Genomic DNA, 54,912 nt, shown 5'->3' with positions numbered 1-54,912 from the left:
AGTTGATCCACGGCCGCGCCGAGCTGGCCGGTGAGCTCGCCGGCCGGCTGGCCCGGGTCACCCCCGAGCAGGTGCGCACCGCGGCCGCCGGGCTCTCGCCCGACACCGCCGCCGTCCTGGAACTGCGCGCGACCGGAGGATCCAAGTGAGTGCCCCCGTCCTGGACATGTCGCTGGTGCCGCCGCTGGGCGAGCCCCGCCCGGCCCTGGTCCCGGAGGTCCACGAGACCACCCTGCCCAACGGGCTGCGGCTGGTCGTCGTCCCGCGTCCGGGCGTGCCGCTGGTCGAGCTGCGGCTGCGCATCCCCTTCGCGGCCACCGCACGGACGGCGGCGGCGCACACCGCCCGCGCCTCGGTGCTGACCGGTGCGGTGCTGATGGGCACTGCGGCGCACGACCAGCTCGAGATCGCCCAGCTGCTGCAGGCCCAGGGCGGCGAGATGTCGGTGTCCGACGACGCCGACCGGCTGCTGTTCTCCACCACCATGCTGCCCACCGGCCTGGGCCCGGTGCTCGGCGTGCTGGCCGAGCTGCTCACCTCTGCGACCTACCCCGGCGGGCAGGTCCAGGCCGAGCGCGACCGGGTGGTCGAGCGGATCGAGATCGCCCGCTCCCAGCCCCGCACCATCGCCGGCACCGCACTGGCCACCCGGCGGTACGGCGCCCACCCCTACGGCCAGCAGCTGCCCTCGGCCGCCCTGGTCGCCGGCGTCACCCCGGCCGCGCTGCGCAAGCTGCACCGGGAGCGCGTCCGCCCGGCCGGCAGCACGCTGGTGCTGGTCGGCGACGTCGACCCCGCGGCCGCGGCCGACCTGGTCGGCTCCGCGCTGGCCGGCTGGACCACCGAGGGCACCGCCGTCACCGCTCCGCCCGTGCCGCTCACGCCGGCGCAGCCGCTGCAGCTGGTCCACCGTCCCGGTGCGGTCCAGTCCAACCTGCGCCTGGGTGGCCGTGCACCGGGCCGCACCGACCCCCAGCTCCCCGCCCTCCGGCTGGCGAGCATGGTCTTCGGCGGCTACTTCTCCTCCCGCCTGGTGGAGAACATCCGCGAGCGCCGCGGCTACACCTACAGCCCGCGCAGCGGTGTGGAGCACCTGCTCGCCGGCTCGACGTTCACCGTCGAGGCCGACGTCGCCACCGGCGTCACCGGCCCGGCGCTGATGGAGACCGTCTACGAGCTCAGCCGCATGGCGCTCACCCCGGTCACCGAGGCCGAGCTGGACTCCGCCCGCCGCTACCTGCTGGGCACCATGGCCCTCGGGACGGCGACCCATGGCGGGCTGGCCAGCACCCTGTCGGCGCTGTTCGGGGCGGGCCTGTCGGCCGAGTGGCTGGCCGAGCACCAGCGGGCGCTGCTCACCGTCGGCATCGACGAGGTCACCGAGGCCTCGCGGCAGTGGCTGGCACCCTCCGCGCTCACCGCGGTCGTCGTCGGCGACGCCGACCAGGTCACCGACCAGCTCCGCGTCCTGGGTCCGGTCGAGGTCGGCGTGCCGGCCGCTGAAGCCCAGCCGTGACCGTCCCCGCCGGCGGTAGTTCGACGGCCGACAACCCGCCGCCGTCCCGCGGCGAGTGGCCCGACGACAGCCGGGCCGGTGCGGTCACCGACGTCCCCCTGCTGTCGCGCACCGCGCACGACCGTGGGCACCTCGAGCGGCTGCTGCCCGACCCGGCGCGGGGCCGGCCGGTGCGGGTGCTGCTGGTCGACGACCAGCGCAACGTCCCGGTGCACGAGGGGCCGGAGGGTCCCGCGCTGGTCTTCGACGAGCGCGCGACCTACCCCGAGGGCGCGATCTACCTGGGCGAGGCCGACGGCGTCCCGTACGCGGCGCTGCGCGCGCCGCGCCCGGACACCGTGGGCGGACAGCCGGTCGGCAGCTGGACCGGGCTGCGCCAGGTGGGCGCCCAGCTCGACGACCTCGACGCCGGGCTGCTGTCCCAGACGATCGGGATCATCGAGTGGCACGAGCGGAACCGGTTCTCCCCGATCACCGGCGCCCGCACGACGGTCGAGCGGTCCGGCTGGGCCCAGCGCGACCCGGAGAGCGGCCGGGAGGTCTTCCCCCGCACCGACCCCGCCGTGATCATGCTGGTGCACGACGGCGGCGACCGGTGCGTGCTCGGCCGGCAGGCCGCGTGGCCCGCGGGCCGGTTCTCGATCCTGGCCGGCTTCGTCGAGCCGGGGGAGTCCGCCGAGGCGGCGGTCGCCCGCGAGGTCGCCGAGGAGGTCGGCATCGGGGTCACCGACATCCGCTATGTCTCCAGCCAGCCCTGGCCGTTCCCGCAGTCGCTGATGCTCGGTTACGTCGCCCGGGCCACCGACCTCGAACTTGCCGTCGACGACGACGAGATCGAGGAGGCCCGCTGGTTCACCCGGGACGAGCTGCGTTCCGGCACCGGCCCGCAGGCCCTGCCGCCGAACGTCTCGATCGCCCGGCACATCATCGACCGCTGGGTGGCCGGCGAGTTCTCCTGAGGGAGGGCCCTCGTGCGGCTGCACGGGGGCCGGAGCACACCTAGGCGAACCGGCCCTGGAGGACGAGGGCCGGGCGGTCGGCGTGGTCGGCGAGCACCACGGCGTCGGCCAGGGACACCGGGTCGACCTCGTCGTCGTAGCGGTCGAAGGCCGGCAGCTCCCAGGCGCGGTCGGCCGGCACCCGACGCCGGCGGGCCGCAGGGGAGACGCGCAGGTGCACGACGACGTCGAAGGCCAGTCCGAGTCCCTGCAGCAGTGACCCCGGCACGAGCAGCACGCCGCCCTCGGGTGCCGGGTGGTGCGGCAGCCGGGCGGCACGGTCCCGCGCCAGGTCCCACAGCGCCGGCAGGTACTCACCCGACCCGTGCGGTCCGCACCGGTCCAGCACCTCGCGGGCCAGCGCCCCGCTGTCCAGCCAGTCGCTGTAGCGCGCATCCGGGTCGGTGCGCCCGTGCTCCAGCCGCAGCGACGCCGGCCGGTAGAACCCCTCGGCCGGGACGACGACCGACGGCCGGCTCAGGCTCGGCAGCCGCTCGGCGAGCGCGTCCGCCAGCACCTGCGGCCCGGTCACCCCGGCCCTCCCGGGCAGGTCGGGCCCGTCCACGGCGACCCGCAGCGCGGTCGCACCCGGCTCGGGCGGCACGGCGGCGAGCAGGGCGGCCAGCCGGTCGGCGAGCGCGTCCGGCGAGAGCGGGAGCGGGGAGGTCAGCTCATCGTCCCGGGCTCGGCGGAGCGCTCCGGAGCGGTCGGGTCCGGGTCGCCCGGCCGCGGGGACGCCGGGCGCAGCGGCAGCCCGTCCAGCACCTCGGCGGCCAGGTCGGTGGCCGGGCGGCCCTGTGAGCGGGCCCGCCCGCGCAGGTCCTCGAACGCCGCGCGTGGGGTGGTGCCGTGCCGCTCGGCCAGCACCCCGATGGCGCGCTCGATGGAGACCCGCGCGGCGAGGGCGTGCTCGAGCTGGCCCACCGTGCGGCGGAGGGCCGCGAGCTCGGCGTCGCGCGGGTCAGGGGCGTCGGCCGGGTCCAGGCCGGCACCGCCGGCGGTGGCCCGGGCCGCCCGCCGGCTGGCCCGGTCCGGCTCCGGTCCCGCGCCGAGCTCGCTGGTCAGCAGATCGGCCAGGGTCATGGCCTCCACGAGGGTCAGCCCGTCGCGGACGACGTCGGCCGGCTCCGGCTCCGGGGTGGCGTGCCGGTCGCCGCTGAGCACCGCCCACCCCCGGGTCGTGCGGACGACGACCGCGGCCGGGCCACCGGAGGGGCCGTGCAGCACCCCGGGCGGGAACGCGACCGGGATCGGCCGGCGCACCGTCGGCTCCTCGCCGGACGGTGCGTCACCGCAGCCACCCGGAGGGCGGTCGTCGCCCCCCGAGGGCCGCGGTCCCGGGATCACGCGCGGGGTGACGCCGCGAGCTGGGCCTTGACCTGGTCGATGCTCGGGTTGGTGAGCGCGGTGCCGTCGGTGAACACCAGCGTGGGCACCGTCTGGTTGCCCCCGTTGGCGGCCATCACGACGTCGGCCGCGCCGTCGACCTCCTCGATGTTCACCTCGGCGAACTCGATGCCCTCGCGCTGCATCAGCTTCTTCAACCGCATGCAGTAGCCGCACCAGTTGGTCGTGTACATCGTCACCGCGGCTGCCGGAGCGCTCATCTGGTCGATCCTCCCTCGTCGTTCCCCGGGCGGGACACCCGGGTGGGGGTGTGCCGGCGTCGGGGTGTGCCGCACGCGCAACGTCGCCGTCCTGGGGATGCTTCCCCCCGCTCGCCCGCCCGGCTGGGAGGATCCTCACGTGGGGACGACAGAGGTGGCAGGCGCGCGGACGGGCACGGGGGGAGCGGCGGGAGCGGACGCCGTCCTGGCCGGGCTGGACGAACAGCAGCGGGCCGCCGCGGAGGCCGTGCGGGGCCCGGTGTGCATCCTCGCCGGCGCCGGGACGGGCAAGACCCGCACCATCACCCACCGGATCGCCTACGGCGTCCACCTGGGGGAGTACGTGCCCGAGCAGGTGCTCGCGGTGACCTTCACCGCCCGCGCCGCCGGGGAGCTGCGCGGCCGGCTGTCGGCGCTGGGCGTCGGCGGGGTGCAGGCCCGCACCTTCCACGCCGCGGCGATGCGCCAGCTCCGCTACTTCGCGCCCCGGGTGCTGGGCGGCCCGATGCCCGAGCTGATCGAGAACAAGCTCCGGGTCGTCGCCGGCGCGGCCACCCGCAACCGGCTCACCACCGACCGCACCAGCCTGCGGGACCTGGCCAGCGAGATCGAGTGGGCCAAGACGACGCTGGCCACGCCGGAGGACTACCCGGCCCGCGCCGCCGCGGCCGGCCGCGACCTGCCCTTCGACGCCGCCGCCGTGGCCGCGGTCTACCAGAGCTACGAGGAGGCCAAGTCCCGCGACGGGGCCCTGGACTTCGAGGACCTGCTGCTGGTCACCGCCTACGCCATCGAGGAGCACCGGGACGTCGCCCGCGAGGTGCGCGCCCAGTACCGGCACTTCGTCGTCGACGAGTACCAGGACGTCAACCCGCTGCAGCAGCGGCTGCTCGACGCCTGGCTCGGCGGCCGGGCCGAGGTGTGCGTGGTCGGCGACCCGAACCAGACGATCTACTCCTTCACCGGGGCCGACCCGGAGTACCTGCTGGGCTTCGCCGACCGCTACGGCGACGCCGAGGTGGTCAAGCTCGAGCGCGACTACCGGTCCACGCCCCAGGTCGTCGGCCTGGCCAACAAGCTCATCGGCCAGGCCCCGCCCCGCAAGGGCCTGCCCGGGCTCCGGCTGCTGGGCCAGCGCGCCGAGGGCCCCGCGCCCCGGTTCGTCGAGCACGACGACGAGCCGGCCGAGGCCGCGGCGGTCGCGCGGGCCTGCCGCGAGCTGGTCGACAGCGGGCTGCCGGCGAGTGAGATCGCCGTCCTGTTCCGGATCAACGCCCAGTCGCAGGTCTACGAGTCGGCGCTGGCGGACCTCGGGGTGCCGTACGTGCTCAAGGGCGGCGAGCGGTTCTTCGAGCGGCCCGAGGTGCGCGAGGCGGTCGTGCTGCTGCGCGGCGCGGCCGCCGGCGGCAACGACCCCGGTGCCCTGGTGCCCGCCGTCCGCGACGTGCTGGCCTCGGTCGGCTGGGCCGAGCACCGGCCGCCGCCCGGTGGCGCGGCCCGCGACCGCTGGCAGTCCCTGGCCGCCCTGGTCGACCTGGCCGTCGACCTGGTCTCCGAGCAGCCCACCCTCGACCTCGCCGGGTTCGTCGCCCACCTGGCCGAGCGGGCCAACGCCCAGCACGCCCCGACCGTGCAGGGCGTCACCCTGGCCTCGATGCACGCCGCGAAGGGCCTGGAGTGGGACGCCGTCTTCGTCGTCGGCCTGGTCGACGGCGTCGTCCCGATCGCCCAGTCGCAGTCCCGGCCGGAGGCGGTGGAGGAGGAACGGCGGCTGCTGTACGTCGCGGTGACCCGCGCCCGGGAGCAGCTGACGCTGTCCTGGTCGCTGGCGCGCAACCCCGGCGGACGGCGCTCGCGACCCCGCAGCCGCTTCCTCGACGGCCTCGCCCCGGACGCCGCCGCCGCGGTCCGGCGTCCGGTGAAGCGGGCCAAGGTCGTGCTGGACGGCGAGGCCGGGGAGCTGTTCGAGCGCCTGCGGACCTGGCGCAGCGCCGCCGCCCAGGAGGCCTCGGTGCCGGCCTACGTCGTCTTCACCGACGCCACACTGCAGGCGATCGCCGAGGCCAGGCCCGGGACGCTCGCCGAGCTGTCGGGCCTGCCCGGCGTGGGCTCGCGCAAGCTGGACCTCTACGGCGCCGGGGTGCTGTCGGCCATCGAGGACGCGCAGGGCTCCTGACCTGCAGAGATGACCAGTCGCAGAAGAACTCGTTAATCGGTTGACCCCCTCGCGGCGGGTCCCCTAGCCTTCGCTGCAGCACCTGGGAGTGATCCAGGACGCACCACCGGCTCCACCGCACGACACCGCACGAGTCAGCACCGGGCCAGGCCGAGAGGCCAGGTCCCGTCCCCGGAAGGAGGGGCCCCGTGAACAGCACCGACACGACGACCGTCGGCACCACCGTGACCTCTCCGGCTGCCGGCACGTGCGCTGCCGTCCTCGGCTTGGGCTGGTCGGACACCCCGGGCGCCCCGTCGACCACCACCGGTCTGCCTTTTGCGGGCATGGCTGTCCGGCTCCGCGGCTGGAAGGCCGCCGAGGGCCGCACCCACGCCACCGGTGTCCTGTCCGGCACCGGCGTCCTGCCCACCGTCCAGATCGATGCACAGCGTCGTCCCGCCACCCCTGGCGGCTACGCCGAGCGCACCAACAGCACCCCGGGTGACCTGCCTCCGGTAGGCCCACTGAGCTAGCAGCTCAGCTGGACCTCCCCACGAGGCCGCGGATCCCGGACACCGGGAACCGCGGCCTCTGTCCTTTCTCAGGCCTTGTCCGCGGCCCCCACCGACCACCCGGTCGGCGGGTCTCCGCCGACCGGACGCACGCACTGAGGAAGAGGAGGAGCGACCGTGCACACCACGATCGACCCCGCGACGTCCCACCGTCGGCCCGGGCTCGACCGCACGCACGTGTCCACCCAGGCACCGGCGGGGCAGGTCGTCCGCCGGGCGCTGCCCTGCCGCGTCCAGGACCCCGACCTGTGGTTCGCCGAGAGCCCCGACCAGCTCGAGCAGGCCAAGCGCCTGTGCGTGGAGTGCCCGGTGCAGGCTGCCTGCCTCGCCGGCGCCCTCGACCGGGCCGAGCCCTGGGGCGTCTGGGGCGGCGAGATCTTCGACCGCGGGGTCGTCATCGCCCGCAAGCGGCCGCGGGGACGTCCCCGCAAGGTCCGGGCGGAGGTCGCCGCGTGAGGCGGCAGTCGCTCGCGGCCCGTCGTCCCGCCGTCCGGCGCCCCCGCACCGGACGTCCCGTCACCCGATGCCAGTCCGTCCCCGCGCCGCACGACGGCGCGACCCGTCCGGAGGAACCGACATGTACCTGATCGACCAGTCCCTGGTCCGCAGTCACCAGGCCGAGCGGATGGCCGAGGCCGACCGGGCCTCCCGTGCCCGCCGCGTGGTCAGCGCGAGGCGCTGGGCCCGGCGCGCCGAGCAGGCGTCCCAGCGCGCCGCCCGGGCCAGCTCCGCCGTCTGGTGACGGGGGAGCCGGCGTGCGTCCCGGTCGGGAGACCGCAGTCTCCCGACCGGGACGTCCTGAGCCGCCGGGGTCGTCCCGGCGCAGGTCAGGCGAAGCCGGGGAGCCACTCCTCGCAGATCCCGCGGTAGGGCGCCTCGGCGTCGAGCTGGCAGAGCACGCCGATCGACCCGATCGTCACCCGGTGGATGAGCAGGTACGCCGGCGGCAGGTTCAGCTGCCGGCCGAGCCGGCTGGCGTCGCTGCGCGGGTCGCCGATCCGGGTGGCCTGCTCCTGCATCCAGGCACGGGTGAACCGGAACGACGGCGTGGACAGCGGGGCGAGGAACGGGGAGATGAAGTCCAGCACCGCCTGGGCGTCGACGTCGACGTCCTGGCGGACGAAGCCCTCCGCGCGCAGGTCGGTGAGCACGTCCTCGGCCCGGCCGGCCAGTGCCCACTGCACCAGGCGGCCGATCGGCTCGGGCAGCCCGTCGGGCAGCCGGGCGGTGGCGCCGAAGTCGATGACCCCGAGCCGGCCGTCGGGCATCAGCCGGAAGTTGCCCGGGTGCGGGTCGGCGTGCAGCAGGCCGGCGCGCTGCGGGCCGGAGAAGTGCAGCACGGCCATCAGCCGACCGGCCCGGTCCCGCTGCTCACGGGTGCCCTCGGCGGTGATCCGGGACAGCGGGGTGCCCTCGAGCCACTCCGAGACGATGACCTTCGGGGCGCTGGCCACGATCCGCGGGACGACGATCTGCTCGTCGTCGGTGTAGGCCCTGGCGAACGCGCGCTGGGCGTCGGCCTCCAGGCCGTAGTCGAGCTCCTCCTCGGCCCGGGCCTTCAGCTCGGCGATGAGCGGCTTGACCTCCATGCCGGGGAACATCGCCGCGAACAGGCGGGCGAAGCGGGCCAGCTGGTTGAGGTCGGCCATCAGCGCCGGGCCCGCACCCGGGTACTGGATCTTCACCGCGACGTCGCGGCCGTCCCGCCAGGTGGCCTTGTGCACCTGGCCGATGCTGGCCGCGGCCGCGGGGGTGTCGTCGAAGTCGCGGAACCGCTCGCGCCAGCGGGCACCCAGCTGCTGGCCCAGCACCGCGTGGACGGTGCGCACCGGCATCGGCGGCGCGGCCTCCTGCAGCTTGACCAGTGCCTCGCGGTACGGGCCGGCCACCTCCTCGGGCACCGCGGCCTCGAAGATCGACAGCTGCTGGCCCAGCTTCATCGCCCCGCCCTTGAGCTGGCCGAGGACGGCGAACAGCTGCTCGGCGGCCTTCTCCTGGAGCTCGGCGTTCACCTCGTCGGCCGGCCGGCCGGACAGGCGCTTGCCGATGCCGAGCGTGGCCCGGCCGGCAGCCCCCAGCGGCAGTGCGGCAAGACGGGCCGTGCGGGACACGGACCCCCGTGGGATGTCGCGCCCGGTGTCACTCACCCCCACAGTGTCCCCTGTCGGGGCCGACCGTGCCCCGGCCGAGCCCGACGGCCCGGCCGGCCGCACTCAGCCACCGGAGGCGGCCGGCCGCCCGGCGGCCCCGCAGTCGCAGTCCGGGTGCGGTGGCCACCGGCGCACCCGGGGGAGCAGGTCCGGTGGGCGCAGCTCCAGCGTCGCCCCGACCGTGGCCGGTTCGTCGTCGCCGTCGAGGAGGGCGAGGACCTGCACCGCGGCGGTGAGCGCCGTGAGCAGGCAGGTGACCGTGGCGCCGCTGGGCCCGGGGTCGGCCCCGGCGAGCTGCGCGGCCAGCCGCGGCCACGCCGGGTCGTCGTCCCGCCGCCGGGCGTCGGCGCAGCGCAGGCAGCTGCTGGTCGTCCCGGGCAGCACCAGCGGGCCGACGACGCCGGTCTCCCCGCGCACGGTGGCCACCAGGTGGGGCGTGCCCGCGTGCTGCAGCGCCGCCGACAGCGGGTCGGCGGCGGCCCAGGGGCGGCACAGCACGACCAGGTCCGGCGTGTGCCCGGGCGGCAGTGGTCGCAGGTCGGTGAGCGGGCTGACCCGCCGGACGGCGTCGGCCGCGGCCAGGGCCCGGGGCCGTCCCTCGTCGGACGCGGTGGCCCCGCCGACGACGGCGTCCCCGGCCAGGGTGGGCCCGCGGTCGCGCACGTGCACGCGGCCGACGCCACTGGCCGCGAGCACCGCCGCCAGCGGTGTGCCCACCCGGGTCGCCCCGTCGACGACGACGGCGCTCTGCCGGCGGGACCGCCAGCGCCCGGCCGCGCCCGCCCGGGGGACGGCCGCCGGCAGCTCCAGCCCGGCCCGGGCGGTGGCCGCCGGCCCCGGGTCGGTCGCCAGCAGGTCGGCGGCGGCCAGGTCGTGCAGCAGCCCCGCGCCGCGCAGGCCGGCCAGCAGGTCCTCGACCACCTCGACCGGGAACCCGGCCGCCACCGACTCGCTGCGCACCGCCCGCTCGCTGCGCCGGCCGTCCAGACCCCGCAGCAGCGCGGCGACCTCGGTGCCGGCGGGGTGCAACCGCAGGCCCGCCCGGCCGTCGACGCCACCGACCTGCACGAGGTCGTCGTCCAGCCGGAGCACCGGGGTCGCGGCGGGCAGCAGGGGGTGCGGGCTCTCGGTCATCGCTGGCAGCGTGCCAGCGCGGCGACCGGTCCGCGGCCGTCGTCCACAGGGTGTCCCGGCGCGTCGGCGCGGGATCGGGCCGGGCGGGCCGTAGGTTCCCGCGGGGCGCAGTGGACGCACGTTGCCCACACCCTGTGGACACAGCTGTGGACACGGTGGGGACCCGTCGGGGTGTCGCTGTGCACCGACGGGGGAACCAGCGGGTGACGGAGAGCCCAACCGGGCGTGAACGCCGTCCTCACCTGCACGGACGTGGACGGCCCCCTGTGGACCGCGACGGCGGCGTTACGCCGTTCGGGGGACGCCGTCGGACCCGGTGTCCACTGTCCGTGTGCACCTGTCCACGTCCGGGTGTCCTCGGCAGGAGGCCGTCGCCGCCGACGGTTACGGTGCGTTCGTGCAACCACGACCTGACCGCCGCCCGCCGGGTGCGTCGACGGCCGCCCTCCCCGCCGTGCGGACGGCCCCCCGCCCGGACACCGAGGTGGAGGTCCGTCGCAGCGCCCGGCGCCGGCGCACCGTCACCGCCTTCCGCGAGAACGGCCGCACCGTGGTGCTCATCCCCGCGGCCTTCAGCGCCGCCGAGGAGCGGCGCTGGGTCGACCAGATGGTCGCCAAGCTGCAGACCCGCGAGGAGCGCAAGCGGCGCAACCTGGCCTCCGACGAGGACCTGATGGTGCGCGCCCTCGAGCTGTCCGACGCCCACCTCGGTGGCCGTGCGGTGCCCGCCAGCATCCGGTGGGTCGACAACCAGAACCGCCGCTGGGGCTCCTGCACCCCGGCCGACCGGTCCATCCGGCTGTCCAGCCGGCTGCGCGGCATGCCCGAGTTCGTCGTCGACTACGTGCTCGTGCACGAGCTCGCCCACCTCCTCGAGGCCAGCCACGACGAGCACTTCTGGGCGCTGGTGCGGGCCTACCCGCAGGCCGACCGGGCGCTGGGCTTCCTGGAGGGCGTCGAGCACGGCTCCGCCGGGAACGGCCGGCCCGGCGACGACGACCTGGAGCCCGGCGCCGTCGCCTGACGGCGGCCCCCTCGCCCCCCGACCCACGCTCCGCGCGGGCCGGGCCCCTGCGAGGGGGCCGGGCCGGTCAGCCTTGGGGGGTGGGGCCCTCGGTGCTGTCGCCGTCCTCGCGGTCGTCGCGGGGGTCCGGGCCCTCGGTCAGCTCGGCGAAGGGGTCGGCCGCGCCCTGGCGGGTCACGAAGTCCAGCGGCTCGTCCAGGTCGTCGGACGTGGGCAGCAGGTCCGGGTGCGACCACAGGCGGTCCCGCTCGGCCGGGCCGTACTTCTGGGCCATCGCGCCCCACACCGTGCTGGCGTCGCGGGCCCGGCGCGGCCGCAGGTGCAGCCCGACCAGGGTGGCGAACGTCTGCTCGGCCGGACCGCCGGAGGCCCGCCGCCGGCGCATCGTCTCGGCCAGCGCCGAGTGGCCGGGCAGCCGCTCGGCGGCCGCGGCGGCCACGATGGTGTCGACCCAGCCCTCGACCAGGGCCAGCAGGGTCTCCAGCCGGCGCAGCGCCATGGCCTGCTCGGGGGTCTCCTCCGGCTCGAGCACACCGCTGCCCAGCAGTCGCTGGATGCTCTCGGGGTCCTGCGGGTCCAGCCCGCCCTCCATGCCGCTCATCGCCTCGTCGAGACCGCGCTGGATGGCCTCGGGGTCGACGTGGATGCCACGGGCGTAGGCGTGCACCGCGTCGGTGAGCTGCTGGCGCAGCCACGGGACGTGGGCGAACAGGCGCTGGTGGGCGGCCTCGCGCAGGGCGAGGAAGAGGCGGACCTCGTCCTCGGGGCGGTCGAGCCCAGCGCCGAAGGCGGTCACGTTCTGCGGCACGAGCACGCCGGCGCCCTTGGGCCCCAGCGGCAGGCCGACCTCGGTGCTGGTGGTGACCTCGTCGGCCAGCTTGGCCAGCGCCTGGCCGACCTGGGCGCCGAACATCACGCCGCCCATCTGGCCCATGATCCCGGCGAGGGGGCCGGCGATCTGGGCGGCCTCGGCCGGCAGCGCGCTGGTCATCGCGGCGACGACGCGCTCGGCCAGCGGGTCGATGAGGGCGCTCCACGCCGGCAGGGTCTGCTCGACCCACTCCACCCGCGACCAGGCCAGCCCGCGGTCGATGCCCGAGGGCAGCTCGGTCACCTGGTCCAGCCACAGGTCGGCCAGCCGCAGGGACTCCGCGACCGCGGCGCGCTCGGCGGCCGAGGTGGGCTGGTGGCCGGGGGCGAGCTGGCTGATCGCGCCCTGGCGGGCGAGGTCCCAGTTCACCGGGCCGCCGGAGTAGTTCATCAGCTTCTGCAGCTCGGCGAACAGCGGCATCCCGCCCAGCAGCTGGGAGGGGTCGCCCCCACCGGGACCGCCGAATCCGGTGCCGCCCATGCCGCCGAACAGTGCGCCCAGGCCGAACGGGTCGTTGGCGCTGGGGCCGGTGCCGCCGGGTCCGACACCGCCGGGGCCGGTGCCGCCGGGACCGTCGGACTCGCCTCGGCGCTCGGGGTCGCGGTCAGGGAGTCCGAAGCCGAAGGGCACGTCGCTCATGCCCCCACCGTAACCGCGCGCACCCCGGCCCGACCCGGCCCGACCGGCTCACGGGGCACCGGCCGTTCCGCCCTCGGCGAACCCGCCCGGGCCGGACGGCGCCCGCGGTCACCTACGCTCGCCGTTCGACGGGTGCGCCCGCCGCGGTCCCCGGGCCGACGGTGCCGGGCGACCAGCCGACGTCGGCCGCTGGCCGCGAGGAGGAACCGTGAGTCGTCGGAGCACCGTGCTGGTGACCGGCACCGTCCTGCTGCTGCTCTTCGGGCTGCTGGGTGCCGTGCTGCCCGTGCCCTACGTCGCGCAGGTGCCCGGTCCCACCTACAACACCCTCGGCGACATCAACGGCACCCCGATCATCACCGTCACCGGCCGCGAGCCCAACGACACCTCGGGCAACCTCAACCTGACCACGGTCGGGATCCCGCAGGGCTCGCTGAACCTGGTGCGGGCGGTGCAGGGCTGGTTCGACGACGAGGTGACCGTCGTGCCGCGCGAGCAGGTCTACCCCTCGGGCAAGTCGGTGCAGGAGACCCAGGCGGAGAACCGGCAGGCCTTCCTCACCTCCGAGCAGTCCGCCCGGGGCGCCGCGCTGGCCGAGCTGGGCTACCCGGTGCAGGTCGTCGTCCAGGGGCTGCCGGAGGGCTCGCCGTCGGCCGGCCGGCTCGAGGACGGCGACGCGGTCGTGGCGGTGGACGGCACGCCGACGCCGGACCAGGACGCGCTGCTCGCCGTCCTGCAGGCCACCCCGCCGCAGACCGCGGTGCAGGTCGACTACACCCGCCTGGGCGTCCCCGGCACCGCCACGGTCACCACCGGCGCGGCCCAGGAGGGCATCGGCTCGGCGCTGGGCATCCAGGTGCTGGAGACCCCGTACGCCCCCTTCGACGTGGACATCCAGGTGGACGACGTGGGCGGTCCCTCGGCCGGGCTGATGCTCTCGCTGGGGATCATCGACATGGTCGGGGACACCGACCTGACCGAGGGCGCCGTCATCGCCGGCACCGGCACCATCGACGCCGCCGGTGCGGTCGGGCCGATCGGCGGCATCCCGCTCAAGCTCGTCTCCGCCCGCGACATCGGCGCGGTGCTGTTCCTGGTGCCGGCGGCCAACTGTGCCGAGGCCGTGGCCAACGCCCAGCCGGGTCTGCCGATGGCGAAGGTGGCGACGCTGGACGACGCCCTGACCGCGCTGGGTGACCTCCGCGCCGGGCGGACGCCCGCTCCCTGCTGACCGGGTGCGGGCCGGATCGTGGTGTGCTTGTGCCACGGCCGGGAACCCGACGCCGCCGGCAGCAGTTGAGGGAGCGGACCCCAGGGCCCGCACCTCCTGCCCACGGTGGGTGCGGGCTCTCCGTGTCCGAGTTCCCGCGGCCGGGCCCCGTGCCCGCGCCCACCCCTGAGACAGGAGTCCGACCGTGGCCATGCGGCCCCCCGTGCCGGTGCCGGCGTTGTCCCGGCGCGCCAAGCTGGTCATCGGCATCGTCGCCGTCCTGCTGGTGCTCTTCAGCGTGATCGGCACGCTCACCAACGTCTACGTCGACTACCTCTGGTTCGACGAGACTGACTTCACCGAGGTCTTCTGGACCGAGCTGCAGACCCGTGCGCTGCTGTTCGCCCTCGCCGGGGTCGCCACCGGCGGCCTGGTCGCCCTCGCGGTCCACCTGGCCTACCGGTTCCGGCCCACGTTCCGGCCGATGTCGCTGGAGCAGCAGAACCTCGAGCGCTACCGCCAGTCGCTGGAGCCGCGGCGCAAGGTCGCCCTGACCGCCCTGGGCGTCGTCCTGGGCCTGCTGGCCGGTGCGGCCGCGCAGGGCAGCTGGCAGACCTGGCTGGCCTGGCGCAACGGCACCGACTTCCCGGGCACCGACCCGGAGTTCGGCAAGAACATCGGCTTCTTCGTCTTCGACCTGCCCTTCTACCGGCTGGCGCTCGGCTTCGGCTTCACGATCGTGCTGCTGGCGCTGATCGGGTCGGTGCTGACGCACTACGTCTTCGGTGGCCTGCGGCTGCAGACCCCGGGGCAGAAGCTCACCGGTGCGGCGCGGGTGCAGCTGTCGGTGCTGCTGGGCCTGTTCGTGGCGCTCAAGGCGGTCGCGTACTGGCTCGACCGCTACAGCCTCGTGTACTCCAACCGCGGCGGGGTCTACACCGGCGCCTCCTACACCGACGTCAACGCGCTGCTGCCGGCCAAGAACATCCTGGTGGTGGTGGCCGCGATCTGCGCCATCGCCTTCTTCGTCAACATCGCGGTGCGCAACACCGTGCTCCCGGCCGCCGCGCTGGGGCTGCTGCTGGTGGCCAGCCTGCTGATCGGGTTCGCCTACCCGGCGATCGTGCAGCAGTTCGTGGTCCGGCCCTCGGCCGACCAGCGCGAGGCGGAGTTCACGTCGCGGGCGATCGCCTCGACGCTGGACGCCTACAAGCTGAACGAGACCGACGTCGAGTACGTCAACTACGCACAAGGTCAGACCACCGCGGCCGACCGGGACGCAGCCGTCGCCGCCCTGCGTGACGACACCCAGACGATCCCCAACGCCCGGCTGCTGGACCCCAACGTCCTGGCCGCGACGTTCACCGCCCGCCAGCAGATCCGCAACGTCTACGGCTTCCCGGCGAAGCTGGACATCGACCGGTACACCATCGACGGCGTCACCCAGGACTACGTGGTCGCCGTCCGCGAGCTCAACAGCTCCGGGCTGAGCGGCAACCAGGGCAGCTGGATCAACCGGCACACCGTCTACACGCACGGCAACGGCTTCGTCGCCGCCCCCGCCAACCAGGTCGCCGCCGGGCAGCAGGCGGGCGAGCCCAACTTCACCACCGGCGACCTGCCCACCCGTGGTGACTTCGTCCCCGACCGGACCCAGGTCTACTTCGGCGAGCTGCTCAACGACGACGGGGTCGACGTCTACTCCGTCGTCGGCGGCACCACCCCCCGTGAGTTCGACCAGCCCGAGGGCGGGTCCGACGAGGGGCAGATCAACTCCACCTACGAGGGCACCGGTGGCGTCTCGATCGGCAGCTTCTTCCGCCGGCTGACCTACGCGATCTACTACCGGGAGCGGAACTTCCTGCTCTCCGGCGCGGTCAACGACCAGTCCAAGGTGCTCTACGTGCGCGACCCGCGGGACCGCGTGGAGAAGGCCGCACCCTTCCTCACCGTGGACGGCGACCCCTACCCGGCGGTCGTCGACGGGAAGATCCTCTGGATCCTGGACGGCTACACGACCTCGGCCGCCTACCCCTACTCCGAGCAGATGTCGCTGCGGGACAGCGCCGCGGACGCGCTGACCGGCACCGGCACGACCGCCCTGCCCGACCAGCAGTTCAACTACATCCGCAACTCGGTCAAGGCCACGGTCGACGCCTACGACGGCTCCGTCACCCTCTACGCGTGGGACGAGCAGGACCCGGTCCTGCAGACCTACATGAAGGCCTTTCCGGGCCTCGTGCAGCCGCGCGACGCGGCGACCGCGGAGCTGGAGAGCCACGTCCGCTACCCCGAGGACCTGTTCAAGCTGCAGCGGGACATCCTGACCAGGTACCACGTCGAGGACCCGATCGCGTTCTACAACCAGAACGACCGCTGGCAGGTCTCGCCCGACCCCACGCAGCAGCAGGCCACCACCGCCGCCACCGTGGAGGAGGACCAGCCGCCGTACTACATCCTGGCCCAGCGGCCGGGTGACGAGCAGGCGAGCTTCCAGCTCACCAGTGCGCTGAACGCGTTCGAGCGGGACAACCTCTCGGCGTTCGTCTCCGCCTCCTCCGACCCGGGCACCTACGGCGAGATCCAGGTGCTGCGGCTGCCGGGCAACACCCCCTACCGGGGGCCGCGCCAGGTGCAGAACTCGTTCAACACCAACAACCTGATCCGGCCGGACATCACGCTGTTCAACAGCGAGAGCTCCCGGGCGGTGTTCGGCAACCTGCTGACCCTGCCGATCGGGGACGCCGGTCTGCTGTACGTGCAGCCGCTGTACGTGCAGGGCACGCAGGAGAACGCCTTCCCGCTGCTGCAGAAGGTCCTGGTGAACTACGCCGACCGGATCGGCTACGCCGACACCCTGGCCGAGGCGCTGGATCAGGTGTTCGGTCAGGGCGTGGGTGAGGTGGCCGTCGACGGCGGCACCCCGACCACCCCGACGCCGGCACCGTCAACCGGCGGGGCGTCGCCGGCCCCGGCTCCGGCACCGGTCGGGGGCCCGGTCGACGAGGCGGCCCGCGACCAGGCGGTCACCCGGCTCAACGACGCGATCACCGAGCTGGGCGACGCCACCCGGGCCGGGGACTTCGCCCGGATCGGTCAGGCGCAGGCCGACCTGCAGGCGGCGGTGCAGGCCTACCAGGCCGCGAACGGGCAGTCCGCGGCCACGCCGTCCGCGGCGCCGACCCCGACCGGCTGAGCCGGCGGTCGGTCCCCGGGGTCACCTGACCCCGGGGACCGACCCCGTGCGGCGGCTGCCCCGGCATGGGGTATGGTCGTACCAGCGACGCGGGGTGGAGCAGCTCGGTAGCTCGCTGGGCTCATAACCCAGAGGTCGCAGGTTCAAATCCTGCCCCCGCTACCACAAACGAAGGCCCGGTCACCCTCACGGTGACCGGGCCTTCGTCGTCCCTGGCTACGCTGCCCGCCGTGCGCAGCCCCGCCCTGGTCCGGTCCGCCGACACCGCGGACGCCGCGGGCATCGCCGAGGTCTACCGGCCCTGGGTCACCGGGTCGGTGGCCTCCTTCGAGACCGAGCCACCGGACGCCGCCGAGATCGCCCGCCGGATGACCACCGCACCCCGGCTGCCCTGGCTCGCCGCCGAGCGCGACGGGGCGGTGGTCGGGTACGCCTACGCCGCCCCGCACAACGCCCGGGCCGCCTACCGCTGGTCGGTCAGCTGCTCGGTCTACCTGTCCGCCGACGAGCGCGGCGCGGGCACCGGGCGGGCGCTGTACCGGCGCCTGCTCGCCGAGCTGTCCCCGCTCGGGTACGTCACGGCCTTCGCCGGCATCGCGCTGCCCAACGACGCCAGCGTGGGGCTGCACACCGGGCTCGGCTTCACCCCGGTGGGCGTCTACCGCGCCGCCGGCTTCAAGGCCGGCCGCTGGCACGACGTCGGCTGGTGGCAGCTGCCGCTCCGGGAGCTCCCGGCCGAGCCGGCCGAACCGACGGCCTGGACGCCGGACGGGGCGGTGCCGGCGGTCGGCGACGAGGCCCCGGGCACCCCGGTCGGGTGAACGGAGGGGGGCCGGGAGCACGCCGTCCGGAGGTGGGGTAGTGTCTGTCCTGCGACGCGGGGTGGAGCAGCTCGGTAGCTCGCTGGGCTCATAACCCAGAGGTCACAGGTTCAAATCCTGTCCCCGCTACCAACCGGAGGGCCCGGTCACCGAACAGGTGACCGGGCCCTCCGTCTGTCTGCCGTGCGCGCCCGTGCAGACTCAGTCCGCTCGGGGGAACGCAGCACGACAGGAGGACGACACGGATGGACGCCGGACCCACGGTGGGGGACACCGCCGACGGAGCGGATCAGTGGCCGGGCCAGGTCACCGAGCGGACGATGGCCGACGGTCGACCGATGTTCTACTTCGACGACGTGGCCACCGCCGGTCCCGTGCACGAGGCCGAGGACACCCGCCCGCTGCCGGAACCGCCGCACGCCGGTGAGGTCCGCTTCGACGTGCTCACCGGGGAGTGGGTGACGATCGCCGGGCACCGGATGAACCGCACCTTCCTGCCCAGCGCCGCCGACTGCCCCCTGGACCCGACCGTCGACCCCGCGCGGCCCACGGAGGTCCCGGACAGCCGGTACGACGTGGTGGCCTTCGCCAACCGGTTCCCCAGCTTCGCCCCGCTGACCGTCGGCCCGGCCGCGGACGCCGTTCCGCCGGCGTTCGGCTCCGCCGACCGGCCCGCGTACGGGCACTGCGACGTCGTGGTGTTCTCCAGCGACCACGAGGCCGCCGTGGTCGACCTGCCGGTCGCGCGCATGCGCACGGTCGTCGAGGCGTGGGCGCAGCGCACCGCCGCCCACTCGGCCGACCCGCAGGTGGCCGAGGTCTTCGTGTTCGAGAACAGCGGCCAGGAGATCGGGGTGACGCTGACCCACCCGCACGGGCAGGTCTACGCCTACCCGACCCTGGCGCCGCGGTCGGCGCAGCTGGTCGAGCAGGCCCGCCGGCACCACGCGGCCACCGGCGGCAACCTGCTGGCCGACGTGCTCGCCGCCGAGCAGGCCGAGGGCACCCGGGTGGTGCTGACCGGGGAGCACTTCACCGCCTACGTGCCCCGGGCGGCGCGCTGGCCGGTCGAGGTGCACCTGGCCCCGCACCGCGACGTGCCCGACCTGGCGGCGCTGCACGACGCGGAGAAGGCCGAGCTCGCGGTGGTCTACCAGGAGCTGCTGCGCCGGTTGTCCCGCTTCCACCCCGGCGTCGACCGGGTGCCCTACATCTCCGGCTGGCACCAGGCGCCGACCGGGGAGGACCGCGCGCTGGGGCGGCTGCACCTGCAGCTGTTCTCGCTGCTGCGGGCGCCGGGCAAGCTCAAGTACCTGGCCGGCTCCGAGTCGGGCATGGGCGCCTGGATCAACGACACGACGCCGGAGCGCATCGCCGACCGGCTGCGGGAGGTGGCGTCATGAGCCCGCTGGACGTCGGGACGCACGAGCAGGCCGACCTCGCCGTCGCCGAGCTGCGCACCACCTGGGGGGCCGAGCCGGACGGCGTCTGGACCGCCCCCGGCCGGGTGAACCTGATCGGTGAGCACGTCGACTACAACGGCGGGCGCTGCCTGCCGATGGCGCTGACCCGCATCACCGCGGCCGCGGTGCGCCGCCGCGACGACGACCTGGTGCGGCTGTCGAGCACGGACCCGGACGCCGCGCCGTTCGAGGGCCGGCTGGACGACCTGGGCCCGGGCTCGGCGACCGGCTGGGCCGGCTACGCCGCGGGTACCCTGTGGGCGCTGCAGCAGGCCGGCATCGACGTCCCGGGCATGGACCTGTCGGTGAGCAGTGACGTCCCGCTGGGCGCGGGGCTGTCCAGCTCGGCGTCGCTGGAGGCGGCGGTGGCCATCGCGGCCGCGGAGCTCGCCGGCCGTGCCGACTCCACCGAGCTGCGGCACGTGCTCGTCCAGGCCGCGATCCGGGCCGAGAACGAGGTCGTGGGCGCCGGCACCGGCGGCATGGACCAGACGGTCGCGCTGCTGGCGGAGGAGGGCTCGGCCCTGCTCATCCACACCCGCGACTTCCGCACCGAGCCGGTGCAGCTGGGCCTGGCCGAGGCCGGGCTGGAGCTGATGGTCATCGACACCCGGGTCAAGCACACCCTCGCCGACGGCCAGTACGCCAAGCGCCGGGCCGACTGCGACGAGGCCGCCCGCCAGCTGGGCCTGGAGTGGCTGTCCGACGCCACCGCCGCCGACGTCGCGACGTTGACCGACCCGCGGCTGCAGGCCCGCGCCCGGCACGTGGTCAGCGAGAACGAGCGCGTGGACACCGTCGTCGAGCTGGTGCGCGCCGGCCGGGTGGCCGAGATCGGCCCGATGCTGGACGCCTCGCACGCCTCGCTGCGCGACGACTACGAGGTCTCCGCGGTCGAGCTCGACGTGGTCGTCGAGGCGGCGCGCTCGGCCGGGGCGCTCGGCGCCCGGATGGTCGGCGGCGGGTTCGGCGGCTCGGCGATCGCGCTGATCCGCTCGACCGACGCGGACGCGGTCGGCGAGGCCGTCGTGGCCGCCTGCCGCGAGCGCGGGCTGACCGAGCCGGTCACCCTGACCGTCACCTCCGGCCCGTCGGCCCGGCGACTGAGCTGAGGAAGGACCCCCTCGCCCCCCACCGCTCGTACCTCGCGGCGGGTCCCTACGAGGGGGCCTGACCCTCGCCCCACCGGTCGCGGCGGGGGGCGGGGGAGCCCTCCCGGGCGGGAACACGCCGCCCGGGAGGGCCGTTCGGCACGGTCATGGAGCCGACCGTCTCGAACGCCCCGCAGGACAGCCGCTACGAGATCCGGGACGGCGACCGCCTCCTGGGTGTGGCCGCCTACCTCCGCAACGGGTCGCAGGTGGTGTTCACCCACACCGAGGTCGAGAGCGAGGGCTCCGGGCTGGGCAGCACCCTGGTCCGGGCCGCACTCGACGACGTCCGCAGCCAGGGCGGCACCGTCGTCCCGCAGTGCTCGTTCGTGCGGGGCTGGATCGAGCGGCACCCCGAGTACCGCGACCTGGTGGCGCAGGAGGCCTGATCTCCTCGCCGTCCGGGCACCTGGGAGGCTGGGGGCATGCGCGTCCTGGTCACCGGTTGGTTCAGCTTCGACGAGGTGATCGCCACCATCGGTGACGATCTGGGCGCGGAGGTGGTGGCGGGATGGCTGCGTGACCTCGACGTCGACCACACGGTGGCCTGGGCGCCCTTCCTCATGCGCGGCCCGGACTGGCGCGCGCTGGACCCGGCCGACTTCACGCACCTGGTCTTCGTCAGCGGTCCGATCTCGGACACCCCGCTGCTGCGCGAGCTGACCGAGGCCTTCGCCGGCGCGCAGCGCTGGGCCGTCAACGTCTCCGTGGTGTCGGAGGCGGGGCGGGCGCTGTTCCACGAGGTGTGGGAGCGCGACGCCCCGGGCGTCGCCCGCCCGGACCTGGCCATGGCCACCCGGACGCCGGACGTCCCGGTGCTGGCGGTCGCCTTCGCCCCGCCGCAGGAGGAGTACGGCGACCGCAGCCGGGCCGTCGAGGTGCGCGCCGCGATCGAGGGGTGGCTCGCCGCCCGCGCGATCCCGTGGTTCGAGCTGACCATGGACTCCTACGAGAAGCCCTACGAGCGCTTCCCGCTGCAGGTCGAGGCGCTCATCCGGCGGGCCGACGCGGTGGTGAGCATGCGGCTGCACGCGCTGGTGCTCGGGCTCGCGCACGGCAAGCCGGTCATCGCCTGCGACGCGATCGTCGGCGGGGCCAAGGTCACCGCCCAGGCGGGTGCGCTGGGCTGGCCGCTGGTGGTGCCGGGCGACCAGGTCGACGCCCACACCCTGGACGCCGCCCTGGAGCACGCGCTGTCCGGCACGCTCACCGACGCGATCGCCGGTGCCCAGCAGCGCGGCGCGGCGTCCAACGCCCAGGCCCGGGAGTGGCTCAGCCGCCAGCTGCAGGGCTGACCACCCGCTGCGCAGTCGCGGCTGGCAACTGGGCGGTGGCGAAGCGGCGCTCGACCTCGGCCGGCACCGGTCGCCGCTGACGCAGGGCGGCCGGCAGGTGGCGGACCACCCCGGCGAGCGCCGTCCGGGCCGCGGGCTCGGTGCGTGCGCGGCGGGCCAGCCGGCCGGTCGCGGCGAGCGCGACGGGGAGCGGGCGGCGCAGCCAGTCGACGAGGACGTCGTTGCGGGTCTGCAGCGACCAGCGGGCCGCGCTCGGCCGGTCCGGTCCGGCGGGGTCGTGCCAGGCGACGACGTCCTCGCTGAACACCAGGTCCCAGCCGGCGGCGGCCAGGTCCAGGGCCAGCAGGTGCTCCTCGCCGCCGAAGAACAGCAGCCGGGAGAACCCGCCGACACCCAAGTAGGCGTCCCGGCGGACCACCGCGGCGAACGCCGGGAAGCTCAGCACCCCGGGTCCGGCGGGGGAGCGGCCGAGCACGGCGAGCCGGTGCTTGCGGGTGACGGCGTCCTCGCTGCCGTCCCCGGCCATCCGCACCCGGCCGACGACGACGGCGACCCGCGGGTGGGCGTCCAGCAGGGCGGCGGCGGCGTCCAGCGAGCCCGGCTCCCACCACGAGTCGTCGTCGGCGAAGGCCACGTACTGGGTCCTCGCGTGCCGGGCGCCGTCGGTGCGCGCGACCGCCCCGGCGTTGGCCGGCAGCTCCAGGACGTCGACGTCGGGGTGCTGCGCCCGGACGGCGGCCGCGCTGCCGTCGGTGGAGGCGTTGTCGACCACGACGACCGGGTGGGCGCCGTCGTCGAGCCGGGCCAGGGAGCGCAGCAGGGACTCCCGCCGGTCCCGGGTGGCGACGACGACGCTGACCGCAGGCTCGCTGTGCACCACGACTGCCTACCCGGCGGCCTGCGCGGTGGGTGCACCGGGGTGCGTAGCGTGCGCGGCGTGGTCCTCGAACAGGCGCTCCTGACCGTCCGCGACGGTGAGCAGCCGGCGTTCGAGGCGGCCTTCGCGGAGGCCCGGGCGATCATCGCCGGGATGCCCGGTTTCCGCCGCCTGTCGCTGTCCCGGTGCCTGGAGCGCAGGACCGGCTACCTGCTGCTGGTCGAGTGGGACCGCCTGGAGGACCACACGGAGGGCTTCCGCGGGTCGGTGGAGTACGAGCGGTGGCGGCAGCTGCTGCACCACTTCTACGACCCGTTCCCGGTGGTCGAGCACTTCGAGACGGTGCTGACGGCCTGAGCGTCAGGCCGACAGCGCGGTGCCGGTCGGGTCGAGGGCCTCGGCCAGCTGGTCGAGGGGCAGGCCGACGGCGCGGGCGAGGGCGGCGACGGTGAAGAACGCCGGGGTCGGGACCCGGCCTGACTCGATCTTGCGCAACGCCTCCAGGCTCACCCCGGACGCCGCCGCGACCTCCATCGGGGTGCGTGACCCCCGGGCCTGCCGCAGCAGGGTGCCCAGCCGACGGCCGCGCTCGCGCTCCTCGGGGCTCAACGGCGGTCGCACCATGGCCGTGATAGTAATACCGGGATAGCAATACCGGAACCAGGAGGACGACGACGTGATCGAACTGCGCACCCCGGGCGAGATCGAGGCCATGCGGGCCGCCGGCGCGGTGGTCGCCCAGATGCACGCGGCGGTGCGGGCCCTGGCGGCCCCCGGCGTCCGGCTGACCCAGCTCGACCAGGCCGCCCGGCAGGTGCTGGCCGACGCCGGGGCCACGTCCCCGTTCCTGGGCTACGCGCCGCTGCGCACGACCCCGCCGTTCCCGGGCGTGGTCTGCCTGTCGGTCAACGACGTGGCGCTGCACGGCATCCCGACGTCCCAGGAGCTCGAGGACGGCGACCTGCTCAGCGTCGACGCCGGGGCCACGCTCGACGGCTGGGTGGGCGACGCCGCCATCACCTTCCCGGTCGGCACGCCGCGCGCCGAGGACCTGCGGCTGCTCGACACCACCACCCGCGCGCTGGAGGCCGGCATCGCGGCGGCCGTCGTCGGCGGCCGGCTCGGTGACGTCTCCGCGGCCATCGGCGAGGTGGGCCGGGCGGGTGGCTGCGGGATCAACACCGACCAGGGCGGCCACGGGATCGGCCGGTCGATGCACGAGGCGCCCAGCGTGCCCAACGAGGGGCGGGCCGGGCGTGGCCTGAAGCTGCGGGCCGGGCTGGTCATCGCCATCGAGCCGTGGTTCCTCGCCGGCGGCTCCGACGACTACTCGGTCGACGCCGACGGCTGGACCCTGCGCAGCGCCGACGGCAGCCGCGCCGCCCACGTCGAGCACACCGTCGCCGTCACCGACGACGGCCCCCGCATCCTCACGCTCCCCGCCTAAGGGGTCCACCGTCGTGCACTCATGGCTGCCCCCGAGGTCGGGAGGCAGCCCTTAGCGCACAACGGCAGGCGGCGGGACCTGCGACGGGGCCGAGAGTGCGCTGAACGGGGTGGCCCGGCTCCCCGGACCCCGCTCAGCGCACTCTCGGCGGGCCGCTCAGCCCAGGGCCTGGTCGAGGTCGGCGAGCAGGTCGTCGACGTCCTCGATGCCGACCGACAGGCGCACCAGGTCCGCGGGCACCTCCAGCGGGGAGCCGGCGGCGCTGGCGTGGGTCATCCGGTGCGGGTGCTCGATCAGCGACTCCACGCCGCCGAGGGACTCGGCCAGGGTGAACACCCGCGCCCGCTCGCAGACCCGCAGCGCGGCCTCCTCGCCGGCCTCCAGCCGGAACGACAGCATCCCGCCGAACTGCGACATCTGCCGCGCCGCGACCTCGTGGTTGCGGTGCTCCGGCAACCCCGGGTAGAGCACGGCGGAGACCGCGGAGTGCTCCAGCAGCCACTCGGCGATCCGGCCGGCGTTGGCGCTGTGCCGGTCCATGCGCACGCCGAGGGTCTTCAGGCTGCGCAGCACCAGCCACGCGTCGAAGGGCCCGTTGACCGCGCCCGCGGCGTTCTGCAGGTACGCCAGCCGCTCGCCGAGCTCGGCGTCGGAGACCACCAGCGCGCCACCCACGACGTCGGAGTGCCCGCCCAGGTACTTGGTCGTGGAGTGCACGACCACGTCGGCGCCCAGCGTCAGCGGCTGCTGCAGGTAGGGGCTGGCGAAGGTGTTGTCGACGACCAGCAGCGTGCCCGCGGCGTGCGCGATCTCCGCCAGCGTCGCGATGTCGGCGATGTTGAGCAGCGGGTTGCTGGGCGTCTCGCACCACAGCACGCGGGTGGTCTCCGGCGCGACCGCCTCGCGGACGGCGTCCAGGTCGTTGAGGTCGACCGGGACGTGCCCGACGCCCCAGGGCTCCTGCACCTTGGAGATCAGCCGGTAGGTGCCGCCGTAGGCGTCCCCGCCCAGCACGATCCGGTCACCGGGCCGGCAGACCGTGCGCAGCAGCACGTCCTCGGCGGCCAGGCCGGAGGCGAAGGTCATCGCGCGGGTGCCCTGCTCCAACGAGGCCAGCGCCGTCTGCAGGGTGTCGCGGGTGGGGTTCGCGCTGCGGCTGTACTCGTAGCCGCCGCGCAGCCCGCCCACGCCGTCCTGCTTGTAGGTGGTGGTCAGGTGCATCGGCGGGATCACCGCGCCGGTGGCCGGGTCCGGCTCCTGGCCGGCGTGGATGGCGCGCGTGTTGAAACCGGTCATGACACGACCGTAGGCGGCAGACCGACGAGGTGACCGAGGACGTCCTGCCGGGTGACGACGCCGGCGGGCTTGCCGTCGACGTGCACCAGCAGCGCGTCCGCGTCACCGAGCGCGGCGACGGCGGCGGTGACCGGCTCACCGGAGCCGATGATCGGCAGCGGGGCCGACATGTGCCGCTCCACCGGGTCCGAGAGCGTGGCCCGCCCGGAGAACAGTGCGTCCAGCAGCGTCTTCTCCGCCACCGACCCGACCACCTCGCCGGCGGTCACCGGCGGCTCGGCCTTGACCACCGGCAGCTGGCTGACGCCGTACTCACGCAGGATGTCGATCGCGTCGCGGACGGTCTCGGTCGGGTGGGTGTGCACCAGGGTCGGGGTGGCACCGGACTTGGTGTCCAGCAGCTCGCCGACGGTCTCCCCGCCCGAGGCGGTGAGGAAGCCGTAGTCGGCCATCCACTCGTCATTGAAGATCTTGTTCAGGTAGCCGCGGCCGCCGTCGGGCAGCAGCACCACCAGGACGTCGTCCTTGGTGAGCCGCTCGGCGACGCGGAGGGCCGCGACCACGGCCATGCCGCAGGAGCCGCCGACGAGCAGCCCCTCCTCGCGGGCCAGCCGCCGGGTCATGGCGAAGGAGTCGCCGTCGGAGACCGCGATGATCTCGTCGGCGATCGACTTGTCGTAGGCCTCGGGCCAGAAGTCCTCGCCCACGCCCTCGACGAGGTAGGGCCGCCCGGTGCCGCCGGAGTAGACCGAGCCCTCGGGGTCGGCGCCGGTGACGTGCACCCGGCCGCCGCTGGCCTCCTTGAGGTAGCGGCCGACGCCGGAGATGGTGCCGCCGGTGCCGGCACCGGTGACGAAGTGCGTGACCCGCCCGTCGGTCTGCGCCCAGATCTCCGGGCCGGTGGTCTCGTAGTGCGACCGGGGGTTGGCCGGGTTGGCGTACTGGTCGGCCTTCCAGCCGCCGGGGGTCTCCCGGGCCAGCCGGTCGGAGACGGAGTAGTAGGAGCGCGGGTCGGCCGGGTCGACGGCGGTGGGGCACACGTGCACCTCGGCGCCGTAGGCCCGCAGCACGTTGATCTTCTCCGCACCCACCTTGTCCGGGCACACGAAGACGCACTTGTAGCCGCGGGTCTGGGCGACGAGCGCCAGGCCGATGCCGGTGTTGCCGCTGGTCGGCTCGATGATCGTCCCGCCCGGACGCAGCGCGCCGGAGGCCTCGGCGGCCTCGACCATGCGCACGGCGATCCGGTCCTTCACCGAGCCGCCGGGGTTGAGGTACTCCACCTTGGCCAGCACCAGGGGTGCATCCGGGCCCAGGTGGGCGGTGACCGACCGCAGCCGCACCAGGGGTGTGTCACCGATGAGCTCGATGACGGACTCGGCGTACTGCACGCGGGCCTCCTCGACACCGGGCCCGGCCGGTTGCCGCTGCCCGTGTGCCCATCCCATCAGACCGCGGGCGGGGGAGGCGTGCCGCTCGGCCACGTGCCGGGGACCGGTTGCGGGCGATCGTGTCCGGCGGACACGGTGGTGCACGACCCTGTGCCGTTTATCCTTGCTGACGCCTGCACCGTGAGCCGGCAGCGGGACGTCGAAGAAACGGCGTGCCCGCCAGGTCGAAAGAGGAACGCACTGCCATGACCGCCACCCTCGGCGCGCTGCACGAGCGTCTCGCCGGTGTCGTCCTCGTCGGCCGCGAACTGCCGGAGGTGCTCACCGAGATCGTCCAGATCTCCCGGGCCACCATGCCGGGCGCCGACGCCACCTCCATCACCCTCATCCGTGACGACCGCGCGTTCACCGCCGCCTTCGACGGCCAGATCGCGATGGACGCCGACGAGCTGCAGTACGAGCGCGGGTACGGCCCCTGCCTGGACGCCGGCCGCGCGGGCGAGCTGTTCGTGGTCGACGACATGGCCACCGAGCAGCGGTGGCCGGACTACGCGGTGCACGCCGCCGCGCGGGGGGTCGGGAGCTCGCTGTCGGTCCCGCTGCCCTTCCAGGGCGCGACCATCGGCGCGCTGAACAACTACGCCGTCCGGCCGAACGCCTTCGGGGACGCCGACATCGCCCTGGGGGAGGAGGTCGCCGCCTTCGTCGCGATCGCGGTCGGCAACGCCGAGGCAGCCGCGCGGGCCAGCGACGACGTGCTGAACATGCGCCGGGCGATGGCCTCCCGCGGGGTCATCGAGCAGGCCAAGGGCATCCTGATGGAGCGGTACAAGATCACCGCCGAGCAGGCGTTCACCCTGCTCACCCACGCCTCGCAGCGCAACAACGTCAAGCTGCGCGACGTCGCCGAGGAGCTGACCACCACCGGCGTGCTGGCCGGCGCCTGACCGCGACCCGGCGTCGCGGCCGGCGCGCGGGCGGGGCCAGGATCACCGCATGACACTGCTCCGGTCCGCCCGCGGCGCGGGGCTGCCGTGACCACGACCGACGCGGTCGTGGTGGGGGCCGACCTCGGCACCAGCGGGCTGAAGCTGGCGGCCCTGGACGACGCCGGGCTGGTGGTCGCCGAGAGCGAGGCGGCCTACGACGTCGACCGGCCGCGACCGGGCTGGGCGCAGACCGCGGTCGAGGTCTGGCTGCGCGCCCTGGACGACGCCCGGACCGCGCTGGTCCACCGGCTCGGGGGCCGTCCGGTCGCCGCGCTCGGGCTGTCCGGCCAGATGCACGGCGCGGTGCTGGTCGACGCGGCCGGTGCCGCGCTGGCGCCGGCGCTGCTGTGGCCCGACCAGCGCGCCACGGCAGAGCTGCAGCGGTGGCGGGAGCTCCCCGCCGGTGACCGGGCCGCGCTGGCCAACCCGCTGGCGGCCGGCATGACCGGGCCGCTGCTGGCCTGGCTCGCCGCGCACGAGCCCGGGCTGGTGGCCCGCGCGGCCACGGTGCTGCTGCCCAAGGACGCCGTCCGCGCCGCCCTGGTGCCCGGCGCCGACCCGGCCGTGACCGACCGCAGCGACGCCTCGGCGACCCTGCTGTGGGACGTCCCGCGCGAGCGCTGGTCGGCGGCCGCCACCGCCGCCGCCGGGGTCGACGCGGGGCTGCTTCCGGCGGTCCGGCCGGGGCACGAGGTCGTCGGCACCACCGGGCTGCTCGGCGGGGACACCCCGGTCGTCGTGGGCGGCGCCGACACCCCGCTGGCGCTGCTGGCCGCCGGCACCGGGCGCGGGGTGCAGGTCAACCTCGGGTCCGGCGCGCAGCTGCTGCGGCCCCGGGTGGCACCGGCACCGGCGGCAGACCCCGTCGTCCACTGCTTCGCCGACGCCGAGGACGGCTGGTACGCCATGGCGGCGCTGCAGAACGCCGGCACGGCGTGGTCCTGGGTGGGCGGCGTCCTGGGCCTGGACTGGGCTGGGCTGGCCGGCAGCCTCGCGGCGTCGCCGCTCGGAGCCGGCGGGGTGTCCTTCGCGCCGTTCCTCACCGGGGAGCGCGGCGGCGTGGCCGGCCCGGGGGCGCGGGGCAGCTGGACCGGGCTGTCGGCCGGCACCACCCGCGCCGACCTGGCCCGCGCGGCGCTGGAGGGCGTGGTCTGCGCGGTGGCCGCCGGACTGGACCTGCTCGGGCCGGGGGACGACGAGCTGGTCGTGCTCACCGGCGGCGGTGCCCGGGATCCCGGCGTCCAGCAGCTGCTGGCCGACGTGCTGGGCCGACCGGTGCAGCACGTGCAGGTGCGCAGCGCCTCGGCCGCCGGCGCCGCGGTGCTCGCCGCCCGCGGGGTGGGCCTCGACCTGGTGCCGCAGCGGGTCGGGGACCCGGTGGTCGAGCCCCGGGAGCAGGCCGCGGCGGCCGTCGTCCGGGAGCGGTGGGCCGCGCGGACCTGAGCTCACCGAGCGGAACGACTCGGCGGCTGTCACCGTTGACATCGACGAGCGGGGCCCGTGAGGGGCTCTCCGGAGCATGAGGGGGTGGACGCGTCGTGGCGTCGCTGTTGAACAAGGTCATCCAGTTCGCGAACAGCCCGAAGGGCCAGCAGGTCGTCCGTCAGGCGACGAGCAAGGCCCAGGAGTTCGCCAAGGACCCGAAGAACCGGGCCAAGATCGAGGACGTCCGCCGGCGTCTCCAGGGCGGCCGCGGCACCGGGTCCGGCCCGGTCCGCTGACCCGGTAGCGCTACACCGACGGCGCTCGTCCCTCCCGGGGGGCGAGCGCCGTCAGCACGTCGGGGTGCAGCACGCCGTTGCTGGCCACCGCGCTGCCACCGGCGGGTCCGGCCGTGCCGGAGAGGTCGGTGAACGCCCCGCCGGCCTCGCGCACGATGACGTCGAGGGCGGCCAGGTCCCACAGCGAGACCTCGGGCTCGCAGGCCACGTCGACGGCGCCCTCGGCCACCATCATGTAGCTCCAGAAGTCGCCGTAGGCGCGGGTGCGCCAGACCGACCGGGTGAGGTCGAGGAAGGGCTCCAGGAGGTCGCGCTCCTCCCAGCCCGACAGCGACGAGTACGACAGGCTCGCGTCGGCGAGGTCGCCCACCTCCGACACGGTGCAGCGGGTGGCGTTCTCCAGCCGGCGACCGGTCCAGGCGCCGGTGCCCGCGGCGGCCCACCAGCGCCGGTTGAGCGCGGGGGCCGAGACCAGCCCCACCACCGGGACGTCGCCCTCGAGCAGGGCGATGAGCGTGGCCCACACCGGGACGCCGCGGACGAAGTTCTTCGTCCCGTCGATCGGGTCGATGACCCAGCGACGGTCGCCGCGGCCGGTGCTGCCGAACTCCTCGCCCAGCACGGCGTCCCGGGTGCGGGCGCGGGACAGCGTGATGCGCAGCTGCTCCTCGACCCGGTGGTCGGCGTCGGTGACCGGCGTGAGGTCGGGCTTGGTGTCGACCTTGAGGTCCTGCGCACGGAACCGCTCCAGGCTGATCGCGTCGGCCTGGTCGGCCAGCACGTGCGCCAGGCGCATGTCCTCGTTGTAACCCCGCTGGCCAGCCGTCATGGACCGAACCTATCGGGCGGGGCCGCAGCGGCCCCGCCCGACGACGGCGACGAGCTGGAACGGGCTCCTCGTTCAGTCCTTGAAGACGGCCTTGCTGACGGCTGCGGGGGTGTCGTACTCCTGGTCGTCGATGCCCTTCAGGGCCTCGAGGACGTCGTCGCCACCGCCCTGGGACTCGGCGTGCTTGACCACGTCGTCCCGCTTGGCGGGGTACTCGATGCCGGACAGGGCCTTCTGGATGTCGATCGGGCTCACCATGCCCGCCGTCCTACCCCGCAGCGGGCCTGCCGACCCTCCGTGCCCGGCCCGGATACCGTCGTGTCATGGAGGCCGGGACGATCGTCGGGCTGCTGGCCGATCCGGTGCGGCTGAAGGTGGTGGCCGCCCTCGCGCTGGGCGCGACCACGATCTCCGACGTCGCCGCGGCCACCGACCTGTCGCTGAAGGACGTCGCCCTCGCCGCCCGCCGGCTCGCCCGGGCGGGACTGGTGCACCGCGACGGGCACACGCTGCTGCTGCACACCGAGCGCTTCGGCGAGGCCGCCCGGGCGGCCGCGGCCAGCGCGCCGGCCCCCGAGCCGCTGTCGGAGGACCCCGGCCAGGACGCCGTGCTGCGGGCCTTCGTCCGCGAGGGCCGGCTGGTGTCGGTCCCCGCCCAGCGGGCCAAGCGGCTGGTCGTGCTCGAGCACCTGGTGCACGTCTTCGAGCCCGGCGTCCGCTACCCCGAGCGCGAGGTCAACGCGCTGCTCGCCGCCTGGCACCCCGACGTCGCGGCGCTGCGCCGGTACCTGGTGGACGAGGGGCTGCTCAGCCGGGACGCCGGCGTCTACTGGCGCAGCGGTGGGTACGTGGCGGTCTGATGCGCCGGCAGGTGTTCGCCTTCTCCGGCGTGCTGGAGCCCCGGCCGGGCGAGCGCGGCAACCGCCCGCTGCTGGAGCACCTGCTCGCCCTCGGCGCGGCCCGCCGCGCGGAGCCCGGGCCGGTGCGGCTGTGCTACCTGCCCACGGCGGTCGGCGACGACCCGGCCGCGGTCTCGGCCTACGAGCGCGTGCTGGGCGGCCGGGAGGACGTCGTCCTCAGCGTGCTGGCGCTGTTCCCGCGGCCGAGCCTGCCCGACCTGCGGACCCACCTGCTGACCCAGGACGTCGTCCTCGTCGAGGGCGGCAGCGTGGTCAACCTGATGGCGGTGTGGCGGGCGCACGGGCTCACCACGCTGCTGCGCGAGTGCTGGGAGGCCGGCGTCGTGCTGGCCGGCCCGAGCGCGGGCAGCCTGTGCTGGCACGTGGGCGGCCCCACCGACGCGTGGTCGGAGCGGCTGGCCCCCTTCACCGAGGGCCTCGGGCTGGTCCCGCACAGCAACGCGGTGCACGACGACCTCACCGACCTGCCCCGGCGCGCGGCCTACCGGCAGATGGTGGCCGCGGGGGAGCTGCCCGGCGGCTACGCCACCGAGGACGGCGTCGGCCTGTACTACCTGGGCACCGCACTGGCCGAGACGGTCACCGCCCGCCGCGGCGCCCGCGCCTGGCGCGTCGACCCCGACGGCGAGGGCGGCTTCCTCGAACGCCCTCTGGTCCCCAGACAGCTCTGACGGCCCCCTCGCAGGGTCCCGCCGCGAGCGGAGCGAGTGGTGGGGGGCGAGACGAAGGACCCCCTCTCCCCCCACGCCTCGCCAGCTCGGCGCGGGCCCCGTCGGCCTCCCTGCAGGGGCCCGCCGCGAGCTTGCGAGTGGTGGGGGGCAGGGGGGTCCTTCTTCAGTGACCGGGGGTGAGCTGGCCGACGGCGGCGAGCAGGCGGCGGAAGCTGGCCAGGCGCTCGCGGCGGGCCGGCGGGCCGGCGGCGGCCCACGGGTCGAGGGCGCAGCCGGGGTCCTCGGGGGTGTGCCCGCACATCGGCGGGCAGTCGGTCGAGGCCTCGGCCAGGTCGTCGAAGGCGGCCAGCACGTCCCCGGCGGTGACGTGCGCCAGGCCGAAGGAGCGGATCCCGGGGGTGTCGATGAGCGTGCCGCCGCCGGGCAGGTCCAGCAGCACCGCCGAGGACGACGTGTGCCGGCCCTTGCCGATCTTGCTGACGTCGCCGGTGGCCCGGAAGGCGCCGGGCACCAGCCGGTTGAACAGGGTGGACTTGCCCACCCCGGACTGCCCGACCAGCACGCTCGTCTTGTCCCGCAGGCGCGCGACGAGGTCCTCCAGCGGGGCCTCGGGGGACATCGGCACCGCGTCGACGTCCAGGCCGGCGTAGCGGTCCAGCAGCGGCTGGGCGCTGGCCAGGTCGTTCTTGGTGAGCACCAGCAGCGGGGTGAGCCCACCGGCGTAGGCGGCGACCAGGCACCGGTCGAGGAAGCCCAGCGCGGGCTCCGGGTCGGCGATCGAGGTGACCACCACCAGCTGGTCGGCGTTGGCGACCACGATGCGCTCGGTCGGGTCGGTGTCGTCGGCGGTGCGGCGCAGCGAGGTGACCCGGTCGGCGATGGTGACGATGCGCGCCAGGCTGTCGGTGCGGCCGGAGGTGTCACCGACCAGGCGCACCCGGTCGCCGACCACCACGCCGTGCTTGCCCAGCTCCCGGGCGCGCATGGCGGTCACCTCGACCGGGGTGCCCTCGGGGCCCTGCACGCGCACGGTCATCCGGCCGCGGTCGACGGCGACCACCAGCCCGGGCACGGCCTCCTCGTGCGCCGGCCGGGTGCGGGTGCGCGGGCGGGAGCCGTGCCGGGACGCCCGGACGCGGACGTCGTCCTCGTCGGACCGGCTGTCCATCCGCCGCCCGCTCACGCGGCTGCTCCCAGCAGGGCGGCCCAGCGGTCGGTGAAGTCGGGCAGCGTCTTGGCCACCGCCCCGGGGTCGCTGACCTCGACCCCCTCGATCGCCAGCCCGAGCAGCGCCGCCGCGTGCACCATCCGGTGGTCGGCGTAGGAGTCCAGCCGGGCCGCCCGCCGCGGTCCCGGGGTGACGACCAGCCCGTCGGGCAGCTGCTCGACCCGGGCGCCGACGGCGGTGAGCACCTCGTCCAGGGCCTGCAGCCGGTCGGTCTCGTGGCCGCGCAGGTGGGCGATGCCGGTCAGCCGGGAGGGCCCGTCGGCCAGCGCGCACAGCGCGGCGAGGACCGGGGTCAGCTCACCGACCTCGCCGAGGTCGGCGTCCAGCGGTGCGATCCGCCTCCCTCCGGTCACCTGCAGGCCGAGGTCCGTGCGGACGACGTCGGCGCCCATCGCGGTGAGCAGCCGGTCCAGCTGGGCGCCGGGCTGGGTGGTGTCGGTGGGCCAGTCGCGCACGGTGACCCGGCCGCCGGTGACCAGCGCCGCGCCGAGGAACGGGGCGGCGTTGGACAGGTCGGGCTCGACCACCCGGTCCAGCGGTGCGATCGGTCCGGGGGCGACCCGCCAGCCGCCGTCGGTGGCGGTGACCTGCACCCCGTGCTCGGCCAGCGTGCGCACGGTCATCTGCACATGGGGGAGCGAGGGCAGGCTGCCGGCGACGGTGAGGTCGACGCCCTCGTCGTAGCGGGCGGCGGCCAGCAGCAGGCCGGAGACCACCTGGCTGGAGTCGCTGGCGTCGACCGTGACCGGGCCGCCGCGCACCGCCCCGGTGCCGTGCACGGTGAACGGCGCCCGGCCGCGGCCGTCGTCGTCGATGCGGACGCCGAGGTCGCGCAGGCCGGTGATCAGCCCGGCGTTCGGCCGGTCCCGCAGCCGTGGGTCGCCGTCCAGCCGGACCGGGCCGGTCGCCAGCGCGGCCACCGGGGGCAGGAAGCGCAGCACGGTGCCGGCCAGCCCGGCGTCGACCTCGGCCGGGCCGCGCAGCTCACCGGGGGTGACCAGCCAGTCCTCGCCGTCCTCGGCGACCCCGACACCGAGCGCGCGGAGGCCGGCGGCCATCAGGTCGGTGTCGCGGGCCCGCAGCGGGCGGAGCAGCCGGCTCGGCCCGGCGGCGACCGCGGCCAGCACCAGGGCGCGGGCGGTGAGCGACTTGGAGCCGGGCAGGGCGACGACCGCGTCCACCGGGGTGCGGCGCGACGGGGGTGCCCAGACCTCGACCATGACGGTCATCCTGCCCTGCCCGGCTCGCCGAGGAGCGCGGCGACCACGGCGGCCACCCGCCGCTGCCGGGTGGCCTCGGCCTTCGCGCCCTCGACCGCCAGCACGTGCCGGCGCTGGGCGCTGTAGGACAGTGCGGTGAAGCGGGCCCGGGCGGCCGGCTCGGCGTCCAGGGCCGCGGCGAGGTCGGCGGGCACCTCGACCGCCCGCGGGGCCTCGTCGAGCTCGACGTCGACCTCGACGGGGTCGCCGGCCGCCAGCCCCGCCGCCGTCCGGTTCTCGGCGCTCAGCGGCAGGAGGAACCTCCCGCCCATCGAGGCGATCGTGCTCCGGTAGGTGTGTCCGCCCACGGTCACCGTGACCGCTGGCCTCCTCCCGGCGCCGAGCGCCTCGACGACCTCGGCGGGGACGGCCATGCCGGTGGCGGTCTTCCCGCCCAGCTCGACGGTCGTGGAGAACCTCATGGCCGCAGAGGATGGCACCTCCCCGGCGTCCCCGGCAGCGCCCGGACCGCTCCCGTCGGTGCCCGCACCTACGCTCGCAGCGGGCCACCTGCACCGGGGCGGTCCGGGGAGGAGCCGTCATGTGTGGTCGGTACGCCGCCAGCCGCCGTCCGGAGGACCTGGTGGTCGAGTTCGAGGCGGTCGCCGCCGAGGGGCAGGCGCCGCTGCCGGCCGACCACAACGTGGCGCCCACCAAGAGCGTGTACGTGGTCCGGCACGCGCGGGAGCGGGACGCCGAGGGGGCGCTCACCGGCGGTGGGCACCGCGAGCTGCGGGTCGTGCGCTGGGGCCTGGTGCCCTCCTGGGCCAAGGACGCCTCGATCGGCAACCGGATGCTCAACGCCCGGGTCGAGTCGCTGACCGAGAAGCCCGCCTTCCGCACCGCCGCGGCCAGCCGCCGCTGCCTGGTCCCGGCCGACGGCTGGTACGAGTGGGCGCCCCGGCAGGACGCCCCGGGCAAGCAGCCGTACTTCGTGACGCCGCAGGACGGCAGCGGACTGGCCTTCGCCGGCCTCTGGGAGGTCTGGGGCCGCGGGGAGGACCGGTTGTACACCTGCACCGTGGTGACCGCCCCCGCCGTGGGCGCGCTGGCCGAGGTGCACCCGCGGATGCCGCTGGTGCTGCCCCGCGACCGGTGGGCGGACTGGCTCGACCCCGCCCGGCAGGACGTCACGGAGGTGGCGGCACCGACGCCACCGGAGTACGTCGAACGGCTGGAGATCCGGCCGGTGGGTGCCGCCGTGGGCAACGTGGCGAACAACGGGCCGCAGCTCACCGCCCGCCAGGAGCAGGTCAGCGAGCCGGCCGACCAGCCGGCTCTCTTCTGACCGTGGCGAGCACGACACCGCCGGACGCGCCCACTGCCTCCCGGGCGCTGCCGGACTGGATCGCCGCCGTGGTCACCTTCCTGTCCTCGGGCGCGGTGCTGGTGCTCGAGGTGGTGGGGCTGCGGCTGATCGCCCCCTACGTCGGCATCACCCTGCAGACCAACACCGCGATCATCGGGTTCGCGCTGGCCGCCATCGCGATCGGCGCCTGGGCCGGCGGTGCCGCGGCCGACCGCACCGACCCGCGCCGGCTGATCGCCCCGCTGCTGGTCGCCGGTGGCGCGCTGGTGGTCGCGGTCCTGCCGCTGGTGCGGTTCGCCGGCGAGCTGCTCACCGGCGCCGCGGCGGGCAACGTCCTGCTGCTGGCCGCGGTCGCGGTCGTCGTCCCGGCGGCGCTGCTGTCGGCCGTGCCGCCGATGGTGGTGGCCCTGCAGCTGGGCAGCCTCGCCGAGACCGGGTCGGTGGTCGGCCGGCTGTCGGGCATCGGCACCCTCGGCGGCATCGTGGCCACGTTCGCGACCGGCTTCCTGCTGGTCGCGGTGCTGCCCAGCAGCGTGATCCTGGTCGGCACCGGGATCCTGGTGGTGCTGGTCGGGCTGGCCCTGGCGGTGCTGCTGCGCCGCAGCGCGCCCGGGGTCACCGCGCGGCTGCCGGTCGGCCTGCTCGTGCTGGCGGTGGCCATGCCGCTGCTGGCCGCGGTCGCCCCGACCCCGTGCGAGCGGGAGACCTCCTACCACTGCGCGCGGGTGGTGGCCGACCCCGAGCGCGACAGCGGCCGGGTGCTGGTGCTGGACACCCTCCGTCACTCCTACGTCGACCTCGCCGACCCGACGTACCTGGAGTTCGAGTACGTCCAGGCCATCGCCTCGGTCACCGACGCGACGGCTCCAGCGGGCGCCCCGCTGTCGGCGCTGCACGTCGGTGGCGGCGGCGCGACGCTGCCGCGGTACCTGGCCGAGGTGCGGCCGGGCACGGTCAGCCGGGTGCTGGAGGTCGACCCCGGGGTCGTCGAGGTCGACGAGCAGGAGCTGGGGCTGCGCACCTCACCCGAGCTGGAGGTGTCGGTCGGTGACGCCCGGGTGGCGTTGGGGTCCGAGCCGGCCGGGGCGCGCGACCTGGTGGTGGGCGATGCCTTCGGTGGCCTCTCGGTGCCGTGGCAGCTGACCACCTCCGAGGCGCTGGAGCTGGTCGACCGGACGCTCGCCGACGACGGCGTCTACGCGGTCAACCTCATCGACCACCCGCCGCTGGACTTCGTGCGCGCCGAGCTCGCCACCCTGCGGTCGGTGTTCCCCGAGGTGCTGCTGCTGGCGCGGGCACCGGTGCTGGCCGGGGAGGACGGCGGCAACGTCGTCGCCGTGGCGTCCCGGCGCCCGCTGCCCGCCGACTCGATCGCCGCGGCGATGGCTGACCGCGGGCTGGCCTGGCAGGTCGCTGCGGGGGAGGAGCTGACCGCGTTCGTCGGGGACGCCGGCGTCCTCACCGACGACTTCGCCCCGGTCGACCAGCTGCTCACCCCCTACGCCAGCGCTGCGGGCTGACCGGGGGCCTGCGTCGCCTGCCCGACTCCCTGACACCGCCAGGACGGGGCAGCTGCGTCCCGCGGTGGTTCAGCGGGCGATCGGGGCGGTGCGGGCGCGGGTGAGCCGGACCAGGTCGGCCGGGGCCAGCTCCACCTGCAGGCCGCGGCGGCCGGCGCTGACCAGCACGGTCTCCAGCGCCAGCGCGCTGTCGTCGACCACGGTGGGCAGCGCCTTGCGCTGTCCCAACGGGCTGATCCCGCCGCGCACGTAGCCGGTGGCCCGCTCGGCGTCGGCGGGCTCGGCCATCGCCGCCTTCCGCCCGCCCGCCGCGGCGGCGAACGCCTTGAGGTCCAGCGACCCGCTCACCGGCACGACGGCGACGGTGAGCGCGCCGTCGACCCGGGTCACCAGGGTCTTGAACACCCGCGCCGGGTCGACGCCCAGCGCTGCGGCGGCCACCTCCCCGTAGCCGTGCCCGTCGGCGCCGTCGGCCGGGTCGTACTCGTGCACGGAGCAGGTCACCCCGGCCTTCTCCAACGCCCGTACCGCAGGTGTCGCCGCCACGGCGCAGCAGCCTAGGACCCCGGCCGGGGCGGGTGGGACACGAACCGGCCGGATCGGGGAATCGACCCCGGGCAGGTGCCGTTGCACCGACCGTGAGCAGCACAGTCCCGGGCGCACCGGCGCGCACAGCGCGCGGGTCGGCACCCGTCCGCCGTCCCCCCGGCCGACCCGGCCGCACCCGGCTAGGATCGACCGACGTGGTCGTCCGTTCCCGGGCGCCGCAGAGAGGACGGTCGGTGCCTGACGAGCCCGCAGTCGACAGCCCCGCCACCACGGCGGCGCTGACCGAGCAGACCCCCGAGCCGACGCCCGAGGCGCGCGCGGACGGCAGCCGCAGCGAGCTCGCCGAGACCCGCGCCCAGCGCGACGCCCGGTTCGAGCGCGACGCGCTGCCCTACCTGGACCAGCTCTACCCGGCGGCGCTGCGGATGACCCGCAACCCCTCCGACGCCGAGGACCTGGTGCAGGAGACGTTCGTCAAGGCCTACTCCGCGTTCCACCAGTTCGCCGAGGGCACGAACCTCAAGGCCTGGCTGTACCGGATCCTGACGAACACCTACATCAACAGCTACCGCAAGAAGCAGCGCCAGCCGCAGCAGTACCCCACCGAGCAGGTGCAGGACTGGCAGCTGTACGCCGCGGAGGAGCACACCTCCAGCGGGCTGCGGTCGGCGGAGATCGAGGCGCTGGACCACCTGCCCGACTCCGACATCAAGGAGGCCCTCCAGCAGCTGCCGGAGGACTTCCGCCTGGCGGTCTACCTCGCCGACGTCGAGGGGTTCGCCTACAAGGAGATCGCCGAGATCATGGGCACGCCCATCGGCACGGTGATGTCCCGCCTGCACCGCGGTCGTCGCGGTCTGCAGAAGCTGCTGGCCGACTACGCCCGGGAGCGCGGCTTCGTCCGTGCCGGGGCTGCGGAAGAGGCGACGCACTGATGGGCAACGACGCTCACGACCTGCACGCGGACGGCGAGATCACCTCGTGTGACGACGTCCTGTCCCACGTCTTCGAGTTCCTGGACAACGAGACCCAGCCCGAGCGCCGGGCGGTCATCGCCGAGCACCTCGAGGACTGCTCGCCGTGCCTGCGGCAGTTCGGCATCGAGCAGGAGTTCAAGGCGCTGGTGCGGCGTCGCTGCGGCGGCGACCCGACGCCGGTGGGCCTGCGCGACCGGATCAAGGTCCAGCTGACCACCGTCTCCGTCGACGAGGACGGCACCCAGGTGCGGGTCGAGCAGACCAGCATCGAGACCTTCACGATCCCGGCGGAGCACCCGACCGCCTGAGCCGAGCACACCTGAGCCCCCCTGCTCCACCGCCGATGGCGGGTCGGTGCAGGGGGGCTCGTGCGTTCAGGCGTTGGGGCGCTTGCCGTGGTTGGCGCCGCTCTTCTTGCGGGCGCGCCGCTTGCGTCCACGCTTGGACATCGCTGCCCTCCTCTCCTCAGTCGCCCGCGGACCCTCCGGCCCGGGAGCTGATCGACGGCCGCTGGAGGCGCTCGCGCGCCCCGGCAACGGCCCGGTTGACCTGCCAAGGGTCTCACGGGTGGGTCGGTCGCCCGGCGGTGGTGCGCCGGGGCCGGTGCCCCCGCTGCCCGTGCCGCCGCGCCCCCGTCCGGGCGGCTGGGGGAGGATGACGGGCGTCGGTGGGGAAGAGGGGGACGACGTGGTCCAGGCAGTCGAGAGCGTGCTGGTGGCCGGCCGGGGGCCGATGGCCTGTGCGGTGATCCGCGCCTGTGGGCGGCTGGGTGTGAAGGCCGTGGCCGTCTACTCCGAGCCCGAGCGGGACGCCCGGCACGTGCGGCTGGCCGACGAGTCGGTCCTGCTGGGGCCCGCGCCGGCCACCGAGTCCTACCTCGACGTCCGCCGGCTGGTCGAGGCCGCCCGGCGCACCCGCGTGGACGCCGTCCTGCCGGTGCCGCCCGCGCTGGCCGGCAGTGCCCGCCTGGCGGCCGCGGTGGCCGACGCCGGGCTCACCTGGGTCGGCCCGCCCGCCGACGTCCTGGAGCGGCTCGGTGGGGACGGCGTGGAGCCGGCCAGCGAGCGCGGGTTCCTCGCCTGGGTGACCGCCGCCGGGCTGCACCACGTCACCCCGGTGCTGCGGGACCGCGCCGGCGGCACCCCGCGGGTCTCCTGGACCCCCACCGACGGGCTCGGGCCGCTGCCGGCGGCCGCCCGGCGGCTGCCCGAGATCGGCTGGCGCGGGCTGGTCACCGTGGGCATCGACCCCGACGGCGAGCTGGCCGAGGTCGCGGCCGGCTTCTCCCTGGACATGGCGGTGCTGGAGCGCGCCCACGGCGTCGACGCCGTGGAGCTGGCGCTGCGCAGCGCCTCCGGCCGGCCCGGTGAGCCGACGGTCCTGCCGGGCACCCCGCGGGCCGCCGTCGCCGTGCAGCTGCGGTCCACCCTCCCGCCCGGCACGGCCGGGCGGGTCACCGGGCGGCTGCCCGACATCCGCGCCCGCGTCGGACGCCGTCCGCTGCTGGGCCCCGAGGTCGTCGCCGACAGCGGCTACGAGCCCGGTGACCGGCTCGACGGCTGGTACGACGCCCTGCTGGCCACCGTGAGCGCCGCGGGACCGAGTCCCGCCCGGGCGGCGAGCGCGGCCACCGACGTGCTCACCGGCCTGCCGGAGACCGGCGTCCCGCACGACGGGGCAGCGGTCTGCGGTGTCCTGCACCGGATCGCCGGTGCGCTCGTGCCCGACGGCTGCTGACGGCCGCCCCGCGCGGGGCCGGACGTGTCCGGTGCGGGGTGCGTGCTTTCATGTGCACTCCGCCGGCCCCGGCGGGTCGAGGCGCGGAGGAGGCAACCGGTGGCGGTCGAGGAGATCCACGCCGAGATGGTCTCCAGCGTGGTGACGGTGCTCGTGGCTCCCGGCACCGAGGTCGCCGCAGGCGACACGCTGGTGATCCTCGAGTCGATGAAGATGGAGATCCCGGTGCTCACCGAGCGGGCCGGCACCATCGCGGAGCTGCACGTCACCGAGGGCGAGGTCCTCCAGGAGGGCGACCTCATCGCCACCGTCCAGCACTGAGGAAGGACCCCGTTCCCCTCACCCCTCGCAGGCTCGGGGTGAGCCTCCGAACGGGGCCTGACTGCAGCAGGACAACGGGAACTTCCGACTAGAGCGCCAGGGCGTAGACGCGGAGGTCGACACCGGGGCGCGGGGCCCAGTCCCGCTCCGGGAGCCGCTGGAAGCCCAGCCGCTCGTACAGCCGGTGCGCGGCGGTCATCCGCTCCCCGGTCGACAGCACCATCCACGCCAGGCCCGCGGCGCGGGCACGGTCCAGGCAGGTGCGCACCAGCGCCTCACCCACACCCCGGCCCCGCACGTCGGCGTCCACGGCCAGCATCCGGAACGCCGCCTCGTCCGGCGACCGGGTGACCTCGCCGAAGTCCCCGGCCAGCACCAGCGCCACGCTGCCCACGATCCGCCCGGTCGCGTCCCGGGCGACCAGCAGCTCCGCGCGGTCGGCCCGGCCGGCCACGTCGGCGAGCTGGGGCACGTACTCGGGGGAGACCAGGTCCTCGCCCTCGTAGACGCCCACGGTGAGCTCGGCGATGCGCGGGAAGTCCGCCGGGACGGCGTGGTCGATCGTCAACACCAGCGCAGGGTAGGAGCCGTTCCCGGCCTCGTCGCAGGGGCCCGCCCGATCCTGCGAGGGGAGGAGGGCGAGGAAGTCCCTCCCGTAGGCTCTCCGGCACCATGAGCAGCCTGTCGGAACGTCTCACCCGCGGGTCGGCGAGCCCGTCGCAGGTCGACCACGCGCGCCGGCTGGTGGCCGACTGGCAGCTGCTGGCCGACCTGGCCTTCGCCGACCTCACGCTCTGGGTGCCGCTGGCCAGCGGCGCCTGGTGGTGCGTGGCCCAGGTGCGGCCGCTGACGGCGCCCACCAGCCAGCCGGAGGACCTCATCGGCAGCGAGGTCACCGGCCCCGTGGCCGAGTCGCTGCTGCTGGCCCAGCGCGAGGGCCGGCCGATCACCGAGGGCGACCCCGACTGGTCGGGCACCTTCCCCCGGCGGCGTGAGGTCATCCCGGTCCGGCACGACGGTGCGGTGGTCGCGGTCCTGGCCAAGGACACCAACCTGGCCGCGACCCGGTCGCCGTCGGCGCTCGAGCTCACCTACCTCGACATCGCCGCCGACCTGTCGCTGATGGTCGCCGCCGGCACGTTCCCGCCACGCATGCTCGAGGACGCGGAGATGAGCCCGCGGGTGGGCGACGGGCTGGTCCGGCTCGACGCCGCGGGGACGGTCGTCTACGCCAGCCCCAACGCGCTGTCGGCCTACCGCCGGATGGGGGTCACCGGCGACGTCGTGGGCTCCGGCCTCGGTGAGGTGACCCGGGCGGTGTCGGCTGAGCAGGTGGCGGGGGAGGCGGTGGCGGCCAGCATCGCCGCCGCGGTCGCCGGGCGCTTCCCCGACCCGATGGACGTCGAGAACGACGCCGCCACGATGCTGGTCCGCGCGCTGCCGCTGCAGGCCCCCGGTGGCGAGGCCGGTGCGCTGGTGCTGGTGCGCGACGTGACCGACGTGCGCCGGCGCGACCGGGCGCTGATGACCAAGGACGCCACCATCCGGGAGATCCACCACCGGGTGAAGAACAACCTGCAGACGGTCGCGGCGCTGCTGCGGCTGCAGGCCCGCCGGATGACCGAGCCCGCCGCCCGGGCCGCGCTGGAGGAGTCGGTGCGCCGGGTGGCCTCGATCGCCGTCGTGCACGAGACGCTGGCCGGCAGCCGCGAGGACGTCGTGGACGTCGACGACGTGCTGGACCAGGTGCTGCCGATGCTCGGCGACGTGACGGCGGTCGGCCGCCCGGCCCGGTTCACCCGCAGCGGCGCGTTCGGCGAGCTGTCGGCGGCGGTGGCGACCCCGCTGGTGATGGCGGTGACCGAGCTGTTGCAGAACGCCGCCCTGCACGCCTTCCCCGAGGGGGAGCCGGGCACGATCCTGCTGGGCGCCGAGCGGGACGGCGACGACCTGGTCGTCCGGGTGCACGACGACGGCCGGGGGCTGCCCGCGGGCTTCGACCCGGCCGCCAGCACGGGCCTGGGCCTGCAGATCGTGCGGACGCTGGTCACCAGCGAGCTGCACGGCTCGCTGGAGATGGGCCCACCGGCCAGCGGACCGGGCACCGAGGCCGTCCTCACCCTCCCCGGCGCCGGACGACCCCGCCACTGACGCAGCAAGGGCCGCACCCCGAGGGGTGCGGCCCTTGCTGTCGGTCCCTTCCCGGCCCCGCCACGCGCGGAGCGTGTGGCGGGGAGGAGGGGGTCCTTCGTCAGGCGGTGCGGACGCGGGTGCGGGCGGTGCGGCGCTTGAGGGCGCGGCGCTCGTCCTCGGAGAGGCCGCCCCAGACGCCGGAGTCCTGTCCGGAGGTGAGCGCCCACTCGAGGCACGACTCGACGACCGGGCAGCGACGGCACACCGCCTTGGCCTGCTCGATCTGAACGACCGCAGGGCCCGTCGTCCCGATCGGGAAGAAGAGCTCCGGGTCCTCGTCCCGGCAGAGCGCGCGGTGGCGCCAGTCCATGGCGGTGTACTCCTCGGTATCGTCGGGTGTCGGTCGCCGGTCCACAGACCGCCCCCGCAGGTCAGCGCACCGGGATCTCGGTGCGTTGAACGGCGACCGCCCGCCTCGTTACGGGCAGGTTGCTTGTGTGTGATGCTTTCACGCGACGACGCACTGTCAAGCAGTTGACGGCGTTCGCGAGTGCTCGTGAGGAAGCTCACCACGGCTCCGCAGACCTCGCCACTCGTCCGGCGGGGACGTCCACGTCAGCTGCGTCACCACCACGGTGGGCGCCAGGTCACAGCGGTCAGACGACGACGCGCAGCGCCTCCGGCACCGAGCGCAGCCGCAGTCCGGTGGTGGTGCCCAGGTGGTCGCCGTCGAGCTGCCAGCCCTGCGGCCGGGTGGCCGACAGCGTGAGCTCCGGCAGGTCGTGCCAGCGGTGCACGCCGCGGCCCCGGGCGTCCGGCTGCGCGGCCATGGTCTGCCGCAGGTGGTGCAGCATCCGCACGATGCCCACCCGGCCCATGGCGAAGACGTCCAGGCCCGTGTCGAAGGAGGCCTCGGGGCTGGGCACGATCGGCCGGGCGCCCAGGTAGGTCCACGGGCTCACGTTGGACACCAGTGCCAGGAAGAGCCCGTCGACCGGCGCCCGGCCGGGCAGCTCCAGCGTCACCGGCGGACGGCGCCGGTCGCGGCCCAGCAGGAACGCGTCGACCCCCGAGCGGACGTACAGCGCGCCGGATGAACGCCGTCCCCGCGCGCGCTGGGCCTCGACCCGGGAGATGACGTCGGCGTCGAAGCCGAGGCCGGCGGCGAAGACGAACCAGCGCGGGTCGGTCCAGCCCGCGTCGTCGGTGCCCACGGCGGGGGCTGCGGGGGAGGTGCGTGCGGACGCGGTGCCGAGCGAGACCAGCCGGGTGCGCCCGGCGCGCAGCGAGTCGAGTATCTCGCCGGTCGCCTCGACCGGGTCGCGGGAGCGCCCCAGCGCCCGGGCGAAGACGTTGGTCGACCCGCCGGGGACGACGGCCAGCATCGGCACCCGTGGCCCCGGGCCGGCCGCGAGCAGTCCGTTGGCCGCCTCGTTGACGGTGCCGTCCCCGCCGAGGGTCACCACGACGTCGATCCCGTCGGTGGTCGCCTGGGCGGCGAGCTCGCGGGCGTGGCCGCGACGCTCGGTCTCCACGACCTCGACCTGCAGTTCGCTGGACAGTGCGCGGACCAGGACGTCGCGCACCTTGCGGGTGGTGGTCGTGGCCGCCGGGTTCGCCACCAGCAGCGCACGCATGGCGTCCAACCTATCCAGCGCCGGGACCCACCCCCTCGGCGCCTCCCGGAGGGGCGTGCCGCTCCGGCCGCCCGGCGTAACCTCGGCGTCGTGCCAGGTCAGGAGCGAGACCTCCCCGGACGTCGCCGGCCGCGCGCCGAGGGCCTCCTCGGCGGAGCCGCCGAGCCCACCGCCCCCCGCCCCGCGAGGCCGGCGGCCGAGGTGCCCCCCTCGGTCCGGCGGGCCGCGCTCGTCGTGGCCGTCGAGGCCGCCGCGCTGACCGGGCTGGCGGCGGTGCTGCTCGTGTTCTCGGTGACCCGCACCCCGGACAGCCTGGGTCGCGCGCTGGCCGAGGTCGTGTTCGTCGGCCTGGCCGCGGCCGTGCTCACCGCCGGCGCGCTGGGCCTGTGGCGGCTGGCAGCCTGGGCCCGCGGCCCGGTGGTGGCCCTGCAGATCTTCCTGGGCATCTTCGGTTACACGTCGGCGTTCCAGGCAGACCGGCCGCTGATCGGCGTCCCGGTCCTGGCCCTGGTGGGCGTCGTCCTGTACCTGCTCGCCACCCCCGAGGCCCGGCTGGCCTACTCGGACGTCTGACGAAGGACCCCGCTGCCCCCCACCACTCGCGAGCTCGCGGCGGGGCCCTGCAGCGGGGCCGTCAGATCAGGTCGATGACCTCGGCGATCGAGGGCATGATCCGGCTGGGGCGGAACGGGAAGCGGCTGACGTCCTCGGCCCTGGTGGAGCCGGTGAGCACCAGCACGGTGTCCAGCCCGGCCTCGATGCCGGCCACGACGTCGGTGTCCATCCGGTCGCCGACCATGGTGGTCGACTCCGAGTGGGCCTCGATCCGGTTCATGGCGCTGCGGAACATCATCGGGTTGGGCTTGCCGACGAAGTAGGGCTCGGCACCGGTGGCCTTGGTGATCATCGCGGCGACCGAGCCGGTGGCCGGCAGCGGGCCCTCCGGCGAGGGGCCGGTGACGTCGGGGTTGGTGGCGATGAAGCGGGCGCCGGCGCCGACGAGCCGGATCGCCTGGGTGATGGCCTCGAAGGAGTAGGTGCGGGTCTCCCCGAGGACGACGTAGTCCGGCGCGGTGTCGGTGAGGGTGTAGCCGGCCTCGTGCAGCGCCGTGGTCAGCCCGGCCTCGCCGATGACGTAGGCCGAGCCGCCGGGCAGCTGGGAGGCCAGGAAGTCCGCCGTGGCCAGCGCGGAGGTCCAGATGGACTCCTCGGGCACGGTCAGGCCGCTGCGCGCCAGCCGGGCGGAGAGGTCCCGCGGGGTGAAGATCGAGTTGTTGGTCAGCACCAGGAAGCGGCGCTGGCGCTCGACCAGCCGGGCGAGGAAGTCCGCGGCGCCGGGCAGGGCGTTGCCCTCGTGCACCAGCACGCCGTCCATGTCGGTCAGCCAGCACTGGGACTCGCCGCGTTCGATGCTCACGCCGTTCTCCTCCGGGTCAGGGGTGGGTCACCGTCGGTCGGCGGCGAACCGGGTCAGTGCGTCGTCGGTCAGCCGGAAGACCGACCACCCGTCCATCGGCAGGGCGCCGGCTGCTCTGTAGAACTCGATCGACGGCGTGTTCCAGTCCAGCACCGACCACTCCAGCCGGGCGAACCCGCGGTCGACGCACTCCGCGGCCAGGGTGCGCAGCAGTTCCCGGCCCAGGCCCGTGCCGCGGTGCGCGGGGGAGACGAACAGGTCCTCGAGGTGGATGCCGTGGGTGCCGCGCCAGGTGGAGAAGGTGAGGAACCACAGCGCGAACCCGGCGACCTCGCCGTCGGGGGTCTCGGCGACGTGGCCGAACAGCGCGGGGGAGTCGCCGAACAGCGCGGTGTGCAGCTGCCCGTCGGTCATCAGCGCCTCGTGCTCGGCCCGCTCGTAGGCGGCAAGCTCGCGCACGAGCCGGCACACCGCCGGGACGTCGTCCGGGCGGACCGGCCGGACGCTCACGACAGCAGCTCCCTGACCCGGCTGGGCACCAGCCGGGTCAGCGGGCTCAGCAGCGGGATGACCAGCGGGGAGAGCAGGTAGCTGTAGGCCACCACGCAGCAGGCGACGGTGGGCACCACGACCAGCCCGACGACGACGACCAACAGGGTGAGCACCAGCCCGTAGGGGCGGCCGCTCTTGGGGCTGACCAGCGACCGGAACGAGCGGTATCGGACGTTGCTGATCATCAGCAGCGCCGGCAGCAGGACGACGATCAGCACCCACAGCCGGTCGCGGCCCTGCATGAGGTCGGCGAAGGCGTAGACGCTGGCCAGCACCACTCCGGCGGCGCCGGGGGAGGGCAGCCCGGTGAAGTACCGCTTGTCGGCCGTCGGGTCGATGGTGGTGTTGAACCGGGCCAGCCGGATCGCGGCGCAGGCGACCCACAGGAAGCAGGCGATCCAGCCGAGGGCGTCGAGCTCGTCGCGGCCGTCGGAGAACAGCGCGAACACCAGCAGCGCCGGGGCCAGGCCGAAGGAGACCAGGTCGGCGAGGGAGTCGAACTGCAGCCCGAAGGGGGAGACGGCGCCGACCAGCCGGGCCACCGCGCCGTCGGCGATGTCGAAGACGACCGACAGCGCGATGAGCGCGCACGCCAGCCGGTACTCCCCGCGGAAGGCGACCAGGATCGCGCCGAACCCGCACATCATGTTGGCGAGGGTGAAGAGGCTGGGCAGCCACGAGCGCGCCCGCCGCCGCCCGCCGCGCACCGACCCGCGGACGAACTCGACCGTGGTCGTGCGCCTGCCCGGCATCTCCCCGCCCTCAGCTGGGCCGGGACCAGCGGGCGATGACGGTCTCGCCGCCCCGCACGCGCTGCCCCTTGCTGACCAGGACCGTGCACTCCGGCGGCACGAACACGTCCATCCGGGAGCCGAACTTCATCAGCCCGATCCGCTCGCCGGTGGCCACCTGCTGGCCCGGGACGACGCGGGTGACGATCCGGCGGGCGAGCACGCCGACGAGCTGGCGGAACACGACGGTGCGGTCGCCGTCGCTGACCCACAGCTCGCTGCGCTCGTTGCGGTGTGCGCTCTCGGCCCGGTAGGCGGCCAGGAAGCTGCCGGGCGTGTAGGTCGAGGAGGTGATCCGGCCGCGGTAGGGCGCCCGGTTCACGTGCACGTCGACGACGGAGAGGAACACGCTGACCTGCTGCCAGTCGCCCTCGGGGGCCACGCCGGGCTGCGGCTCGCCGGCGACCATGACGATGCCGTCGGCCGGGGCGAGCACGTCGTCGTCGGCCGGCGCGGTCGAGTCGGCCTGCCGCTGCGGGTCGCGGAAGAACAGCGCCATGTAGGCCGTCAGCGCCAGCCACGGCCAGGCGAGCAGCCGCGCCCAGCGGACGCCGGCGGCCCGGCCGAGGGCGGCGCAGGCCGCCGCGAGGCCGAGGGGGACGGCGAGGAAGGGCCAACCGGCCCGGTCGATGCGCATGGCAGACCGAGGCTACCGGGGCGGGTCGTCGGCGCCCCGCCGACGGCCGCGCACCCTCAGGACGACGCCAGCTGCGGGGCGGCGCCGCCGTCGCTCTCCCGCGGGCGACGGGGGCCGCCGTACCAGTCCAGGCAGACCACGGTGGCGTCGTCGGCCAGCTGCCCGCCGGTGGCGCGCATGACCGCGGTGCCCAGGGAGTGCACGACCTCGCGCGGGTGCAGCCCGGCGCTCGCGGCCAGCGCGGCGGCGACGTCCAGCTCGGCGGCGTTGCGCTCCTGCATGCCGTCGGTGACGAACACGACCCGGTCGCCGGGCTCCAGGGGGAACTCCTGCAGCCGGTACTCCAGCCCCTCCTGGACGCCGAAGGGCAGGTCGATCTCCAGCGGCACCTCCTCCACCCGGCCGGCGCGCAGCCGCAGCGGCAGGGGGTGCCCGGCGTTGATGATCTGCGCCCGGTTCGTCTCCAGGTCCACCCGCAGCACCTGGCCGGTGACGAACTGGCCGGGGGCCGCGTGCTGGGCCAGGGCGGTGTTGGCGTTTCGGGTCTGCTCGGCGAGGTCGGCGCCCCGGCGGCGCTCGTTGCGCAGGCTGCCGACGAGCAGGGTGGCCAGCAGCGCGGCGCCGACCTCGTGGCCGACGGCGTCGCTGATCGAGACCTGCAGGCAGGTCCGGTCCAGGGCGTAGTCGAAGGTGTCCCCGCCCACGGTGGCCGCGGGCTCCATCCAGCCGGAGAGGGTGAACTGGCCGGCCTCGCAGGTGAAGGCCGGCGGCAGCAGGCGGCGCTGGATCTCCGCGGCCAGCGAGAACGGCGTCGTCCGCTGGCCCCACTCGAACAGGTCGGTGTGCCGGCGGTTGGCGATGATGACGTAGGCCAGCGCGTGGCCGGCGGCCCGCACGTCGGCGTGCAGCTGCGGGTCGGGCGCCGCGGGCAGCACCAGCTCCAGCAGGCCGATGGCGTCGCCGCGGTCGGTGACGGGCACGGTCATCCGCACCGCGCCCCCGTCGAGGGGCTCGACCTCGGCGTGCTGGGTGCGCAGCACGCGCTCGTGCACGGTGCCCTCCAGGGGCAGCGTCTGCGCGTGCTCGACGCCCTGGACGCGCGACCCCTCGGGCGCCCGCACCGCGGTGCCCAGCCGGACCAGGGCGTGGCCGCTGAAGTCGGCGATGAGGAAGGACACCTCGGTCGCGCCGGAGAGCTCGGCGAGCTGGTCGGCCACGGCGGTCACCGCGTCGATCGGCGGGGCGGCCTCCACCCGCTCGAGCAGGGACCGCAGGTCGAACGTCGGGCTCATGCGCCGGTCTCCAGGCTCAGGGCGTGGCCGGCACCGGGTGGAGGCGGCGGGTACGGGACTGCCGGGCCACCCCGCAGGGTCGGCCCGGCAGTCCGGTCGTGCGGTGGCCCCACCGCGCGGCGGTGGGGCCGGGGGACTCAGGCGGCTGCCTTGGTCTCCCAGAAGATGGTGTCGATCCGGGCGATGTAGTCCAGGAGCTTCTGGCCCTCGGCGGGGTCCATGCTGCCCTTGGCGCCGGCGGCGCCGGCCTGCTTGGTGGCCTTGTTGAACAGCTCGTGCAGCTCCGGGTACTTCTCGAAGTGCGGGGGCTTGAAGTAGTCGGTCCACAGCACCCACAGGTGGTGCTTGACCAGGTCGGCCCGCTGCTCCTTGATCAGGATGGCGCGGGTCCGGAAGACCGGGTCCTCGTTGGCCTGGTACTTCTCCTGGAGGGCCTTGACCGACTCGGCCTCGATGCGGGCCTGCGCGGGGTCGTAGACGCCGCAGGGGAGGTCGCAGTGCGCGGTGGCCTCGACTGCGGAGAACATGCTGGACAGACGCATGGGGGTGCCTCCGGTTTCTGGGGGGACGTTCGTCTGGGACCCTACTCGCGGTGATCACCCCCGACCCCGCGCGCGGTCCCAGCGTGCCCGCCCTGGCGACCCGGTGGGTGCTCGCCCGGGTCAGCGGCCCGTCGATGTCCCCGACGGTGCGCCACGGCGACCGTCTGCTGGTGCGCCGGCTGCGGCCGGGGGCCCCGGTCGCGCCCGGCACGGTGGTGCTCGCCCGGTTCCCCGCCCGCCCGGACCTGCTCGTGGTCAAGCGCGTGCACCACGCCGTCGAGGGCGGGCACTGGGTGCTGGGCGACAACCCCCTGGTCACCGACGACTCCCGGGCCTTCGGTACCGCCGTGGTCGTGGGTCGCGTGGTCGCCCGGCTGCGGCCCCGCCCCGGCCGGCTCCCCGCGGCACCGCCGTCCTGAGAGCTGCGTCCCGAGGCTCGCCCCGAGGGGGTGGGGTCCGCCGTCAGCCCAGGCGGGCGAGGAGCGGGTCGACCAGCTGCTGGGCGCCGGTGTTGAGGTAGAGGAACGCCAGGGTCGCGACCACGAACAGCGGCACCAGCACGGTCTTCTCCACCGTCGCCCCGGTGCGCAGGTGCACCGGCGCCAGCCGGCTGCGGCGGACCAGCCAGAGGACCGGGACCGGCACGCCCTCGCGGGTCAGCCAGTCACCGGCGATGTGGGTGAGCACCCCGACGGCCACGGCCCACGGCAGCCAGGCCGGCGCGGGGCTGTGCGCCAGCAGCAGCCACGCGCCGCCGACGGAGAGCACCAGGTTGCCGATGACGGTGTTCTCCGCCCGGCCCGGGATGACCACGTGCAGCGCGCGCAGCGCCAGCCCGATGGCCAGGGCGAGCACCACCAGGCTGGACCAGCGGTTCCAGGACGCGGCGTGGGCGAGCAGGCCGAAGGCCAGCGGCGCCAGGACGGCGTCGTGGGTGCCCCAGCGGTGCCCGCGGGCGATCGTGTTGACCAGCCCGGACGGGACGTCGGTGAGCGGGCCCCACATCCGGGAGATGGTCGAGCCCTGCTGGTCGAGGTCGGGGAGCATCGCCAGGCCGCCGACCGCGGAGACCCAGGCGACCTGGGCGACCGTGCCGTCGACCGGTGCCCAGGGCAGGGAGGCGGCACCGACGGCGAAGCCGGAGAGGGCGTGGGAGTGACCGAGCACGGACCCAGGGTCACCCGCCGGTGCGCCTCGGACCGGGAGGCGCTCCGGGGGCACTCCGGCGGGCGCTCAGCCCGGCAGGCGCTCGGCCAGCAGCTCGGCGAGGTGCCGGCCACCGGTGTCGGCGAGGTGGTCGAGCTGGGTCCGGCAGGAGAAGCCGTCGGCCAGGACGACGGCGCCGGCACCCGCGGCCCGCACGGCCGGCAGCAGGTCGTGCTCGGCGATCTGCACCGAGACGTCGTGGTGGCCGCGCTCGACGCCCCAGTTGCCGGCCAGGCCGCAGCAGCCGCCGACCCGGGTCAGCGCCGCACCGGCGCCCCGCAGCAGCCGCTCGTCGGTGGTCCAGCCCATGGTCGCGTGGTGGTGGCAGTGCGGCTGGGCGACCACCTCGGTGCCGGTGAGGTCCGGCGCCGTCCAGCCGGGGGTCGTGGTGAGCAGCTCGGCGAGCGTGCGGGTGGCGGCCTGCACCCGTCCCGCGGCCGGGTCGTCGACCAGCTCGACCACCTCACCGCGCAGCACCGCGGTGCACGAGGGCTCCAGGCCCACGATCGGCACCCCGGCGTCGGCCCAGGGCGCCAGCCGGGCCACGGTGTGGGTGAGGATGCGGCGGGCCGCGTCGAGCTGGCCGGTGGTGATCCAGGTCAGCCCGCAGCAGGTGTCGGCCGGGGGGACCTCGACCCGGTAGCCCGCGGCGTCGAGCACCCGCACGGCGGCGTCGGCGACCTGCGGGGCGAAGTGGTCGGTGAACGAGTCGACCCACAGCGCGACCACGGGCCGCCCGTCCACCGGCAGCGGCGTCCACCCGGCGCGGAAGGTGCGCGGCGCGAACGCCGGCAGGTCACGGCGCTGGTCGACCCCGGCGCCCCAGCGGGCCAGCGCGCCCCCGGCCCGGCTGCCCAGGAAGCGGCTGACCAGCCGCGGCGCCCGGGCGGCGACGTCGGCCCAGCGCGGCAGCTGCCCGAGGGCGTAGTGCGCGCGCGGGCGCAACCGGCGGCGGTAGGACTGGTGCAGCACCTCGGCCTTGTAGGTCGACATGTCGACACCGGTCGGGCAGTCGCGGGCGCAGCCCTTGCAGGACAGGCAGAGGTCCAGGGCCTCGTGCACCTCGGGGGAGCGCCAGTCGTGCACCGGCCCGCCCGGGGCGAGCATCTCCTGCAGCACCCGGGCCCGGCCGCGGGTGCTGTCCTTCTCCTCGCGGGTCGCCTGGAACGACGGGCACATGACCGCGCCGGCGTCGGTGAGGTCGGCCCGGCACTTGCCCACCCCGGTGCAGCGGTGCACGGCCGCGGACAGGTCGCCGCCGTCGTGCCGGTAGGCCAGCGCCAGCCGGGTGCGGTGCGCGGGTGCCGCGGCCACCCGCAGGTCGGCGTCGAAGGGCACCGGCCGCACGAGCACGCCGGGGTTGAGCACGTCGTCGGGGTCGAGCAGGCCCTTGACCCGGCCGAAGAGGTCGAGTGCGGCGGGGGAGTACATGACCGGCAGCAGCTCGCTGCGGGCCCGGCCGTCCCCGTGCTCCCCGGACACCGAGCCGCCGTACTCGGCCACCAGCGCCGCGGCGTCGCCGATGAAGGCCCGGTACCGGCCGCGGCCCCGGTCGGGCTCGGGGGAGTCGGGGGCGAACGGGAAGTCGATGCGCACGTGCACGCAGCCGTCGCCGAAGTGGCCGTAGGGCAGGCCCTGCAGCCCGTGGTCGACCAGCAGCGCCTCGAACCGGCGCAGGTAGGAGCCCAGCTGCTCCACCGGGACGGCGGCGTCCTCCCAGCCGGCGTGCGCGGGCCGGCCGTCGTGGGTGCGGGCGGCGAGCCCGGCGCCGTCCTCACGGATCCGCCAGATGGCCGCGGCGTGGGCGGCGTCGGTGACCACCATCGTGTCGACGGCACCGGCGTCGGCGGCGATCCGCGCGCCCCGGGCGGCGACCTCGGCCGGGTCGTCGCCGGTGATCTCCACGATCAGCCAGCCCTCGCCACGCGGCAGGTCGGGCACGACGGCGGCCGGCACGTCGTGCAGCCGCTGCACGATCCGGGAGTCCAGCCCCTCGATCGCGGTGGGGGAGTGCGGCAGCAGCGCGGGCGTGGCGTCGGCCGCCTCGGGCATCGACGGGTAGCCGAGCACGACCAGCACCCGGGCGGTGGGCTCGGGCACCAGCCGCACGGTGGCGCCCAGCGTGAGGGCGAGCGTGCCCTCGCTGCCGACGAGCGCGCGAGCCAGGTCGCGGCCGTGCTCGGGCAGCAGGTGCTCGAGCCCGTAGCCGGAGACCTGCCGGCCGAAGCGGCCCAGCTCGGTGCGCAGCAGCTCCAGGTGCGCGTCGGTGAGGTCGCGGAGCCGGTCGCCGAGCCCGCCCGCGGGCAGGCCGCCGGTGAGCGCCAGCCGCTCCCCGGCCCCGGTGACGACGTCCAGCCCCACGACGTTGTCCGAGGTCCGGCCGTAGCCCAGCGCGCGCGAGCCGCAGGCGTTGTTGCCGATCATCCCGCCGATCGTGCAGCGGTTGTGGGTGCTCGGGTCGGGACCGAACCGCAGCCCGTACGCCCCCGCCGCGGCCTGCAGCGAGGACTGGACGACGCCGGGGTCGACCACCGCCGTCCGGGTCCCGGGGTCGACGGAGTGGACGCGGGTGAGGTGCCGGCTGGTGTCGAACACGACCCCGGGGCCGACGGCGTTGCCGGCGATTGAGGTGCCCGCGCCCCGGGCGGTCACCGGGACGCCGAGCTCGCGGCACACCGCCAGGGTCGCGACGATCTCGTCCGCGTGCCGGGGCCGGACGACGGCCCGGGGCAGCACCCGGTAGAGCGAGGCGTCGCTGGAGTACAGCGCGCGGGCGAGCCCGGAGCCGTCGACGTCGACCACCCCGGCCCGGTGGAGGGCAGCGAGCAACTCGCTGTCCTCCACCGCGGCCGACCGGTCAGCGTTCGTGGTCAGTCCAGGTCGTCGACGTCGTCGGTGCCACCGCGGGCCAGCCAGGTGGCGAACCGCTCGACCGGCACCTCGAAGTCCGGGTGCTGGTCGACGAAGGCCTGCAGCTGGTCGGCCAGCCAGGCGAGGGAGACCTGCTCCTCGCCCCGCCGGCCGGCCAGCTCCTCGATGCCGCGATCAGTGAAGTACAAGGCAGCCACCCGACTGTGTGGAGTACATCGGGCGCCTCAGTCGGCGAAGGCCTGGGCGACCAGCGCGCGCTGCTCGACCTCGTGCACCTTCGCCGAGCCGACCGCCGGGCTGGCCGAGGCCTTGCGGCTGACCTTGCGGAGGGTGCGCCCGGCCGGCAGCTGCTCGGGCAGGTTGCAGGCCATGAACTGCCAGGCGCCCATGTTCGCCGGCTCCTCCTGCACCCAGACCACGTCGGTGGCGTCGGGGTAGGCCGACAGCGCCTCGGCGATCTCCTCGGCCGGCAGCGGGTAGAGCTGCTCGACCCGCAGGACGGCGGTGGTGGTGTTCTGCGCGGCCTCCCGCTGGGCGAGCAGCTCGTAGCTGACCTTGCCGCTGCACAGCAGCACCCGGCGCACCGCCGAGGGGTCCAGCGCCTTGCCGGCCAGGCCCGGGTCGGGCAGGACCGGGCGGAAGCGCTGGTCGGTGAAGTCGGCGACCGAGCTGACCGCGGCCTTGGCGCGCAGCAGCGACTTGGGCGTGAACACCACCAGCGGGCGGTGCACCTCGCTCAGCGCCTGGCGGCGCAGCAGGTGGAAGTAGTTCGCCGGCGTCGAGCAGTTGGCGACGGTCATGTTGTTCTCCGCCGACAGCTGCAGGAAGCGCTCGATGCGGCCGCTGGAGTGGTCGGGCCCCTGGCCCTCCAGCCCGTGCGGCAGCAGCATGACCACGCCGGAGCGCTGGCCCCACTTGGCCTCGCCGCTGCTGATGAACTCGTCGATCACCATCTGGGCACCGTCGACGAAGTCGCCGAACTGCGCCT

General features: G+C 75.3%; 61 protein-coding genes and 2 tRNA genes (2 of these 63 cut by a window edge). 33 read left to right on the top strand and 30 right to left on the bottom strand.

Features of this window, described 5'->3' with window-relative positions:
* The 3 genes in view from O2W14_RS12510 to nudC are tightly spaced (each overlapping or abutting the next) and all read left to right on the top strand, a layout consistent with a single transcriptional unit that may run on beyond the window.
* Positions 1–149, top strand: partial view of a M16 family metallopeptidase gene (locus tag O2W14_RS12510; protein WP_269176422.1) — the end only. Its footprint begins 1,162 nt before the window's first position; only the last 149 of its 1,311 coding nucleotides appear in the window; the start codon falls outside the window, past its left edge; the stop codon is at positions 147–149.
* Positions 146–1,516 carry a M16 family metallopeptidase gene (locus O2W14_RS12505; RefSeq protein ID WP_269176421.1) on the top strand — a complete coding sequence of 457 codons (1,371 nt, stop codon included), beginning with the start codon at positions 146–148 and terminating at the stop codon, positions 1,514–1,516. The genes O2W14_RS12510 and O2W14_RS12505 overlap by 4 nt, the downstream gene beginning before the upstream one ends.
* Positions 1,513–2,475, top strand: coding sequence for an NAD(+) diphosphatase (nudC, locus tag O2W14_RS12500; protein WP_269176420.1), 963 nt, complete (start codon positions 1,513–1,515; stop codon positions 2,473–2,475). The genes O2W14_RS12505 and nudC overlap by 4 nt, the downstream gene beginning before the upstream one ends.
* Before the next feature lie 40 nt (positions 2,476–2,515).
* On the opposite strand, the gene O2W14_RS12495 is transcribed toward nudC, so the two are convergent.
* The 3 genes from O2W14_RS12495 to O2W14_RS12485 all read right to left on the bottom strand — a co-directional run bounded on the left by O2W14_RS12495 (position 2,516) and on the right by O2W14_RS12485 (position 4,121).
* Positions 2,516–3,118, bottom strand: a complete 603-nt coding sequence (locus tag O2W14_RS12495) for a uridine kinase (RefSeq protein WP_269176419.1) — start codon at positions 3,116–3,118, stop codon at positions 2,516–2,518.
* Positions 3,119–3,180: 62 nt separating this feature from the next.
* Entirely contained in the window at positions 3,181–3,777 is a 597-nt protein-coding gene (locus O2W14_RS12490) for an ANTAR domain-containing protein (protein ID WP_269176418.1), read from the bottom strand.
* Between the two features lie 80 nt (positions 3,778–3,857).
* On the bottom strand, positions 3,858–4,121 hold the full coding sequence (locus O2W14_RS12485; protein WP_269176417.1) for a mycoredoxin: 264 nt from the start codon (positions 4,119–4,121) through the stop codon (positions 3,858–3,860).
* Between the two features lie 139 nt (positions 4,122–4,260).
* On the opposite strand from O2W14_RS12485, the gene O2W14_RS12480 reads away from it, so the two are divergent.
* From O2W14_RS12480 to O2W14_RS12465, 4 genes are all read left to right on the top strand, one after another.
* A complete protein-coding gene (locus O2W14_RS12480) occupies positions 4,261–6,297 on the top strand; it encodes an ATP-dependent helicase (protein WP_269176416.1) in 2,037 nt (678 codons plus the stop codon).
* A gap of 188 nt (positions 6,298–6,485) precedes the next feature.
* On the top strand, positions 6,486–6,812 hold the full coding sequence (locus O2W14_RS12475) for a hypothetical protein (RefSeq protein WP_269176415.1): 327 nt from the start codon (positions 6,486–6,488) through the stop codon (positions 6,810–6,812).
* 156 nt (positions 6,813–6,968) lie between these two features.
* Positions 6,969–7,307 (top strand): WhiB family transcriptional regulator, encoded by a 339-nt coding sequence (locus O2W14_RS12470; RefSeq protein ID WP_269176414.1) that lies wholly within the window; start codon positions 6,969–6,971, stop codon positions 7,305–7,307.
* A gap of 121 nt (positions 7,308–7,428) precedes the next feature.
* Entirely contained in the window at positions 7,429–7,593 is a 165-nt protein-coding gene (locus O2W14_RS12465) for a hypothetical protein (RefSeq protein ID WP_269176413.1), read from the top strand.
* Positions 7,594–7,678: 85 nt separating this feature from the next.
* On the opposite strand, the gene O2W14_RS12460 is transcribed toward O2W14_RS12465, so the two are convergent.
* Positions 7,679–8,962 (bottom strand): ABC1 kinase family protein, encoded by a 1,284-nt coding sequence (locus O2W14_RS12460; protein WP_269176412.1) that lies wholly within the window; start codon positions 8,960–8,962, stop codon positions 7,679–7,681.
* A 102-nt stretch (positions 8,963–9,064) separates the two neighbouring features.
* A complete protein-coding gene (locus tag O2W14_RS12455) occupies positions 9,065–10,135 on the bottom strand; it encodes a ThiF family adenylyltransferase (protein ID WP_269176411.1) in 1,071 nt (356 codons plus the stop codon).
* Positions 10,136–10,532: 397 nt separating this feature from the next.
* Between O2W14_RS12455 and O2W14_RS12450 the strand changes: the two genes are divergently transcribed.
* Positions 10,533–11,159, top strand: a complete 627-nt coding sequence (locus O2W14_RS12450) for a M48 metallopeptidase family protein (RefSeq protein WP_269176410.1) — start codon at positions 10,533–10,535, stop codon at positions 11,157–11,159.
* 67 nt (positions 11,160–11,226) lie between these two features.
* On the opposite strand, the gene O2W14_RS12445 is transcribed toward O2W14_RS12450, so the two are convergent.
* Positions 11,227–12,669: a zinc-dependent metalloprotease gene (locus O2W14_RS12445; RefSeq protein WP_269176409.1), complete on the bottom strand. Its 1,443-nt coding sequence runs from the start codon at positions 12,667–12,669 to the stop codon at positions 11,227–11,229.
* 208 nt (positions 12,670–12,877) lie between these two features.
* On the opposite strand from O2W14_RS12445, the gene O2W14_RS12440 reads away from it, so the two are divergent.
* The 9 genes from O2W14_RS12440 to O2W14_RS12400 all read left to right on the top strand — a co-directional run bounded on the left by O2W14_RS12440 (position 12,878) and on the right by O2W14_RS12400 (position 21,805).
* A complete protein-coding gene (locus O2W14_RS12440; RefSeq protein WP_269176408.1) occupies positions 12,878–13,900 on the top strand; it encodes a YlbL family protein in 1,023 nt (340 codons plus the stop codon).
* 190 nt (positions 13,901–14,090) lie between these two features.
* On the top strand, positions 14,091–17,075 hold the full coding sequence (locus tag O2W14_RS12435; RefSeq protein WP_269176609.1) for a UPF0182 family membrane protein: 2,985 nt from the start codon (positions 14,091–14,093) through the stop codon (positions 17,073–17,075).
* Between the two features lie 88 nt (positions 17,076–17,163).
* Positions 17,164–17,240 (top strand) — tRNA-Met (locus O2W14_RS12430).
* A 65-nt stretch (positions 17,241–17,305) separates the two neighbouring features.
* A complete protein-coding gene (locus O2W14_RS12425) occupies positions 17,306–17,896 on the top strand; it encodes a GNAT family N-acetyltransferase (RefSeq protein ID WP_269176407.1) in 591 nt (196 codons plus the stop codon).
* Positions 17,897–17,951: 55 nt separating this feature from the next.
* Positions 17,952–18,028 (top strand) — tRNA-Met (locus tag O2W14_RS12420).
* A gap of 113 nt (positions 18,029–18,141) precedes the next feature.
* Positions 18,142–19,299, top strand: a complete 1,158-nt coding sequence (gene galT, locus O2W14_RS12415) for a galactose-1-phosphate uridylyltransferase (protein WP_269176406.1) — start codon at positions 18,142–18,144, stop codon at positions 19,297–19,299.
* Positions 19,296–20,471, top strand: coding sequence for a galactokinase (gene galK / locus O2W14_RS12410; protein WP_269176405.1), 1,176 nt, complete (start codon positions 19,296–19,298; stop codon positions 20,469–20,471). The genes galT and galK overlap by 4 nt, the downstream gene beginning before the upstream one ends.
* 146 nt (positions 20,472–20,617) lie before the next feature.
* Complete coding sequence (locus O2W14_RS12405) at positions 20,618–20,899, top strand: GNAT family N-acetyltransferase (RefSeq protein WP_269176404.1); 282 nt, start codon at positions 20,618–20,620, stop codon at positions 20,897–20,899.
* 36 nt (positions 20,900–20,935) lie between these two features.
* Entirely contained in the window at positions 20,936–21,805 is an 870-nt protein-coding gene (locus O2W14_RS12400; protein WP_269176403.1) for a polysaccharide pyruvyl transferase family protein, read from the top strand.
* Here the strand turns inward: O2W14_RS12400 and O2W14_RS12395 are convergent.
* Positions 21,783–22,682 carry a glycosyltransferase family 2 protein gene (locus O2W14_RS12395; protein ID WP_269176402.1) on the bottom strand — a complete coding sequence of 300 codons (900 nt, stop codon included), beginning with the start codon at positions 22,680–22,682 and terminating at the stop codon, positions 21,783–21,785. The genes O2W14_RS12400 and O2W14_RS12395 overlap by 23 nt on opposite strands.
* Before the next feature lie 60 nt (positions 22,683–22,742).
* Between O2W14_RS12395 and O2W14_RS12390 the strand changes: the two genes are divergently transcribed.
* Positions 22,743–23,039: an antibiotic biosynthesis monooxygenase family protein gene (locus tag O2W14_RS12390; RefSeq protein ID WP_269176401.1), complete on the top strand. Its 297-nt coding sequence runs from the start codon at positions 22,743–22,745 to the stop codon at positions 23,037–23,039.
* A gap of 3 nt (positions 23,040–23,042) precedes the next feature.
* Here the strand turns inward: O2W14_RS12390 and O2W14_RS12385 are convergent, their stop codons facing one another.
* Positions 23,043–23,306, bottom strand: coding sequence for a helix-turn-helix domain-containing protein (locus tag O2W14_RS12385; protein ID WP_269176400.1), 264 nt, complete (start codon positions 23,304–23,306; stop codon positions 23,043–23,045).
* A 52-nt stretch (positions 23,307–23,358) separates the two neighbouring features.
* Between O2W14_RS12385 and map the strand changes: the two genes are divergently transcribed.
* Positions 23,359–24,129, top strand: coding sequence for a type I methionyl aminopeptidase (gene map / locus O2W14_RS12380; protein ID WP_269176399.1), 771 nt, complete (start codon positions 23,359–23,361; stop codon positions 24,127–24,129).
* Positions 24,130–24,285: 156 nt separating this feature from the next.
* On the opposite strand, the gene O2W14_RS12375 is transcribed toward map, so the two are convergent.
* Together O2W14_RS12375 and O2W14_RS12370 are read right to left on the bottom strand one after the other, a co-directional pair.
* Complete coding sequence (locus O2W14_RS12375; protein WP_269176398.1) at positions 24,286–25,425, bottom strand: cystathionine gamma-synthase; 1,140 nt, start codon at positions 25,423–25,425, stop codon at positions 24,286–24,288.
* On the bottom strand, positions 25,422–26,816 hold the full coding sequence (locus tag O2W14_RS12370) for a cystathionine beta-synthase (RefSeq protein ID WP_269176397.1): 1,395 nt from the start codon (positions 26,814–26,816) through the stop codon (positions 25,422–25,424). The genes O2W14_RS12375 and O2W14_RS12370 overlap by 4 nt, the downstream gene beginning before the upstream one ends.
* Before the next feature lie 245 nt (positions 26,817–27,061).
* On the opposite strand from O2W14_RS12370, the gene O2W14_RS12365 reads away from it, so the two are divergent.
* The 3 genes from O2W14_RS12365 to O2W14_RS12355 all read left to right on the top strand — a co-directional run bounded on the left by O2W14_RS12365 (position 27,062) and on the right by O2W14_RS12355 (position 29,526).
* Positions 27,062–27,763: a GAF and ANTAR domain-containing protein gene (locus tag O2W14_RS12365; protein ID WP_269176396.1), complete on the top strand. Its 702-nt coding sequence runs from the start codon at positions 27,062–27,064 to the stop codon at positions 27,761–27,763.
* An 87-nt stretch (positions 27,764–27,850) separates the two neighbouring features.
* A complete protein-coding gene (locus O2W14_RS12360) occupies positions 27,851–29,248 on the top strand; it encodes an FGGY family carbohydrate kinase (protein ID WP_269176395.1) in 1,398 nt (465 codons plus the stop codon).
* A gap of 95 nt (positions 29,249–29,343) precedes the next feature.
* Positions 29,344–29,526 (top strand): hypothetical protein, encoded by a 183-nt coding sequence (locus O2W14_RS12355; RefSeq protein WP_269176394.1) that lies wholly within the window; start codon positions 29,344–29,346, stop codon positions 29,524–29,526.
* Positions 29,527–29,536: 10 nt separating this feature from the next.
* On the opposite strand, the gene hisN is transcribed toward O2W14_RS12355, so the two are convergent.
* Entirely contained in the window at positions 29,537–30,355 is an 819-nt protein-coding gene (gene hisN / locus O2W14_RS12350) for a histidinol-phosphatase (RefSeq protein ID WP_269176393.1), read from the bottom strand.
* A 72-nt stretch (positions 30,356–30,427) separates the two neighbouring features.
* Positions 30,428–30,613: a DUF2795 domain-containing protein gene (locus O2W14_RS12345; RefSeq protein WP_269176392.1), complete on the bottom strand. Its 186-nt coding sequence runs from the start codon at positions 30,611–30,613 to the stop codon at positions 30,428–30,430.
* Between the two features lie 65 nt (positions 30,614–30,678).
* Here O2W14_RS12345 and O2W14_RS12340 point away from each other — a divergent pair, with 65 nt between their 5' ends.
* Positions 30,679–31,215 (top strand): DUF2087 domain-containing protein, encoded by a 537-nt coding sequence (locus O2W14_RS12340; RefSeq protein ID WP_269176391.1) that lies wholly within the window; start codon positions 30,679–30,681, stop codon positions 31,213–31,215.
* Positions 31,215–31,946, top strand: a complete 732-nt coding sequence (locus O2W14_RS12335; RefSeq protein ID WP_269176390.1) for a peptidase E — start codon at positions 31,215–31,217, stop codon at positions 31,944–31,946. The genes O2W14_RS12340 and O2W14_RS12335 overlap by 1 nt, the downstream gene beginning before the upstream one ends.
* A 163-nt stretch (positions 31,947–32,109) precedes the next feature.
* Here the strand turns inward: O2W14_RS12335 and rsgA are convergent, their stop codons facing one another.
* Genes rsgA through O2W14_RS12320 form a run of 3 tightly spaced genes read right to left on the bottom strand, consistent with a single transcriptional unit; the run spans position 32,110 to position 34,855 of the window.
* Entirely contained in the window at positions 32,110–33,129 is a 1,020-nt protein-coding gene (gene rsgA / locus O2W14_RS12330) for a ribosome small subunit-dependent GTPase A (RefSeq protein WP_269176389.1), read from the bottom strand.
* Complete coding sequence (gene aroA, locus O2W14_RS12325; protein ID WP_269176388.1) at positions 33,126–34,394, bottom strand: 3-phosphoshikimate 1-carboxyvinyltransferase; 1,269 nt, start codon at positions 34,392–34,394, stop codon at positions 33,126–33,128. The genes rsgA and aroA overlap by 4 nt, the downstream gene beginning before the upstream one ends.
* 5 nt (positions 34,395–34,399) lie before the next feature.
* Positions 34,400–34,855 carry a YdeI/OmpD-associated family protein gene (locus O2W14_RS12320; RefSeq protein WP_269176387.1) on the bottom strand — a complete coding sequence of 152 codons (456 nt, stop codon included), beginning with the start codon at positions 34,853–34,855 and terminating at the stop codon, positions 34,400–34,402.
* A gap of 119 nt (positions 34,856–34,974) precedes the next feature.
* Between O2W14_RS12320 and O2W14_RS12315 the strand changes: the two genes are divergently transcribed.
* Both O2W14_RS12315 and O2W14_RS12310 read left to right on the top strand, forming a co-directional pair.
* On the top strand, positions 34,975–35,721 hold the full coding sequence (locus O2W14_RS12315) for an SOS response-associated peptidase (RefSeq protein ID WP_269176386.1): 747 nt from the start codon (positions 34,975–34,977) through the stop codon (positions 35,719–35,721).
* Between the two features lie 2 nt (positions 35,722–35,723).
* On the top strand, positions 35,724–37,262 hold the full coding sequence (locus tag O2W14_RS12310; RefSeq protein WP_269176385.1) for a fused MFS/spermidine synthase: 1,539 nt from the start codon (positions 35,724–35,726) through the stop codon (positions 37,260–37,262).
* Between the two features lie 69 nt (positions 37,263–37,331).
* Here O2W14_RS12310 and ybaK read toward each other — a convergent pair whose 3' ends face one another.
* The gene (ybaK, locus tag O2W14_RS12305; RefSeq protein ID WP_269176384.1) at positions 37,332–37,808 is read right to left on the bottom strand and encodes a Cys-tRNA(Pro) deacylase; all 477 of its coding nucleotides are present in this window, start codon (positions 37,806–37,808) and stop codon (positions 37,332–37,334) included.
* Between the two features lie 236 nt (positions 37,809–38,044).
* On the opposite strand from ybaK, the gene O2W14_RS12300 reads away from it, so the two are divergent.
* Complete coding sequence (locus tag O2W14_RS12300; RefSeq protein WP_269176383.1) at positions 38,045–38,746, top strand: sigma-70 family RNA polymerase sigma factor; 702 nt, start codon at positions 38,045–38,047, stop codon at positions 38,744–38,746.
* The gene (rsrA, locus tag O2W14_RS12295) at positions 38,746–39,096 is read left to right on the top strand and encodes a mycothiol system anti-sigma-R factor (protein WP_269176382.1); all 351 of its coding nucleotides are present in this window, start codon (positions 38,746–38,748) and stop codon (positions 39,094–39,096) included. Before O2W14_RS12300 ends, rsrA begins: the two co-directional genes overlap by 1 nt.
* Positions 39,097–39,162: 66 nt before the next feature.
* On the opposite strand, the gene O2W14_RS20005 is transcribed toward rsrA, so the two are convergent.
* A complete protein-coding gene (locus tag O2W14_RS20005; protein ID WP_014742531.1) occupies positions 39,163–39,237 on the bottom strand; it encodes a 50S ribosomal protein bL37 in 75 nt (24 codons plus the stop codon).
* Between the two features lie 238 nt (positions 39,238–39,475).
* On the opposite strand from O2W14_RS20005, the gene O2W14_RS12290 reads away from it, so the two are divergent.
* Together O2W14_RS12290 and O2W14_RS12285 are read left to right on the top strand one after the other, a co-directional pair.
* Positions 39,476–40,525: a biotin carboxylase N-terminal domain-containing protein gene (locus tag O2W14_RS12290; RefSeq protein ID WP_269176381.1), complete on the top strand. Its 1,050-nt coding sequence runs from the start codon at positions 39,476–39,478 to the stop codon at positions 40,523–40,525.
* Positions 40,526–40,624: 99 nt separating this feature from the next.
* Positions 40,625–40,846: a biotin/lipoyl-binding carrier protein gene (locus O2W14_RS12285; protein ID WP_269176380.1), complete on the top strand. Its 222-nt coding sequence runs from the start codon at positions 40,625–40,627 to the stop codon at positions 40,844–40,846.
* 88 nt (positions 40,847–40,934) lie between these two features.
* On the opposite strand, the gene O2W14_RS12280 is transcribed toward O2W14_RS12285, so the two are convergent.
* Positions 40,935–41,417: a GNAT family N-acetyltransferase gene (locus tag O2W14_RS12280; RefSeq protein ID WP_269176379.1), complete on the bottom strand. Its 483-nt coding sequence runs from the start codon at positions 41,415–41,417 to the stop codon at positions 40,935–40,937.
* Positions 41,418–41,518: 101 nt separating this feature from the next.
* On the opposite strand from O2W14_RS12280, the gene O2W14_RS12275 reads away from it, so the two are divergent.
* Positions 41,519–42,997, top strand: a complete 1,479-nt coding sequence (locus tag O2W14_RS12275; RefSeq protein WP_269176378.1) for a sensor histidine kinase — start codon at positions 41,519–41,521, stop codon at positions 42,995–42,997.
* A 100-nt stretch (positions 42,998–43,097) separates the two neighbouring features.
* On the opposite strand, the gene O2W14_RS12270 is transcribed toward O2W14_RS12275, so the two are convergent.
* Entirely contained in the window at positions 43,098–43,349 is a 252-nt protein-coding gene (locus O2W14_RS12270) for a WhiB family transcriptional regulator (RefSeq protein ID WP_163612279.1), read from the bottom strand.
* Positions 43,350–43,635: 286 nt separating this feature from the next.
* A complete protein-coding gene (locus tag O2W14_RS12265; protein WP_269176377.1) occupies positions 43,636–44,616 on the bottom strand; it encodes a diacylglycerol/lipid kinase family protein in 981 nt (326 codons plus the stop codon).
* A 90-nt stretch (positions 44,617–44,706) separates the two neighbouring features.
* On the opposite strand from O2W14_RS12265, the gene O2W14_RS12260 reads away from it, so the two are divergent.
* Positions 44,707–45,189 (top strand): hypothetical protein, encoded by a 483-nt coding sequence (locus O2W14_RS12260; protein ID WP_269176376.1) that lies wholly within the window; start codon positions 44,707–44,709, stop codon positions 45,187–45,189.
* A gap of 61 nt (positions 45,190–45,250) precedes the next feature.
* Here O2W14_RS12260 and O2W14_RS12255 read toward each other — a convergent pair whose 3' ends face one another.
* The 6 genes from O2W14_RS12255 to sodN all read right to left on the bottom strand — a co-directional run bounded on the left by O2W14_RS12255 (position 45,251) and on the right by sodN (position 49,847).
* Positions 45,251–46,033 (bottom strand): HAD-IIA family hydrolase, encoded by a 783-nt coding sequence (locus O2W14_RS12255; RefSeq protein WP_269176375.1) that lies wholly within the window; start codon positions 46,031–46,033, stop codon positions 45,251–45,253.
* Between the two features lie 27 nt (positions 46,034–46,060).
* Entirely contained in the window at positions 46,061–46,543 is a 483-nt protein-coding gene (locus O2W14_RS12250) for a GNAT family N-acetyltransferase (protein ID WP_269176374.1), read from the bottom strand.
* Positions 46,540–47,337, bottom strand: a complete 798-nt coding sequence (gene pssA / locus O2W14_RS12245; RefSeq protein ID WP_269176373.1) for a CDP-diacylglycerol--serine O-phosphatidyltransferase — start codon at positions 47,335–47,337, stop codon at positions 46,540–46,542. The genes O2W14_RS12250 and pssA overlap by 4 nt, the downstream gene beginning before the upstream one ends.
* Before the next feature lie 10 nt (positions 47,338–47,347).
* Complete coding sequence (locus tag O2W14_RS12240; protein ID WP_269176372.1) at positions 47,348–48,013, bottom strand: phosphatidylserine decarboxylase; 666 nt, start codon at positions 48,011–48,013, stop codon at positions 47,348–47,350.
* 56 nt (positions 48,014–48,069) lie between these two features.
* On the bottom strand, positions 48,070–49,305 hold the full coding sequence (locus O2W14_RS12235; RefSeq protein ID WP_269176371.1) for a PP2C family protein-serine/threonine phosphatase: 1,236 nt from the start codon (positions 49,303–49,305) through the stop codon (positions 48,070–48,072).
* Between the two features lie 137 nt (positions 49,306–49,442).
* Entirely contained in the window at positions 49,443–49,847 is a 405-nt protein-coding gene (gene sodN, locus O2W14_RS12230; RefSeq protein WP_269176370.1) for a superoxide dismutase, Ni, read from the bottom strand.
* Between the two features lie 50 nt (positions 49,848–49,897).
* On the opposite strand from sodN, the gene sodX reads away from it, so the two are divergent.
* Positions 49,898–50,266, top strand: a complete 369-nt coding sequence (gene sodX / locus O2W14_RS12225) for a nickel-type superoxide dismutase maturation protease (protein ID WP_269176369.1) — start codon at positions 49,898–49,900, stop codon at positions 50,264–50,266.
* Between the two features lie 43 nt (positions 50,267–50,309).
* On the opposite strand, the gene O2W14_RS12220 is transcribed toward sodX, so the two are convergent.
* The 4 genes from O2W14_RS12220 to O2W14_RS12205 all read right to left on the bottom strand — a co-directional run.
* A complete protein-coding gene (locus O2W14_RS12220) occupies positions 50,310–51,014 on the bottom strand; it encodes a metal-dependent hydrolase (RefSeq protein ID WP_269176368.1) in 705 nt (234 codons plus the stop codon).
* A 66-nt stretch (positions 51,015–51,080) separates the two neighbouring features.
* Positions 51,081–53,882, bottom strand: a complete 2,802-nt coding sequence (locus tag O2W14_RS12215) for an FAD-binding and (Fe-S)-binding domain-containing protein (protein ID WP_269176367.1) — start codon at positions 53,880–53,882, stop codon at positions 51,081–51,083.
* Between the two features lie 41 nt (positions 53,883–53,923).
* Positions 53,924–54,112, bottom strand: a complete 189-nt coding sequence (locus tag O2W14_RS12210) for a DUF6104 family protein (protein ID WP_269176366.1) — start codon at positions 54,110–54,112, stop codon at positions 53,924–53,926.
* 36 nt (positions 54,113–54,148) lie between these two features.
* Positions 54,149–54,912, bottom strand: partial view of a multifunctional oxoglutarate decarboxylase/oxoglutarate dehydrogenase thiamine pyrophosphate-binding subunit/dihydrolipoyllysine-residue succinyltransferase subunit gene (locus O2W14_RS12205; protein ID WP_269176365.1) — the 3' portion only. Its footprint extends 3,085 nt past the window's final position; the window shows 764 of its 3,849 coding nt (coding positions 3,086–3,849); its start codon lies beyond the right edge, outside the window; its stop codon occupies positions 54,149–54,151.

The sequence above is a fragment of the Modestobacter sp. VKM Ac-2986 genome, from assembly GCF_026967795.1.
GTDB lineage: Bacteria > Actinomycetota > Actinomycetes > Mycobacteriales > Geodermatophilaceae > Modestobacter.
The sequence above is the reverse complement of the archived record's forward strand: the minus strand, read 5'-3'. Positions and strand labels throughout refer to the sequence as shown.

Excerpts from the sequence above, each read along its gene's own strand:
- O2W14_RS12385 (WP_269176400.1), bottom strand. The coding sequence starts at position 23,306 with ATGGTGCGACCGCCGTTGAGCCCCGAGGAGCGCGAGCGCGGCCGTCGG.
- O2W14_RS12485 (WP_269176417.1), bottom strand. The coding sequence starts at position 4,121 with ATGAGCGCTCCGGCAGCCGCGGTGACGATGTACACGACCAACTGGTGC.
- O2W14_RS12445 (WP_269176409.1), bottom strand. The coding sequence starts at position 12,669 with ATGAGCGACGTGCCCTTCGGCTTCGGACTCCCTGACCGCGACCCCGAG.
- O2W14_RS12340 (WP_269176391.1), top strand. The coding sequence starts at position 30,679 with ATGGAGGCCGGGACGATCGTCGGGCTGCTGGCCGATCCGGTGCGGCTG.
- O2W14_RS12270 (WP_163612279.1), bottom strand. The coding sequence starts at position 43,349 with ATGGACTGGCGCCACCGCGCGCTCTGCCGGGACGAGGACCCGGAGCTC.
- O2W14_RS12265 (WP_269176377.1), bottom strand. The coding sequence starts at position 44,616 with ATGCGTGCGCTGCTGGTGGCGAACCCGGCGGCCACGACCACCACCCGC.
- O2W14_RS12405 (WP_269176404.1), top strand. The coding sequence starts at position 20,618 with ATGGAGCCGACCGTCTCGAACGCCCCGCAGGACAGCCGCTACGAGATC.
- O2W14_RS12235 (WP_269176371.1), bottom strand. The coding sequence starts at position 49,305 with ATGAGCCCGACGTTCGACCTGCGGTCCCTGCTCGAGCGGGTGGAGGCC.
- O2W14_RS12465 (WP_269176413.1), top strand. The coding sequence starts at position 7,429 with ATGTACCTGATCGACCAGTCCCTGGTCCGCAGTCACCAGGCCGAGCGG.
- O2W14_RS12320 (WP_269176387.1), bottom strand. The coding sequence starts at position 34,855 with ATGAGGTTCTCCACGACCGTCGAGCTGGGCGGGAAGACCGCCACCGGC.
- hisN (WP_269176393.1), bottom strand. The coding sequence starts at position 30,355 with ATGACGGCTGGCCAGCGGGGTTACAACGAGGACATGCGCCTGGCGCAC.
- rsrA (WP_269176382.1), top strand. The coding sequence starts at position 38,746 with ATGGGCAACGACGCTCACGACCTGCACGCGGACGGCGAGATCACCTCG.
- pssA (WP_269176373.1), bottom strand. The coding sequence starts at position 47,337 with ATGCCGGGCAGGCGCACGACCACGGTCGAGTTCGTCCGCGGGTCGGTG.
- O2W14_RS12365 (WP_269176396.1), top strand. The coding sequence starts at position 27,062 with ATGACCGCCACCCTCGGCGCGCTGCACGAGCGTCTCGCCGGTGTCGTC.
- aroA (WP_269176388.1), bottom strand. The coding sequence starts at position 34,394 with ATGGTCGAGGTCTGGGCACCCCCGTCGCGCCGCACCCCGGTGGACGCG.
- O2W14_RS12455 (WP_269176411.1), bottom strand. The coding sequence starts at position 10,135 with ATGACCGAGAGCCCGCACCCCCTGCTGCCCGCCGCGACCCCGGTGCTC.
- galT (WP_269176406.1), top strand. The coding sequence starts at position 18,142 with ATGGACGCCGGACCCACGGTGGGGGACACCGCCGACGGAGCGGATCAG.
- O2W14_RS12400 (WP_269176403.1), top strand. The coding sequence starts at position 20,936 with ATGCGCGTCCTGGTCACCGGTTGGTTCAGCTTCGACGAGGTGATCGCC.
- O2W14_RS12275 (WP_269176378.1), top strand. The coding sequence starts at position 41,519 with ATGAGCAGCCTGTCGGAACGTCTCACCCGCGGGTCGGCGAGCCCGTCG.
- O2W14_RS12435 (WP_269176609.1), top strand. The coding sequence starts at position 14,091 with ATGCGGCCCCCCGTGCCGGTGCCGGCGTTGTCCCGGCGCGCCAAGCTG.
- O2W14_RS12335 (WP_269176390.1), top strand. The coding sequence starts at position 31,215 with ATGCGCCGGCAGGTGTTCGCCTTCTCCGGCGTGCTGGAGCCCCGGCCG.
- O2W14_RS12345 (WP_269176392.1), bottom strand. The coding sequence starts at position 30,613 with ATGGTGAGCCCGATCGACATCCAGAAGGCCCTGTCCGGCATCGAGTAC.
- galK (WP_269176405.1), top strand. The coding sequence starts at position 19,296 with ATGAGCCCGCTGGACGTCGGGACGCACGAGCAGGCCGACCTCGCCGTC.
- O2W14_RS12315 (WP_269176386.1), top strand. The coding sequence starts at position 34,975 with ATGTGTGGTCGGTACGCCGCCAGCCGCCGTCCGGAGGACCTGGTGGTC.
- O2W14_RS12375 (WP_269176398.1), bottom strand. The coding sequence starts at position 25,425 with ATGACCGGTTTCAACACGCGCGCCATCCACGCCGGCCAGGAGCCGGAC.
- sodN (WP_269176370.1), bottom strand. The coding sequence starts at position 49,847 with ATGCGTCTGTCCAGCATGTTCTCCGCAGTCGAGGCCACCGCGCACTGC.
- O2W14_RS12240 (WP_269176372.1), bottom strand. The coding sequence starts at position 48,013 with ATGCGCATCGACCGGGCCGGTTGGCCCTTCCTCGCCGTCCCCCTCGGC.